59 protein-coding genes and 1 tRNA gene are annotated in these 48,623 nt (G+C 29.3%); 19 read left to right on the forward strand and 41 right to left on the reverse strand.

The window, feature by feature from the left end:
* A partial coding sequence (locus tag AMN78_RS00060; protein WP_179850579.1) for a circularly permuted type 2 ATP-grasp protein occupies nt 1-507 on the reverse strand: 507 nt, incomplete at its 3' end.
* Between the two features lie 105 nt (nt 508-612).
* On the opposite strand from AMN78_RS00060, the gene AMN78_RS00065 reads away from it, so the two are divergent.
* Entirely contained in the window at nt 613-1,335 is a 723-nt protein-coding gene (locus AMN78_RS00065) for a proteasome-type protease (RefSeq protein WP_075533599.1), read from the forward strand.
* A 2-nt stretch (nt 1,336-1,337) separates the two neighbouring features.
* Here AMN78_RS00065 and AMN78_RS00070 read toward each other — a convergent pair whose 3' ends face one another.
* The 3 genes from AMN78_RS00070 to AMN78_RS00080 are packed head-to-tail and all read right to left on the reverse strand — an operon-like array spanning nt 1,338 to nt 5,428.
* Nucleotides 1,338-2,459, reverse strand: coding sequence for a hypothetical protein (locus AMN78_RS00070; protein WP_075533600.1), 1,122 nt, complete (start codon nt 2,457-2,459; stop codon nt 1,338-1,340).
* 21 nt (nt 2,460-2,480) lie between these two features.
* A complete protein-coding gene (locus AMN78_RS00075) occupies nt 2,481-3,488 on the reverse strand; it encodes a ribonucleotide-diphosphate reductase subunit beta (RefSeq protein ID WP_075533601.1) in 1,008 nt (335 codons plus the stop codon).
* Complete coding sequence (locus AMN78_RS00080) at nt 3,479-5,428, reverse strand: ribonucleoside-diphosphate reductase subunit alpha (protein ID WP_075533602.1); 1,950 nt, start codon at nt 5,426-5,428, stop codon at nt 3,479-3,481. Before AMN78_RS00080 ends, AMN78_RS00075 begins: the two co-directional genes overlap by 10 nt.
* Nucleotides 5,429-5,614: 186 nt before the next feature.
* On the opposite strand from AMN78_RS00080, the gene AMN78_RS00085 reads away from it, so the two are divergent.
* Nucleotides 5,615-7,057, forward strand: a complete 1,443-nt coding sequence (locus AMN78_RS00085; protein WP_075533603.1) for a phosphomannomutase/phosphoglucomutase — start codon at nt 5,615-5,617, stop codon at nt 7,055-7,057.
* Here AMN78_RS00085 and AMN78_RS00090 read toward each other — a convergent pair.
* From AMN78_RS00090 to AMN78_RS00105, 4 genes are read right to left on the reverse strand one after another with little or no spacing between them, the layout of a single operon-like run.
* Nucleotides 7,054-7,839 carry a sulfite exporter TauE/SafE family protein gene (locus AMN78_RS00090; protein ID WP_075533604.1) on the reverse strand — a complete coding sequence of 262 codons (786 nt, stop codon included), beginning with the start codon at nt 7,837-7,839 and terminating at the stop codon, nt 7,054-7,056. The two genes, AMN78_RS00085 and AMN78_RS00090, sit on opposite strands and share 4 nt — an antisense overlap.
* Nucleotides 7,840-7,886: 47 nt before the next feature.
* The gene (dusA, locus tag AMN78_RS00095) at nt 7,887-8,870 is read right to left on the reverse strand and encodes a tRNA dihydrouridine(20/20a) synthase DusA (RefSeq protein ID WP_075533605.1); all 984 of its coding nucleotides are present in this window, start codon (nt 8,868-8,870) and stop codon (nt 7,887-7,889) included.
* Between the two features lie 6 nt (nt 8,871-8,876).
* Nucleotides 8,877-9,371 carry a DNA-directed RNA polymerase subunit omega gene (rpoZ, locus tag AMN78_RS00100; protein ID WP_075533606.1) on the reverse strand — a complete coding sequence of 165 codons (495 nt, stop codon included), beginning with the start codon at nt 9,369-9,371 and terminating at the stop codon, nt 8,877-8,879.
* A 38-nt stretch (nt 9,372-9,409) separates the two neighbouring features.
* Nucleotides 9,410-10,624, reverse strand: a complete 1,215-nt coding sequence (locus tag AMN78_RS00105; RefSeq protein ID WP_075533607.1) for an MFS transporter — start codon at nt 10,622-10,624, stop codon at nt 9,410-9,412.
* Nucleotides 10,625-10,705: 81 nt separating this feature from the next.
* Here AMN78_RS00105 and AMN78_RS00110 point away from each other — a divergent pair, with 81 nt between their 5' ends.
* From AMN78_RS00110 to AMN78_RS00120, 3 genes are read left to right on the forward strand one after another with little or no spacing between them, the layout of a single operon-like run.
* A complete protein-coding gene (locus AMN78_RS00110; protein WP_102133220.1) occupies nt 10,706-11,851 on the forward strand; it encodes a CaiB/BaiF CoA transferase family protein in 1,146 nt (381 codons plus the stop codon).
* A 2-nt stretch (nt 11,852-11,853) separates the two neighbouring features.
* Nucleotides 11,854-12,723, forward strand: a complete 870-nt coding sequence (locus tag AMN78_RS00115) for an NAD(P)-dependent oxidoreductase (protein ID WP_075533609.1) — start codon at nt 11,854-11,856, stop codon at nt 12,721-12,723.
* Between the two features lie 3 nt (nt 12,724-12,726).
* The gene (locus AMN78_RS00120; protein WP_075533610.1) at nt 12,727-13,335 is read left to right on the forward strand and encodes a pyridoxamine 5'-phosphate oxidase family protein; all 609 of its coding nucleotides are present in this window, start codon (nt 12,727-12,729) and stop codon (nt 13,333-13,335) included.
* A gap of 1 nt (nt 13,336) precedes the next feature.
* On the opposite strand, the gene AMN78_RS00125 is transcribed toward AMN78_RS00120, so the two are convergent.
* Both AMN78_RS00125 and AMN78_RS00130 read right to left on the reverse strand, forming a co-directional pair.
* Nucleotides 13,337-14,779 carry a hypothetical protein gene (locus AMN78_RS00125; RefSeq protein ID WP_075533611.1) on the reverse strand — a complete coding sequence of 481 codons (1,443 nt, stop codon included), beginning with the start codon at nt 14,777-14,779 and terminating at the stop codon, nt 13,337-13,339.
* A complete protein-coding gene (locus AMN78_RS00130) occupies nt 14,748-15,251 on the reverse strand; it encodes a gamma carbonic anhydrase family protein (RefSeq protein ID WP_075533612.1) in 504 nt (167 codons plus the stop codon). Before AMN78_RS00130 ends, AMN78_RS00125 begins: the two co-directional genes overlap by 32 nt.
* Before the next feature lie 41 nt (nt 15,252-15,292).
* On the opposite strand from AMN78_RS00130, the gene AMN78_RS00135 reads away from it, so the two are divergent.
* Nucleotides 15,293-15,850 carry a thioredoxin family protein gene (locus tag AMN78_RS00135; RefSeq protein ID WP_075533613.1) on the forward strand — a complete coding sequence of 186 codons (558 nt, stop codon included), beginning with the start codon at nt 15,293-15,295 and terminating at the stop codon, nt 15,848-15,850.
* Complete coding sequence (locus AMN78_RS00140; protein WP_075533614.1) at nt 15,850-16,935, forward strand: glycosyltransferase family 4 protein; 1,086 nt, start codon at nt 15,850-15,852, stop codon at nt 16,933-16,935. The genes AMN78_RS00135 and AMN78_RS00140 overlap by 1 nt, the downstream gene beginning before the upstream one ends.
* Here AMN78_RS00140 and AMN78_RS00145 read toward each other — a convergent pair.
* Nucleotides 16,922-17,854: a glycosyltransferase family 9 protein gene (locus AMN78_RS00145; RefSeq protein WP_075533615.1), complete on the reverse strand. Its 933-nt coding sequence runs from the start codon at nt 17,852-17,854 to the stop codon at nt 16,922-16,924. The genes AMN78_RS00140 and AMN78_RS00145 overlap by 14 nt on opposite strands.
* Nucleotides 17,855-17,900: 46 nt before the next feature.
* Here AMN78_RS00145 and AMN78_RS00150 point away from each other — a divergent pair, with 46 nt between their 5' ends.
* Nucleotides 17,901-18,296, forward strand: coding sequence for a DUF6165 family protein (locus AMN78_RS00150; RefSeq protein ID WP_256997674.1), 396 nt, complete (start codon nt 17,901-17,903; stop codon nt 18,294-18,296).
* 1 nt (nt 18,297) lies between these two features.
* Here AMN78_RS00150 and AMN78_RS00155 read toward each other — a convergent pair whose 3' ends face one another.
* From AMN78_RS00155 to AMN78_RS00180, 6 genes are read right to left on the reverse strand one after another with little or no spacing between them, the layout of a single operon-like run.
* Nucleotides 18,298-19,095 carry a nitrilase-related carbon-nitrogen hydrolase gene (locus tag AMN78_RS00155; protein ID WP_075533617.1) on the reverse strand — a complete coding sequence of 266 codons (798 nt, stop codon included), beginning with the start codon at nt 19,093-19,095 and terminating at the stop codon, nt 18,298-18,300.
* Nucleotides 19,095-20,135 carry an adenosylmethionine decarboxylase gene (speD, locus tag AMN78_RS00160; protein ID WP_075533618.1) on the reverse strand — a complete coding sequence of 347 codons (1,041 nt, stop codon included), beginning with the start codon at nt 20,133-20,135 and terminating at the stop codon, nt 19,095-19,097. Before speD ends, AMN78_RS00155 begins: the two co-directional genes overlap by 1 nt.
* Nucleotides 20,136-20,140: 5 nt before the next feature.
* Nucleotides 20,141-20,785, reverse strand: a complete 645-nt coding sequence (locus tag AMN78_RS00165) for a class II aldolase/adducin family protein (RefSeq protein ID WP_075533619.1) — start codon at nt 20,783-20,785, stop codon at nt 20,141-20,143.
* Nucleotides 20,782-21,852, reverse strand: a complete 1,071-nt coding sequence (mtnA, locus tag AMN78_RS00170) for an S-methyl-5-thioribose-1-phosphate isomerase (RefSeq protein WP_075533620.1) — start codon at nt 21,850-21,852, stop codon at nt 20,782-20,784. Before mtnA ends, AMN78_RS00165 begins: the two co-directional genes overlap by 4 nt.
* Nucleotides 21,849-22,295, reverse strand: a complete 447-nt coding sequence (locus AMN78_RS00175; protein WP_075533621.1) for a tautomerase family protein — start codon at nt 22,293-22,295, stop codon at nt 21,849-21,851. Before AMN78_RS00175 ends, mtnA begins: the two co-directional genes overlap by 4 nt.
* A gap of 5 nt (nt 22,296-22,300) precedes the next feature.
* Nucleotides 22,301-23,179 carry an S-methyl-5'-thioadenosine phosphorylase gene (locus AMN78_RS00180; RefSeq protein ID WP_256997675.1) on the reverse strand — a complete coding sequence of 293 codons (879 nt, stop codon included), beginning with the start codon at nt 23,177-23,179 and terminating at the stop codon, nt 22,301-22,303.
* 40 nt (nt 23,180-23,219) lie between these two features.
* Here AMN78_RS00180 and AMN78_RS00185 point away from each other — a divergent pair, with 40 nt between their 5' ends.
* Nucleotides 23,220-23,747, forward strand: a complete 528-nt coding sequence (locus tag AMN78_RS00185) for an adenine phosphoribosyltransferase (protein ID WP_075533623.1) — start codon at nt 23,220-23,222, stop codon at nt 23,745-23,747.
* Here the strand turns inward: AMN78_RS00185 and AMN78_RS00190 are convergent.
* Together AMN78_RS00190 and AMN78_RS00195 are read right to left on the reverse strand one after the other, a co-directional pair.
* Complete coding sequence (locus AMN78_RS00190; RefSeq protein WP_075533624.1) at nt 23,744-24,760, reverse strand: NAD-dependent epimerase/dehydratase family protein; 1,017 nt, start codon at nt 24,758-24,760, stop codon at nt 23,744-23,746. The two genes, AMN78_RS00185 and AMN78_RS00190, sit on opposite strands and share 4 nt — an antisense overlap.
* A gap of 38 nt (nt 24,761-24,798) precedes the next feature.
* Nucleotides 24,799-25,641 (reverse strand): glycosyltransferase family 2 protein, encoded by an 843-nt coding sequence (locus tag AMN78_RS00195; RefSeq protein WP_075533625.1) that lies wholly within the window; start codon nt 25,639-25,641, stop codon nt 24,799-24,801.
* Between the two features lie 78 nt (nt 25,642-25,719).
* Between AMN78_RS00195 and rfbB the strand changes: the two genes are divergently transcribed.
* Genes rfbB through AMN78_RS00215 form a run of 4 tightly spaced genes read left to right on the forward strand, consistent with a single transcriptional unit; the run spans nt 25,720 to nt 28,858 of the window.
* A complete protein-coding gene (gene rfbB, locus AMN78_RS00200) occupies nt 25,720-26,745 on the forward strand; it encodes a dTDP-glucose 4,6-dehydratase (RefSeq protein ID WP_075533626.1) in 1,026 nt (341 codons plus the stop codon).
* Nucleotides 26,742-27,611, forward strand: a complete 870-nt coding sequence (locus AMN78_RS00205) for a sugar nucleotidyltransferase (protein WP_075533627.1) — start codon at nt 26,742-26,744, stop codon at nt 27,609-27,611. The genes rfbB and AMN78_RS00205 overlap by 4 nt, the downstream gene beginning before the upstream one ends.
* A gap of 12 nt (nt 27,612-27,623) precedes the next feature.
* Nucleotides 27,624-28,325, forward strand: coding sequence for a sugar nucleotide-binding protein (locus AMN78_RS00210; protein WP_075533628.1), 702 nt, complete (start codon nt 27,624-27,626; stop codon nt 28,323-28,325).
* Nucleotides 28,322-28,858, forward strand: a complete 537-nt coding sequence (locus AMN78_RS00215; RefSeq protein WP_075533629.1) for a dTDP-4-dehydrorhamnose 3,5-epimerase family protein — start codon at nt 28,322-28,324, stop codon at nt 28,856-28,858. The genes AMN78_RS00210 and AMN78_RS00215 overlap by 4 nt, the downstream gene beginning before the upstream one ends.
* On the opposite strand, the gene AMN78_RS00220 is transcribed toward AMN78_RS00215, so the two are convergent.
* The 4 genes from AMN78_RS00220 to AMN78_RS00235 all read right to left on the reverse strand — a co-directional run bounded on the left by AMN78_RS00220 (nt 28,849) and on the right by AMN78_RS00235 (nt 31,914).
* The gene (locus AMN78_RS00220; protein ID WP_075533630.1) at nt 28,849-29,658 is read right to left on the reverse strand and encodes a DUF4422 domain-containing protein; all 810 of its coding nucleotides are present in this window, start codon (nt 29,656-29,658) and stop codon (nt 28,849-28,851) included. The two genes, AMN78_RS00215 and AMN78_RS00220, sit on opposite strands and share 10 nt — an antisense overlap.
* 6 nt (nt 29,659-29,664) lie before the next feature.
* A tRNA-Met gene (locus tag AMN78_RS00225) sits at nt 29,665-29,741 on the reverse strand.
* 30 nt (nt 29,742-29,771) lie between these two features.
* Nucleotides 29,772-30,812: an acyltransferase family protein gene (locus AMN78_RS00230; RefSeq protein WP_075533631.1), complete on the reverse strand. Its 1,041-nt coding sequence runs from the start codon at nt 30,810-30,812 to the stop codon at nt 29,772-29,774.
* 4 nt (nt 30,813-30,816) lie between these two features.
* On the reverse strand, nt 30,817-31,914 hold the full coding sequence (locus AMN78_RS00235; protein ID WP_075533632.1) for a glycosyltransferase family 61 protein: 1,098 nt from the start codon (nt 31,912-31,914) through the stop codon (nt 30,817-30,819).
* Between the two features lie 50 nt (nt 31,915-31,964).
* On the opposite strand from AMN78_RS00235, the gene AMN78_RS00240 reads away from it, so the two are divergent.
* Nucleotides 31,965-32,948: a GDP-mannose 4,6-dehydratase gene (locus tag AMN78_RS00240; protein WP_075533633.1), complete on the forward strand. Its 984-nt coding sequence runs from the start codon at nt 31,965-31,967 to the stop codon at nt 32,946-32,948.
* 11 nt (nt 32,949-32,959) lie between these two features.
* Complete coding sequence (locus AMN78_RS00245; protein ID WP_075533634.1) at nt 32,960-33,838, forward strand: hypothetical protein; 879 nt, start codon at nt 32,960-32,962, stop codon at nt 33,836-33,838.
* Here the strand turns inward: AMN78_RS00245 and AMN78_RS00250 are convergent.
* From AMN78_RS00250 to AMN78_RS00260, 3 genes are all read right to left on the reverse strand, one after another.
* Nucleotides 33,831-35,048 (reverse strand): class I SAM-dependent methyltransferase, encoded by a 1,218-nt coding sequence (locus AMN78_RS00250; RefSeq protein ID WP_075533635.1) that lies wholly within the window; start codon nt 35,046-35,048, stop codon nt 33,831-33,833. The genes AMN78_RS00245 and AMN78_RS00250 overlap by 8 nt on opposite strands.
* An 83-nt stretch (nt 35,049-35,131) precedes the next feature.
* Complete coding sequence (locus AMN78_RS00255) at nt 35,132-35,314, reverse strand: hypothetical protein (protein ID WP_075533636.1); 183 nt, start codon at nt 35,312-35,314, stop codon at nt 35,132-35,134.
* A gap of 109 nt (nt 35,315-35,423) precedes the next feature.
* Nucleotides 35,424-36,761, reverse strand: a complete 1,338-nt coding sequence (locus AMN78_RS00260; protein ID WP_075533637.1) for an omega-aminotransferase AptA — start codon at nt 36,759-36,761, stop codon at nt 35,424-35,426.
* A gap of 45 nt (nt 36,762-36,806) precedes the next feature.
* Between AMN78_RS00260 and AMN78_RS00265 the strand changes: the two genes are divergently transcribed.
* Both AMN78_RS00265 and AMN78_RS00270 read left to right on the forward strand, forming a co-directional pair.
* Nucleotides 36,807-38,000 (forward strand): serine hydrolase domain-containing protein, encoded by a 1,194-nt coding sequence (locus AMN78_RS00265; RefSeq protein WP_256997676.1) that lies wholly within the window; start codon nt 36,807-36,809, stop codon nt 37,998-38,000.
* The gene (locus tag AMN78_RS00270) at nt 38,001-38,708 is read left to right on the forward strand and encodes a class I SAM-dependent methyltransferase (RefSeq protein WP_075533638.1); all 708 of its coding nucleotides are present in this window, start codon (nt 38,001-38,003) and stop codon (nt 38,706-38,708) included.
* Here the strand turns inward: AMN78_RS00270 and AMN78_RS00275 are convergent, their stop codons facing one another.
* The 9 genes from AMN78_RS00275 to AMN78_RS00315 form a co-directional block, all read right to left on the reverse strand.
* Nucleotides 38,709-39,032, reverse strand: a complete 324-nt coding sequence (locus AMN78_RS00275; protein WP_075533639.1) for a GYD domain-containing protein — start codon at nt 39,030-39,032, stop codon at nt 38,709-38,711.
* A gap of 18 nt (nt 39,033-39,050) precedes the next feature.
* Complete coding sequence (locus tag AMN78_RS00280; RefSeq protein ID WP_256997677.1) at nt 39,051-39,353, reverse strand: GYD domain-containing protein; 303 nt, start codon at nt 39,351-39,353, stop codon at nt 39,051-39,053.
* Nucleotides 39,354-39,386: 33 nt separating this feature from the next.
* Complete coding sequence (locus AMN78_RS00285) at nt 39,387-39,680, reverse strand: hypothetical protein (RefSeq protein WP_075533641.1); 294 nt, start codon at nt 39,678-39,680, stop codon at nt 39,387-39,389.
* An 8-nt stretch (nt 39,681-39,688) separates the two neighbouring features.
* Nucleotides 39,689-40,105 carry a hypothetical protein gene (locus AMN78_RS00290; RefSeq protein ID WP_075533642.1) on the reverse strand — a complete coding sequence of 139 codons (417 nt, stop codon included), beginning with the start codon at nt 40,103-40,105 and terminating at the stop codon, nt 39,689-39,691.
* Nucleotides 40,106-40,112: 7 nt separating this feature from the next.
* Nucleotides 40,113-40,400: a hypothetical protein gene (locus AMN78_RS00295; RefSeq protein ID WP_075533643.1), complete on the reverse strand. Its 288-nt coding sequence runs from the start codon at nt 40,398-40,400 to the stop codon at nt 40,113-40,115.
* Between the two features lie 9 nt (nt 40,401-40,409).
* Nucleotides 40,410-40,700: a hypothetical protein gene (locus AMN78_RS00300; protein ID WP_075533644.1), complete on the reverse strand. Its 291-nt coding sequence runs from the start codon at nt 40,698-40,700 to the stop codon at nt 40,410-40,412.
* A gap of 14 nt (nt 40,701-40,714) precedes the next feature.
* Nucleotides 40,715-41,002 carry a DUF1330 domain-containing protein gene (locus AMN78_RS00305; RefSeq protein ID WP_075533645.1) on the reverse strand — a complete coding sequence of 96 codons (288 nt, stop codon included), beginning with the start codon at nt 41,000-41,002 and terminating at the stop codon, nt 40,715-40,717.
* 2 nt (nt 41,003-41,004) lie between these two features.
* Nucleotides 41,005-41,388, reverse strand: coding sequence for a hypothetical protein (locus tag AMN78_RS00310; protein WP_075533646.1), 384 nt, complete (start codon nt 41,386-41,388; stop codon nt 41,005-41,007).
* Between the two features lie 85 nt (nt 41,389-41,473).
* Entirely contained in the window at nt 41,474-42,232 is a 759-nt protein-coding gene (locus AMN78_RS00315; protein WP_075533647.1) for an enoyl-CoA hydratase/isomerase family protein, read from the reverse strand.
* A gap of 25 nt (nt 42,233-42,257) precedes the next feature.
* Between AMN78_RS00315 and AMN78_RS00320 the strand changes: the two genes are divergently transcribed.
* Both AMN78_RS00320 and AMN78_RS00325 read left to right on the forward strand, forming a co-directional pair.
* Entirely contained in the window at nt 42,258-42,830 is a 573-nt protein-coding gene (locus AMN78_RS00320; RefSeq protein WP_075533648.1) for a YjbE family putative metal transport protein, read from the forward strand.
* Entirely contained in the window at nt 42,827-43,615 is a 789-nt protein-coding gene (locus tag AMN78_RS00325; protein WP_075533649.1) for a M23 family metallopeptidase, read from the forward strand. Before AMN78_RS00320 ends, AMN78_RS00325 begins: the two co-directional genes overlap by 4 nt.
* 2 nt (nt 43,616-43,617) lie before the next feature.
* Here AMN78_RS00325 and AMN78_RS00330 read toward each other — a convergent pair whose 3' ends face one another.
* The 6 genes from AMN78_RS00330 to AMN78_RS00350 form a co-directional block, all read right to left on the reverse strand.
* Entirely contained in the window at nt 43,618-45,453 is a 1,836-nt protein-coding gene (locus AMN78_RS00330; protein ID WP_075533650.1) for a carbamoyltransferase family protein, read from the reverse strand.
* Nucleotides 45,454-45,606 (reverse strand): DUF5989 family protein, encoded by a 153-nt coding sequence (locus tag AMN78_RS04145; RefSeq protein ID WP_179850580.1) that lies wholly within the window; start codon nt 45,604-45,606, stop codon nt 45,454-45,456.
* Nucleotides 45,607-45,611: 5 nt separating this feature from the next.
* Nucleotides 45,612-46,604 (reverse strand): SGNH/GDSL hydrolase family protein, encoded by a 993-nt coding sequence (locus AMN78_RS00335; RefSeq protein WP_143323140.1) that lies wholly within the window; start codon nt 46,602-46,604, stop codon nt 45,612-45,614.
* Nucleotides 46,604-46,984 (reverse strand): SxtJ family membrane protein, encoded by a 381-nt coding sequence (locus AMN78_RS00340; protein ID WP_075533652.1) that lies wholly within the window; start codon nt 46,982-46,984, stop codon nt 46,604-46,606. The genes AMN78_RS00335 and AMN78_RS00340 overlap by 1 nt, the downstream gene beginning before the upstream one ends.
* A gap of 18 nt (nt 46,985-47,002) precedes the next feature.
* Nucleotides 47,003-48,091, reverse strand: coding sequence for a sulfite exporter TauE/SafE family protein (locus tag AMN78_RS00345; RefSeq protein WP_075533653.1), 1,089 nt, complete (start codon nt 48,089-48,091; stop codon nt 47,003-47,005).
* Between the two features lie 56 nt (nt 48,092-48,147).
* Nucleotides 48,148-48,623, reverse strand: a 476-nt coding sequence (locus AMN78_RS00350) for an iron-containing redox enzyme family protein (RefSeq protein ID WP_075533654.1), incomplete at its 5' end; no start/stop codon positions are given.

A 48,623-nucleotide genomic window follows, 5' to 3' on the forward strand; every position in this document is an offset into this window, starting at 1 on the left:
ATTGTCTTCTAATACCATGAATTCGCCATTGATGTTTCTAATTAAATCGATTCCTGAAATGTTTGACCAGGCTTTATATTTAGGTGAAAACCCGTAACACTCCCTCAAATAATAAGGTGAATTAAAAACTAAATCTTCTGGGATAATATTATCTTTAAAAATTTTTCTATCATTATAAACATCATCAATGAAAAGATTTAAAGCTTTGACTCTTTGCAATAATCCTTTTGAAACTTTAGCCCAATCTTTTTTTAAAATTATTCTTGGAATAATATCTAGAGGCCATTTTTTTTCTTGAAGTTTTTTTCCGGAAGAATAAACTCGGAAATTAATCCCTCTAGCATTTATTGTACTTGCACAATTTTTTTCAATCTCATTTAGCTTTTTAATTCCGTGTCGCTCTAAAATATGTGAAATGATTATAGCTTGCCTACGCAACTTGTGATCAGAGTTCAGATACTCATCATAAGTTTTTTTAGAATCGTATTTTTTCCACAAATTTACCATTTAATAATTCTTAATAGTTTATTGCCTTTATCAAATGCACAAATTAGATAATAGCTATGATAATTAAGAATTGAATATTTATTATTTTTTAAATAAGAATTCACCATGACATATTGTATAGGTATTAAGACTAATGACGGAGTTGTTCTAGCCTCTGATTCAAGAACTAATGCTGGGTTAGATAACGTCAATATTTATTCAAAAATGCTTACCTATGATGTGGGCGATAGAACTGTTATTATTGTTACTTCTGGAAATTTAGCTACCTCTCAGGCTGTATTTAAATCAATCGAAAAAGATATTAAAGATAACAATTCTTTGAACTTAAATACATGTAAAGATTTTGAACAAATCGCGTCCTACATTGGTAAGTTAACAATAAAACATTCTTCACCAGATGGTGTAAACACAGATAGTCTAGTCTTAGGCGCAACTTTTATAATTGGAGGACAGATAAAAGGTCAAGATTTAGAACTTTATTTAATCTATCCTCAAGGAAACTATATAAGACCTGCAGATAGTAAACCTTATTTAGTAATAGGGGAAGTTAAATACGGAAAACCGATATTAGATCGAGTCATAACTCCTTCGGTTTCAATTGGTGATGCTGCTAGGTGTGCTTTAATTTCTATGGACTCTACTTTAAAGAGTGATCTCACAGTTGGGCCACCAATAGACCTAGCCGTATTTAAAAAAGGTGAAAAAAAATTATCCTATATTAAATGTTTAAATACAAATGATGAAGATTATAAAAAAATTTGTGATAAATGGTCAGACAAAGTTTTACAGGTTTTCGACACTTTTCCAAAATTTGATTGGGAAAAGTAAATTTAATATTTTTTTTCTTTAATTATTTTAAAAATTTTTTTGATATATAATACGTGTGCTTCCTCATTTAAATGAGAAGCTGGATCGTTAACTGTGTATATATTCTCTTTTTGGAATTGGTTTTTCCGTATTATCTCATTGAAATTTATATGTACAATTTTTGAAGACAAATTGAGTTCATTTATTATACTTGAAACATTGACATTATAATATCCTTCAAAATGGTTTTTATGTGGAAATGTTACAATAAAGATTTTCTTTAAATATTTTTTTGAAACTAGATAATCGAGATATTCTTGAGTTCTTTTTTTGAAATATTCTTTTTCTTGGTTATTTATCTTAAATAGATATTTTTGAATTTGTTGAAATTCACATTTATAATTACCTCCATCTTTAAATCCAAATTTTTTAATATTTAAAATTCTAGTTTTTATTTCATGGTAGGTCTTATAAATATAATAATTAGTTATGTGAAAATTAATAAATTTTTTTTTTTCAAGTTGAATTCTTGAAAAATTATAGTGCTTAGATACGTCCATAACTGCACCAGTATTGAATTCTCTTTTAATAGATTTAACGCTTCCGTCATTATTTTCTTCAATGTTATGTTTATACCTACATAATTCGTCTCCTATATCTGTTTGGTCAATGATTGAAATAATGTAATCGGGTTTAACTCCATATTCTTCCTCAAGAATTTTATATTGTACTTTCATCGGGCTAGGAGAGTAAGATGAGGTTCCACTGTTTATTAAACCAATATTTAGTCTTTTTACTATATCGTCTAAACTTTCATAAATTTGATCTTTAAAAACCATGTATTCTGCCCAGGAGTCGCCTTGTATTAAATAATTATCTTTATCAATTTTAAATTCAGAGATTGTAGAAAATAAATAATCTTCTTTATTCCAAAGAATATTTTGTTTTTCATGAGGCCAATTATTACCTCTTAAGTGGTGAACTCGATTTGAATATTCCTCATGAAAATTTAAATTTTCAAGATTAGTGAAGTTATTTTTATGTTTATATTTTTCTAAAACTGCAACCCAAGCGAAAACTAAAAAATAGACTAAAGCACATGAAAATAGGAATGAAAAAAAAATTAAGAAGACATTTTTTTTCATTTAAGAACCTAAATCTTTTATTTAAGCAAATACTTCACCCCAAGTGCCCTTTGTTGAAGCTTTAGAGTACTCAGTAGCTCTTCCTTCAAAAAAGTTCATGTGTTCTACTCCATTAAGCATCGTATCTAACCATGTTAATGGATTTTTCTTTACTTCGTAAATAGGATTTAAACCTAATTGTTCTAATCTTCTATTACCAATAAATCTAATGTACTGTTTAACTTCATCAGCTGTTAAACCTTGCATTGGACCCATTTGAAAAGCTAGATCAATAAATGCATCTTCGTGATGAACTATTGTTTTGCAAGCTTCATAGATTTCATTTTTTAATTTGTCATTCCAAATTTGTGGCTCTTCCTTAATGAAATCTCTAAAAAGTCTAATCATTGAATTACAGTGCAAAGTTTCGTCTCTAACTGACCAAGTTACTATTTGGCCCATCCCTTTCATTTTATTAAATCTTGGGAAGTTAAGTAAAATTGCAAAGCTTGCAAATAATTGTAAGCCTTCTGTGAATGCAGAAAATACAGCCATAGTCATAGCTATATTGTGTTTTGATTTTACATCAAATCCTTGCATATAATCATACTTATCTTTCATTTCTTTGTATTGTAAAAACGCAGAATACTCTGTCTCAGGCATTCCGATAGTATCTAATAAATGAGAGTATGCAGCGATATGGACTGTTTCCATTGCAGCAAATGCTGTCATCATCATTAAAACTTCTGTTGGTTTAAATACAGTTGTGTAGTGTCTTAGATAACAATTATTTACCTCAACATCTGCTTGAGTGAAAAATCTAAAAATATGAGTTAAAAGATTTTTTTCTTCAACTGATAAATTTTTTTGCCAATCTCTAACGTCGTCCCCTAATGGCACTTCTTCCGGCAGCCAATGAATTCTTTGTTGAGTTAACCAAGCATCATAGCACCACGGATATCTAAATGGTTTATACACTGGGTTTTCTACTAACAAACCCATTTTATTAGGTTGTATTATTGTTGGTTTAGTTTTTTCTGCTACTGACATGATAAACACTCCTCATAGTTATTGCTTTCATTATTTGATTCTTGTTTTCCAGAGTAAACATTTTTTGTCACATCTGTTGAAGATCCATTGTTTACATTTTCAGCTCTCTGGATTGATTTGGATCTACAGTAATAAAGGCTTTTCAGACCTTTTTTCCACGCTTGAAAATGAATATCGTGAAGTGCTTTCTTATGTATATCTGCTGGAACAAAGATGTTTACTGATTGTGCTTGTGATATGTGCGGAGTTCTATCTGCACCAAGTTCAACAATCCATCTTTGATCGATTTCAAAAGCTGTTTTAAATGTATCTTTTTCATTAGCAGTTAAAAAGTTTAAGTGTGACACAGATCCTTGATTGGTTGTTATTGTTGACCAAACTTCATCCGTATCTTTGTTATATTTTTGTAGTATCTTTTTAAGATATTTATTTCTCACGTTGAAAGAGCCTGAAAGCGTTTTATGTGTATAGCTATTGGCTGCAATAGGTTCTATCCCTGGAGAAGATCCTCCACAAATAATTGATATAGAAGCTGTTGGAGCTATTGCAGTTTTATTTGAAAATCTCTCCTTCATTCCATATTCTGCAGCATCAGGGCATGCTCCTCTTTCGTCAGCTAAAGTCTTTGAAGCTTCGTCAACTTTTTCTTGAATGTTTTGGAATATTTTTTTGTTCCATACTTTGCTCATCACAGATCCGAAAGGAATATTTTTTTGTTGAAAAAATGAGTGTAGTCCCATAACACCAAGACCAACGCTTCTTTCTCTCATGGCTGAATATTTCGCATGAGCAAACTCATCTGGAGCTCTATTTATAAAGTCCGTCATCACATTATCTAAAAATCTCATAACATCTTCAACAAATTGTGGATCATCTTTCCATTGATCGTAGGTATCTAAATTTAAAGATGATAAACAACAAACAGCCGTTCTTTGATTGCCTTCATTGTCTACCCCGGTTGGTAATGTAATTTCACTACAAAGGTTAGAGGTTTTAACTTTTAATCCTGCGAGTTTATGATGTTGGGGGATTTGTCTATTAACTGTATCTATATAAACAATATAAGGCTCCCCAGTCTCAATTCTAGCAGTCAACAATCTAATCCATAAATTTCTTGCTGGTATAGTTTGTTGAACAGATCCGTCATATGGACTTCTAAGTGCCCATTGACCACCTGTTTCTACTGCCCTCATAAATTCATCAGTTACCAAAACTCCGTGATGTAAATTTAGAGATCTTCTGTTAACATCTCCACCAGTAGGTCTTCTCATTTCAATAAATTCTTCAATTTCAGGGTGATCAATTTGCAAATAACAGGCTGCTGATCCTCTTCTTAAAGAGCCCTGACTAATTGCTAAAGTTAAAGAGTCCATAACTTTAATAAAAGGAATAATTCCTGAAGTCTTTCCAACTTTTCCGATCTTTTCTCCAATGGATCTCAGATTGCCCCAGTAGCTCCCTATTCCTCCGCCTCTAGCTGCAAGCCAAACATTTTCCTCCCAAAGATTTGTTATACCTTCAAGACTATCACTTGCTTCATTCAAAAAGCAGGAAATTGGTAATCCTCTTTCCGTGCCGCCATTGGATAAAACAGGTGTGGCTGGCATAAACCAAAGATTGCTAATATAATTATAAATTCTTTGCGCGTGTAAATTATCATCAGCATATACACTTGCTACTCTGGCAAAGAGATCTTGAAAACTTTCGTTTTGACCTAGATACCTATCAGTTAGAGTTGCTCTCCCAAAATCGGTTAGATTTTGATCCCTAGAACGATCAATCTTAATTGTTATACCTTTCTCATTTTGAAATAACTCTGTTTCTCCTGATAGAGAAAATAAATCCGGTTTTTTTGGTCCGTTATTTTTTAGACCGTTTTGGTTTTTTTGACTTATTGAGCCGACAGCTTTCTCTATTGCCAATGATACTGTTTTATTCATATTTTCCTTATTTTTACTCGATTTGTTAACAAAACAACTACATGTTGTGTTACAGATATGTTAATATACTATATAACACCGAAATCAATAGAACATTATAAGAACATTTAATTAATTTTGCAAGTGGAAAGTTTTGTTAATAAACATTTAATAACAAATGCCTATATTCTTTAGTAGTTATAACTAATGAAAATCAATCCTAACGGTTTTAGAGAATACGATGCACGATGGATCTTTGAAAAAGATATCGATATTGAGGGAATCACTAATTTAGGTAAAGGGCTCGGGACTCAAGTTATCAAAAACACTAAAAAAGATAATCCTAGAATAATAGTCGGACATGATTATAGATCATACAGTGAGAAAATTAAAAAAGCTCTTATTGATGGTTTAATATCAACTGGGTGTCATATTGAAGATGTGGGTTTATCTTTGTCTCCAATGGTTTATTTCGCTCAATTTAATTTAAATTCAGATGCTATTGCTATGGTCACTGCTAGTCATAACGAAAATGGATGGACTGGCGTAAAAATGGGTATCAAAAAAGGTTTAACACATGCACCTGAGGAAATGTCTGAGCTAAAAGAGTTAACGTTAAAAAATGAATTCAAAAAAGGTAAAGGTAGTTTAAAAATAATTGAAGATTTTAAAAAAATCTACATCCAGGATTTAATAAATAAAAATAAGATAAACAAAAAGATAAAAGTAGTTGTTGCTTGTGGTAATGGAACGGCTGGAGTATTTGCACCAGAAATTTTAAGAGGTATTGGATGTGAAGTAATAGAGTTAGATTGTGATTTAGACTGGTCTTTCCCAAAATATAATCCCAATCCAGAGGATTTAAAAATGCTTCACTCTATAGCTGAAGCTGTAGAAAAAAATAATGCAGACATAGGGTTTGGTTTTGATGGTGATGGAGATAGATGTGGGGTTATTGATGAGCAAGGAAAAGAAATATTTTCTGATAAGATAGGTCTACTTATAGCTAGAAATCTTTCTAATAAACATAAAAACTCTAAATTCGTTGTAGATGTGAAGTCAACTGGATTATTTAAAAATGATAGCATTTTAAATAAAAACGGTTGTAAAACTATTTATTGGAAGACAGGTCATTCTCATATCAAAAGAAAAGTAAGTGGTGAAAAAGCGCTTGCTGGCTTTGAAAAAAGCGGACACTTTTTCTTTAATCAACCTTTAGGTTTTGGTTACGATGATGGGATTAATTCTGCGATACAAGTTTGCCATCTTTTAAAAGATCAAAATAAAAAAATGAGTCAAATTTTAAAAGATCTTCCAATTACTTATCAAACACCAACAATGGCCCCCTACTGTAAAGATGAAGAAAAATACAAAGTTGTCGAAGAAGTAGTTCAAACAATACAAAAATTAAAAGACAAAGGTGCTAAAATTGATAATCAATCGATTGTGGAAATTCTAACTGTAAACGGAGCGAGATTTACCTTAGAAGACGGATCTTGGGGATTAGTACGTGCATCATCAAATAAGCCTTCATTAGTTGTGGTAACAGAAAGCACTCACTCTGATTCAAGAAAAAAAGAAATATTCAAATTCATTGATGGTCTTTTAGAAAAAACTGGAAAAATTGGTGAGTACGACCAAAAAATTTAAAGCGTAAAATATTCAAATAAGAATCTTGATCCAACAAAAACTAAAAAAATACCAAAATATTTAGTAAGTTTTCTCTTATTTAATCTATGACTTGTTTTTGCACCTATTCTAGCCATAAAAGCTGTAATAGGGAAAAAAATTAAAAAAACAGGAATATTTAAAAAACCGATGCTTAAAGGAACATTTGCATCTAATAGATGACCTGAAAGCAAAAATCCCATAGCGCCAAATAAAGCGATTACAAATCCAATAGCTGCAGCGCTACCTATAGCTTTATTAATTGGATATCCGAAATATTTTAGGATAGGTACATTCATTACTGCGCCTCCTATTCCCATTGGTGCAGAAACAAATCCACTAACTACGCCAGCTAGAGTTTTTGCTAAAAATCCAATTTTAATATCTAAATTTTCACCTTTTTCTTTTAAGAATAATAAATAAAAAGCTAATCCATAAACAACAATAGTAAAATATAAGATTAAAGGTTTTGTGCTTAAATTTGCAGCCAAGATTGTTCCTAAAATTACACCAGTTACAACAGAAAGACCAAATCCTCTAACAACTTTAAAATCAACAGCTTTATGCTGGTGATGGGTTAACACTGATACAATAGAAGTAGGTATGATTATGCCAAATGACGTGCCTACTGATAGATGCATCACATAAGAAGGGTCTATTCCTGCTCTTGTAAAAATATAGAATAAAATTGGAACTGTTATTAGCCCTCCGCCAATTCCAAAAAGACCTGCAGCAAACCCTGCTGGAATAGCAGTAATGATCATAACAAATATTAAATAAATTATTTCAGATTGTGAAAGTATTAACAAAGTTATCTTTCCAGAGATATAATTTTTGTCTTTTTAATTTGATCCATCAAGTGATTAACTTTTTTAAGATCTGCATCTCTTATGCACATATTTTTAGAAAGATATTGTTTCCAGACTTTTGAACCATTCTGTCCATGAAATAGGCCTACAGTATGTCTCATAATATGATTTAATTGAACACCTTTTGTAGTTTCCTCTTGAATGTAGGGAATTAACTTTTCCATTACCTCAGATCTTGTAGGAATATTATCATTACCAAAAACTTCCCTCTCTATCTCTGCTAAGAAGTAAGGAGAGTGATAAATTGCTCTACCTATCATTACGCCATCAACTTTTGTAAGGTGATTTTTAATTTCTCCTGATGTTTTAATTCCACCATTAATTATAATTTCATCATTTTTAAAAAAATCTTTAAGTTTGTAAACAAAATCATACTTTAGTGGTGGAATATTTAAATTTTCTTTTGGAGTCAATTTTTTCAAAAGTGCTTTCCTTGCATGAATAATAAATTTTTGTGAACCAGCATCTTTTGTTGTTTGAATGAACGATTTTAAAAATTCAAAATCTTCAACTTCATTATAACCAATTCTTGTTTTTATAGTGATTGGTAATTTTGTTGCTTTAGACATTGACTCAATACATTTTGCTACTAATTTAGGTTCTTGCATAAGGCACGCACCGAATTTATTTTTTTGAACTTTTTTACTAGGGCAACCTAAATTTAAATTTATTTCTTTGTAACCATATTGCTCAGAAATTCTACAAGCTTCAGCAAGTTCTGACTCGTTTGAACCACCAACTTGTAAAGTAACTGGATTTTGAATTTTTTTAAATGATAGAAGTTTTTTTCTATCACCTCTTATGATTGCATTTGCTACAATCATCTCAGTATATAAATGAACGTTTTTACTTATAAGACTTAAAAAATAAATTTCATGTTTATCAGTGCAATCCATCATAGGCGCAACTGAAACAGTTTTTTTCATGATCTGTTAAGATTTGTTTTCTTCTTCTGTAGCCTCTTCACTTAATTCAAGAGGTTCTTCTTCTTTGTCTAAATTTTCTTCTTTTATTTCTGGTTGCTCTGCTTTTAGTTCTGATAGTGCCTCATCAGCTAAGCTAGGTTTTTTAACTTCTGGAATTCTTCTGGTTCTTTTTGAAGGTAATATTGCAACTCCGCTTTTAGATACCTGACCTTTGTATAGATTTTCAAAGTCATCGTTGGTTTCCTCTTCAATTTCCTCTTGCTCCTCTGATTCGTCCGGCTCTTTTCTTAATCTTTTTATTGCACTAGCTTCAACCTCATTAACATCAATCTTGCCATCTCCAATTTCTCTTAATGATATAATTGTTCGTTTGTCATTATCTTCCTCAACTAACATAGGTGCTCCAGCATTTAGTTGAACGGTTCTTTCTTTTGCTAATAGAACCAAATCGTATTGGTTATCAACTTTTTCTAAACAATCTTCTACGGTAATTCTTGCCATGATGGTGAGTGTATATTGAAATAATCTTAATAAATCAATTATTTTTTAAGTATGACAGGTTCTAATGTGCTTCTAATTGAAATCAAAAGAGCTAGTGAAACAATAATATAAATACCAGCAATTAATGCAATATTTTCAATAACATAACCGCTATCAATCAATATTCCAAAAACTGCAGTGCCAAAAGCGGTTGAAAATACCATCAGTGCAGTTGTTAATGCTTTAATTGCACCAATGTACTTTACCCCATAAATTTCAGCCCAAGTTGAAGAGCCTAATACGTTAGCTAATCCGTTGGATACGCCTATTAAACCTAAAAAAATAAATGCAGAAATTTCTTGTTCATAATAAAACAAAACTAGCATTGCAAAAAGTAAAGGAATATTCATCAATGGAATTAATTTTCTACTTGTAAATTTATCAACTAAAAAACCAGAAAAAAATAAAGTTACAATTGAAGTAATCGAATAAACCATAAAAGCTTTTGGAATTGTATAGATGCCCCACATTTTAGACTCTGTAATAAAAGATTGGTAAACAAATACACCAGTAGCTACCCAAGGCATTGCAAGCATATTTAGTGAAACTATATAAAATCTAAAGTCTTTAATTACTTCTACTCTTCGCCAACTTTTAATTTTTAAATTTATTTTTGGATTTTGATCTTTTTCTCTAGACTCAAGTTTTACACTTCTAATGGTATTAAATATTACAATTGGTAGAAATAAGATAATTATTATTGCGATACCCTGCCAAACAGTTCTCCAAGAGTAAATCACAAAAAAATAAGTAACAAAAACTGGCAAAATGAATTCTGCTGAAGACAAACCAAACCAAATTGTGCTTAAAGCTTTGCCTCGTGATTTTTCAAAAAATCTCGAAATAGTAGTTGTAGAGGTATGGCTCATTAAGCCTTGACCAGAAAATCTCATCAAAAAAATACCGACAGCTAAAAGGTAGATGCTATTTATAAAAGAAAAAAAAAGTGATGATAAAAATAGTAATATTATGACAAAAAATGAGTAATAAAAAATCTGATACTCATCAATTTTTTTTCCTACCCATATTAATAGAACGCTAGAAAAAATTGTTGCCATTGCATAAATATTTCCAAATTGCCCGTGGGTTATACCTAACTCATTTCTAATTGGTGCGTTAAACAAACCTAAAAAAAAGCTCTGTCCAAAACTTGAAAAAAATGTAAAGATAAAACCAAATATTATAATTTTTTTATTAATCGAAATTTTAATCATTAATGATTTTAGTAAACTTTATTTTAAAATAATGAATTATCTTAAGCATAAATATAGATCAATTTAATTTTAAATTTTATTATGAATGGTCCACTTAAAAATATACTTGTTCTTGATTTAACTAGAGTTTTAGTAGGTCCATATTGCACAATGATATTATCAGATTTAGGCGCAAGGGTAATCAAAGTAGAGTCTCCAAATGGAGGAGATGATTCTAGAAAGTTCGGACCTTTTATAAAAGATAATTCTGCGTATTTCATGTCTCTTAATAGAGGAAAAGAAAGTATCGCCTTAAACTTAAAAAACTCAGAAGATAAAAAAATATTTTTGAATATTCTTAATAAGACAGATGTTCTGGTTGAAAATTTTAAACCTGGAACTTTAGAAAAATGGGGTTTGGGCTGGAAAGATTTATGTGGCAAGTTTCCAAAACTGATTTATGCATCCGCATCAGGATTTGGGCAAACAGGGCCACTTAAAGAGTTACCAGCTTACGATATGGTTGTTCAAGGAATGGGAGGTTTGATGAGTGTCACTGGTCATCCTAAGACTGAGCCAACAAGAGTGGGAACTTCTATAGGTGACATTACAGCTGCTTTGTTTACCACTATAGGAATAAATTCAGCATTATATGATAGAGAAAAAACTGGAAAAGGTATGTTTATTGATGTTTCGATGTTGGATTGTCAGATAGCTATTTTAGAAAACGCTATTGCGAGGTATTTATCAAAAAATGAAATCCCTCAGCCCATGGGTTCTAGACATCCCTCTATTGCGCCATTTGAAGCATTTAAGACTAAAGATACTTATATAATTATTGCAGCTGGTAACGATAAATTATTTGAAAAATTATGTAATGCGCTCGACATGAAAGCAGAGTTTAATAATGAGAAATTTAAAACTAATGCGCTTAGATGCAAAAATATGGATGAATTAAAACTAATTATGGAAAAAAAATTAAAAATTTTAAATACTAAAGAGTGGACTCAAAAATTAGAAAAAGATAAAATTCCATGTGGTCCAATTTTTAATATTAAAGATGCTGTTGAAAATCCACAAATAAAAGCTCGAAACATGATAATTAATACATTCCATAAAGTGGCAGGGGATTTTAAAGCAGCAGGGAACCCTATTAAGATGTCCAGTTATGCAGATAGTATAAAAAGGGGGGATGTACCTGATTTAGATGAGAATAGAGAAAAAATAATTAAGGAGTTTTGTAAATAATTATGTCTTGCAAAGTTGCGTTTATAGGTTTGGGTGTCATGGGTTATCCAATGGCAGGTTACATTTCAAAAGCGGGTCACGATGTAACTGTTTTTAATCGAACAAAAGCAAAAGCAGAAAAATGGATTCAAGAATATAAAGGTAAAACTGCAGACACTCCAATGGATGCAGCTAAAGACTGTGATTTTATTTTCACATGTGTTGGCAACGACAATGATTTAAGAGAGGTAACTCTAGGTGATAAAGGTTTATTTAAGACTGCGAAAAAAGGCTCAATCTACATAGATAACACTACTGCTTCAGCAAATATTGCACGAGAACTTTATAAAGAGGCAAAGTCAAAGAATTTTGATTTTCTAGACGCACCAATTTCAGGAGGGCAAGCAGGAGCTGAAGGCGGAACTTTAACAGTAATGGTTGGAGGAGATGAAGCTCCATATAAAAAAGCTGAGCCAGTTATTGATTGTTACAGTAAAAAGATAAAATTACTTGGTCCCTCTGGTAGTGGTCAGTTAACTAAGATGGTAAACCAAATTTGTATAGCTGGTTTAGTGCAAGGTTTATCAGAAGCAATTAATTTTGGCATAAATGCAGGATTAAATATGCATGATGTTATTGAGGTAATTTCAAAAGGTGCAGCACAATCATGGCAAATGGAAAATAGGCACAAAACAATGATTGAAGATAAATTTGATTATGGTTTTGCTGTTGATTGGATGAGAAAAGATTTAAAAATAGCTATGGATGAAGCAAAGAAAAATAACTCTCCCCTACCAATCACAAAAATAATCGATGAATATTATGCTGAAGTTCAGAAAATGGGTGGTCAAAGATGGGATACTTCAAGCCTAATTAAAAGATTTAGAAAATAAGTTGTGCCTGAAACAGTAAGTTATTACGAAAATTCAAAAGAGATAGAAAAAAAAATCTGGGATCTGCTAACTAGAGCAGTTAAAGATAGATCTTCAGAGTTTAGAACGCCAGTGTTTATCTGTGGGAGTGATAATGACCTTGATGGAAGAGTTGTTGTTCTTAGAAAAGCAGATCAACAGAATAATTTTATCCAGTATCATAGTGATATTAGATCTTCTAAAATTGAAAAAATAAAAAAGAATCCTCACTGTTCAATTTTGTTTTATGGTAAAGAAGAAAAAATACAGCTCAGAGTTAAAGCTGAATGCGAAGTTAATTTTAATAACGATATCACAAAAGAATCTTGGGAAAAAACTGGTCACATAAGTAGAAAATGTTACTTAGCAACCAGTGGACCTGGAACAGAGTCTGAAAAGCCAACTTCAGGTCTAGATAATAAATTTGATAACTTTGACTTCACAAAAGAAGAAAGTGAAGAAGGCTACAAAAATTTTTGTGTAATTAAATGTAAAATTAAAAGTATTGAGTGGCTTTATTTAGCAGCTAAAGGTCATAGGAGAGCCTTATTAGATCTAAATGGTTCTAAAAAATTTACTTGGTTAGTCCCTTAAATTATTCAGTGTAGCCTTTTAAAGATTTTGCATCTTTTTTATCGACAATAATGGATTTTACATCGGTCCAAAATTGTTTTGCACCATATTCTTCGTATCCTTGCAGAGTTCCCTTATCTATACAATTTTCTCCAAACCATTTTTTTTGATCTTTTTTATATCCTTGGTTTTCTCCATTCCATTCCTTTGATCCATCTCTTCTCTTGATAACCTGGTGGAGATTAGATTTATAATTTAAAGAACAAGTTGGCAGTGCATGTGCACTTTCAGTATCATATCTTGAAGGTGGATACATTCTGCTTTCAAAATGATGTCCACCTGAGTAAGTTAAAAGATATAAGTTAGGATTCTTAGAGGAATCTTTTAAATTCTTACAGACCCATGGAGGTGTTGATTCGTCTTGTTGCCCATTGATTGCAAACATCTTAATTTTATCACTAAAATTAACTTCCGATATATCTGGACAAGCAGCATTAATCATAAATCCCTTAGTAATTAAATTCATCGAGGGATATTTATCTCTTAAATCTTGCCAGCCTGCTTTAAATATAGCTAATGATCCTGTTGAGGATCCAATTAAAATTACTTCTTTGGTTTTTCCATATAGTTTTGTTACTTCTTCTATAGTTGCTATAGCATCATAAAGAATCATAGAGCTTGTGTATGATCCAGTAAACTTTTTTTGATATCTTGGTTCTGCACCATATACTATTGCAGTTGCATATCCGTATTTACTTACTTGTTTTTCATAATAAATCTCATCGTCCATGTTTGGAGTGCTTGAAGGAACTACAATTATTAATCCTTTTGAAATTGAATCAAGATTTCTTAATTCTACTCTTATTTTTTCATCCTTGCCTTGATCATTTAATAAAGTTAAATCATCGTTTGTATTTTTTGAAGTTATAGTTATTTCTGTTACTTTCCGATCATCTTTTGAAACAACTTTTTTCGGAACGTCTCCAATTCTTTTTAAATTAATAACACAAGGAACATAATCACTGTCTCCTTTATACTTTCTTTTCATTTTGAGGTTTCCGTATTTTTTATCTCCATAATACTGTGATTTACCTCCTACTTTTCTTTTAAATTGATAAACAGAATGTTTTTTTTCATCATCATTCAAATTGCCAGTAATGATGCTTTTATTACCACGTCTTTCGCCTTTAATAAAAATTTTACCTTTATCGTCAACTCTTGATTTTTTTTCGTCTAAAGTCCATCTCCCTGCTCCGCCCCTATCATTGGTTACCATTCCATCTTTAATTATAAATTGGCTACCGTCATACGCATTGCTATTTTTGCTCCCCCTGCAATAATCACTAAAGGTGTATGCACCATCGTATTTTGATGAAGGTTTACCCACTGCTAAAACAGGACTAATTAGAAATAAAGAAATCAAAATAATAAAATTATTTTTTATATTTTTTAATATTCTCAACATAGTTTTTAGCGTTTTCTTTGATGTGCTCTATTTCTTCATCTGTAACTTGCCTAACTACTTTACCTGGACTGCCAAGGACCAATGATCTATCTGGAATAATTTTATTTTCTGTCACCAGTGAGTTTGCTCCGATGATACAGTTTTTACCAATCTTTGCTTTATTTAAAATAGTTGAACCTATTCCAATAATACAATCATCTGAAATTTCACATCCATGAAGCATTACCATGTGCCCTACTGTTACTCCTTTGCCTACAATTGTAGGACAACCTGGGTCTGTATGTATAACGCTACCATCTTGAATATTTGAACCTTCACCAATGATAATTGGTTCTAAATCACCTCTTAAAGTTGCATTGAACCAAATATTAGAATTCTTTTTTAATTCTACTCTACCAATAATAACTGCATTAGAAGCTACCCAACTGTTTGGATCGATTTTAGGAGTATGACCGTTAACATCGTAAATCATAAATTTGCTGTAATGTATTATTAATTATCTTATAATATATTATGGCTTTAACAAAAACACCAGTTTGCGATTTTGGAAAAAAAGCTGAGGATTTCAAACTAAAATCAATAGAAAATAAAATTATTTCTTTAAATGACGTAAAAGGTGAAAACGCAACACTTGTAATGTTTATTTGTAATCACTGTCCTTACGTAAAGGCTATAATTAAAGATTTAGCTAAAGACTGTAATCAATTAAAAAAAGACGGGATTAATTCTGTTGCTATCATGTCAAATGATACTAAAAATTATCCAGAAGACTCGTTTGATAATATGATCAAGTTTGCTAAGGCTAATAATTTTGGTGAAATAAATTATTTAATTGATGAAACACAAGATATCGCAAAAAAGTATGGAGCTGTTTGTACACCTGATTTCTTTGGCTATAATAAAGATTTAAAACTTCAGTATCGAGGAAGATTCAGAGAACTCAAAGATTTAAAACCAACTTCAGGTGGCGATAGTGATTTAAAAGTTGCAATGAAAATGATTTCTGAAACTCAAGCAGGTCCAAAGGAACAAATTCCTAGCATGGGATGCAATATAAAGTGGTTTAATTAATGTTTTTAGTTTCTACTAGAAATTTTCCTCCTGAACTTGGTGGAATGCAAAACTTAATGGAAGGTTTGTCTAACGCTCTTTTAAATCATGGACCAGTGAAGGTTTTTGCTGATAATCATGATGATGCAAAAATTTATGATCAAAATTCTAAATTAAGCATTGAGCGTGTATCAGGCTTTAAGATTTTCAGAAAGTATAGAAAAGCTAATTTGGTTAAAGATTTTATTGAGGGAAATGAAATAAGAGCATGTTTCTTTGACCATTGGAAGAGTATTGAAAATATCGATTTACAAATTTTAAAAAAATCAAAATCTTTTTGTTTAATTCACTCTAAAGAGATCAATCATCCTGCTGGTTCCTCTTTGAATAAAAGAGTTGTGAAAGCTCTAAACAAGGCAGACTTTGTAATTGCAAATTCAAAATTCACAAAAGAATTGGCATTAAAATTAGGAGTAAAAGATGTTACTGTTATCAATCCAGGATGTAATTATCCGCTCACAGTCAACGAAAAGTCTAGAGAATTTTCAAAGAATATTTTTGGTAATTCTTCACCAAAATTAATTACTGTATCTAGACTAGATGGTCGAAAAAGTCATCAAAATATTTTGATGACAATAAAAAATCTTTTGCCAAAGTTTCCAAATATGAAATATGTATCAATCGGTGATGGAGAGGAAAAAAGAAATCTTGAAAAGTTAAAAATGGAACTAGGATTAGAAAAAAATGTGGAATTAATTTTTAGTTCCACTGAACAAGAAAAAGTAGGATTGTTAGAACAGTCAGACGTTTTTGTAATGCCGTCTGTAGTTTATAAGAAATCAGTTGAGGGATTTGGTATAAGCTACATTGAAGCTGCATCTTATGGCAAACCTTCTATTGGTGGAATTTATGGTGGCGAAGGAGATGCAATTAAAAGTGGAATAACGGGATATCTATGTAATGGAAATGATCTAAATGCTATTTACGAAACATTATTAAAAATTTTATCTGATGAAAAATACAAAGAACTTGGGAACAATGCCTATGAGTTTTCCAAAGAATTTTCATGGGAAAAAATAATTAAAAAATATATTAGTTTAATTTAGACTTTATTGAATTAATAACACTATCAACATCTAGATCTTTAAGATTTTCAACGCTTATCGCTTTAAAATTATAATTCTCAATGCTTACTTTTTTAGCTGTTGTGTGACTTCCAAATAGTACTATTCCATTTTTATCTAAATGAGAAGCTATGTGAGCTGGGCCAGTGTCATTCGAAACTATAAATTTTGATTTATAAATTAAACTTACTAAAGTTTTTATATTTACTGGATCTTTGCCATCTAAAACTACTTTGGCATTTAATTTGTTAGCTTCTTCTATTTCATTAGGACCTGGAGCTAATAAGATTGGATATTTGTTTTTAAACACTTGTTTCAATTTTATAATTAGCTCCTTAAAATATGGCCACTTTTTATGAGGAAGTTTTCTAGAGCAAAATGGAAATAATAAAATATATTCGTCATTAGCATACTGTTTTATGAGTCTTGAAATATCTTCAACAGCCCAACTCAAGTCAATATTTTTTATAAACTCAGTTTCAATCCCACTTTTTGTTAATTGAACCTCCATACGATCCAAGACGGGATCTTTATCAAATTCTTTCTTTTTTTGACCTGGTTCTAATGAGGTTTCAGATGAAGACCATTCTACATTTTTAATTATAAATCTTTTATAAAATTTTGTTCTACTTGAATTTTGTAAATCAAATACTTTTGAAAATTCGTATTTTTTTAAATTCTTTTTAAGATTATTTAGATAAAATAAGTTCCATCTCGGTAATCTTTTATCAATAATAACCCCATCTATGTAAGGACATTCAGACATAAATATTGCATATGGCTGTGAGGTAAGTAAAAAAACTTTTCTATTCTGATAAAATTTTTTTATATCTTTAATTGCGCCATTTGCTTGAATTAAATCACCTAATGAACCATGTTTTATAATTAATATATTTGACATTATTATTTCCGAGTATATTTAATGAATACTACAGTCAAATATTAATATGAGTAATAAAATGGACAAAATATTGGCAGAAATCTCAGCTGGTGAATTAATAGATAAGATAACGATTTTAGAGATAAAAAAAGAAAAAATAAAAGAAAAAGTGAAATTAATTGAAGTTGAAAAAGAATTAAAATCTCTTAATCTTACAAAAGAAAAATTCATAACTAATAATAATTTAATTTCAGATTATAAAAATAAACTTAAAGATATAAATATCAAACTTTGGGACGTAGAAAATGGTAAAAGAGCTGCAGAAAAAAAACAAAACTTTGGACAAGAATTTATATCTCTAGCTAGAAATGTTTATAAATTAAATGATGAGAGAGCAAAAATTAAATTAGCAATTAACAATAAGTTGGGATCAAATATTAAAGAGGTAAAATCTCACGAGTAAATTAGTCACCTTTCAAACTTGGAATCTTTAATCTTAATACTTTAGGTAATTTAGCGTCAATTACCGCTGTAATAACCCCTTCATTTTTTTTTAATTCTTTTAATATTTTTCCATCAGGCGAAACAATCATAGAGTGTCCAAAAGTTTTTCGTCCATTATAATGTATCCCCCCTTGAGCAGGTGCGAAAATATAACAAAAATTTTCTATTGCTCTAGCTTTTAATAATGTATGCCAATGTTTTTTTCCTGTGGTCTCAGTAAATGCTGAGGGTACTGTTAAAAAAATAGAACCTGCTTTAGATAATTTTCTATAAAGATTAGGAAACCTTAGATCATAACAAATACTAAAGCCAAGTTTGCCCCATGGCAAATTAAATGTCTTTTGGTTTTTCCCTGCTGAAAATATTTTAGACTCAAAATACTTTTCTTTTTTACTTAACACTACATCGTACATATGAATTTTATCGTAAAAAGATCTGATTTTTCCATTTTTATCAATTAATACAGATCTATTAACTAATTTATTTTTTGAAACTTTAATTATTACAGAACCAACTAAAATCCATTTTTTGTATTTTTTTGCAAGTTTTTTTACTCCATTCAAATAAATATCCTTATTCATAAATGTACATGTTTTTAATAATTCCTTTTTTTTCAAAGAAAATTGAGATGATACTTCAGGGGTTAATATAAAATCAGTTTTTTGTAGAACTGCTTTTTTGATTAAAATTGAAGTTCGCTTAAGATTATGATGAATATTATTATTTGATCTTAATTGAATACATGAAACACGAAACATTACTTCATTATAGATGAAGCAAAATTCCATTTACAGTCAAAACTGGGAATATAAGCGCCAGATAATTTAACATTTCCAAAGCTTTTTTCTAAAACTTTACACCAATTATCTACTTGTTTTGGTTTTTTATCTTGGCTTCCGACTTGAGCAGTTATCACACCACCTCTTTTTAAAATTCGTTTTAAACCTTTCATATTTTTCTTAGCTAAATCTATGCAGTATTGGTCATCATTTAAATCAACAAAAATTTTGTCATATTTAGAATCTTCTATTTCTTTAATACTTTTAAAGGCATCTCCCCAAAAAGTTTTTATTTTGTTACTTTTTTTAACTTTAGAACAAACTTTTGGTAGATGACGGTAACAAACATCAACTATCTCTGGGTCTAACTCAAACCAATCGATATAATTTGAATTATTTTCTAAACAAGCTCTGGCTACTCCCCCGTCTCCTCCACCAATTATCGCTACATTATTATTTTTTTTACTCAAATCATAACTGGATTTAAAAAAGTTTGAGCTATAAATTTTTTCATCTTTTTCAGCTACTTGAATTTCATGATCTATAAATAAAGCGTGACCAAACTCCTCTAGATCCATTATTTCAACAAATTGACCAACTTTAGAGGTGAATTTTTCTAAAACATCCTTGACCACATAGAATTTCTTTTGACCGGGAGTGCTATAAATATCATCATATAGACCTACACTACTTCGATCAAAAGCATTGGTCACAACTCTTTGATGATCAATCTCTTTTCTTAAAATTTTAAGAGCAACTTTAGGGTTTACTTTTCCACATGTAAAAAAATCAAAGCTTATAACACCTCTTTCAGGAAAGGTATGAAAACTAAAATGGCTTTCTGACAATAAAGCGACTAAAGTAAAACCCTGTGGTTCAAATTTATGGGAGGCAACGTTTAATATTTCTACCTTTGCAGCTTTTGCTATTTTATAAATTACTTTTTCATAAAACTCAGGCGAATAGTCTTTTATAACACCAAGAAAATCAATGGTAATGTGCTCACCAACTTTAATCATAAAAACTACCCTTTTTTATAATTTTTAAATTTTCCCAAGACAATTTTAATTTCTTTTTTTGAAAGAATCTTAGGTATTCCAATTCTTAGGGCATTTATATATTGATGGCAAATATTTTCGATCTCTTGAGCAAGTTCAAAGGTCTTCTCTAAATTTTCTCCAAAAGCAACCTGGCCGTGATTAGCAATCAAACATGCTGTTCTATTTTTCAACGCTTTAATAATATTTCTTGAAAGATTTTTTGTTCCAAAAGTTGCGTATTTACTACACTTAATATCTTCCCCACCTGCTACTGCAACCATGTAGTGAAAGGCTGGAATGCTTTTTTGATGAGTTGAGACAGCCGAAGCACAAGTAGAGTGAGCATGAACTATAGCTTTAGCCTCTTTTTTATTCACATAAATATCTTGATGAAATCTCCACTCTGATGATGGTTTTCCCTTTTTTTTATCATAAACACCTTTAAGGGTTACAAAGACAATATCTTTTGTTTTTAATGACGAATACTTTCTTCCTGATGGAGTAATATAAAAACCATCCACTCCTTTCTCTCTTGCTCTTGCAGATATATTTCCTGATCTTAAAGCTGATAAATTCGTTATATTTAATTTTTTTGAATATTTAATTACTTCAGCTTTTAATTTACTCACTTAAATAAACCTCTCAAACCTTTTTCTGAAGCTTCACAAACACCTTTTTCAGTGATTAAACCTGTAATTAGTTTAGCAGGCGTAACATCAAAAGCTAGATTTAAAGACTTACTTTTTTGTGGGTAAATTCTTACTTTTTTTATTTCTTTATTTTCATCTACCCCTTCAACATGTGATAGCTCTTCTGAATTTCTTTCCTCGATAGGAATTTTTTTATGATCTTTGATATCCCAGTCTATAGTTGAACTTGGTAAGGCTACGTAAAAAGGAACATTATTGTCTTTTGCGGATAAAGCTTTTAAATAAGTTCCAATTTTATTACATACATCACCGTTAGATAGAGTTCTGTCAGTTCCAACGATACACATATCTACCTCTCCTCTTTGCATTAATATTCCGCCAGCATTATCTGTTATTATGGTGTTTGATATTCCTTCTTCATTTAATTCATAGGATGTTAAGTTGGCTCCTTGGTTTCGTGGCCTTGTCTCATCAACCCAAACATGTAATTTAATGCCTTTTTGATGAGCATGATAAATTGGTGAAGTAGCTGTCCCCCAATCTATAGTTGCTAACCATCCTGCATTACAATGAGTTAAAATATTGACTGTATCTTTTTTTTTGTTAGCAACATCTTCAATAATTTTAAGACCATTCAAACCGATATTTTTACAAAATTTTTCATCCTCTTCTGTAATCGCCTTTGCCTCACCAAGAGCTATTTTTAAGATATCTTTATTATTTACTCCAGATAGCTTCTTCATCATTCTGTCCACTGCCCACTTAAGATTAATCGCAGTGGGCCTTGATGCAATTAATTCTTCGCTAGACTTCTTTAGAAAAGATAAATCATTTTTTTCGATAATAGATAAAACTAAACCATATGCAGCAGTTGCGCCAATTAATGGAGCGCCTCTCACCTCCATTGTTTTAATAGCATTAATTGCATCTTTAACGATTTTTAAATCTTTAATTATAAACTGATGAGGAAGTTTTGTTTGATCAATGATTTTCACTAAATTGTTCTCAAACCAAATTGTTTTGTATGATTTGCCATCAATTTTCATTTACTTTTTTCCATTTTTTTTAACCTTTTTTTTAAGCTTGGTGACAACGAATTAAACCATTTTTTTTCTTGTCCTGATTTGGGCAAAATTTCTCCGTACTCGATCATTTGATCTGGCAATAAATCTTCTAAGTAAACCCAAACAAAATCGCTCTGCAACTTTGTATTCTTAACTAAAATTTTTCTTAGACCTATAATTAATTTTTTTTTAACTTTTGATGTTCGTCCAGCTCTTATCTGTCCGTTTAAAAAAATTTCTTTAGTTTTTACTAATTTGCCACCCATGAAATGAGCATTTTTTTGATTTTTTTGAAATATAACTTGAGCAAAAAAGGTATTTGCGCCAGTAAATTTATTATGAGCATTTGTTATATCATTCGCAATAGAATTTTTTTGTTTTTGAGAAAGATTAATGTTTGAATATTTGACTGTATAAGTTGGCATTAAGATTATTTTTTATTTAAAACTCTTCCAGCAATATTTTGTAATTTTTTTATTGTTTTTTTTGTTCTCAATTTTGGATCAGTAATTATAGCTACATCTAAACAGTTGTTTGCAGGATCTTTCTCTACTGGATAGTTTTTAAAAGTTTTTATGATTTCTTTGATCATATTTTGTGCATTAGCTGCATTTTTCATTAGAGTTTGAATTACCATACTGACATCAACTTCATCATGATCAGGGTGCCAACAATCGTAGTCTGTCACCATAGCAACTGTGCTATATCTAATTTCTGCTTCTCTTGCTAATTTAGCCTCAGGCATATTTGTCATACCAATTACATCGGCGCCCCAAGACCTATATAAGCGAGACTCAGCTAGAGTAGAAAATTGAGGACCTTCCATAACTACATAGGTGCCTCCAACTTGATGTTTAATATTTAGTTTTTTTAAGGCAGTCTCACAACATTTCGATAGGCCTTCGCTTATCGGCTTTGCCATTGACACATGAGCAACAATCTCATCATTAAAAAAAGTTTTGATTCTAGAAAATGTTCTATCAATAAATTGATCAACTATTACAAACTTTCCAGGTTCTAAATTTTCTTTTAAAGAACCTACTGCAGATACAGATATAATATCCGTTACTCCAAATTGCTTCATTGCGTCTATGTTGGCTCTAAAATTTATATTCGAAGGACTGATTTTATGACCTCTTGAATGTCTAGGAATAAAACATATTTCTTCTTTTTCAAAACTAGCTATTAAAACTTCATCTGATGGTCTTCCCCAAGGTGTATTGATTTTTTTCCATTTGGGTTTTTCAAACCCCTCCATTTTATATAATCCGCTGCCACCAATTATCCCGAGCTTTCTTTTTTTCATCATTTAATTATTAATACTTTTTTGCTAGAACTTGAAGCATAATATGGATTTAAAAAAATATATAAGATCAATTCAAGATTATCCAAAAAAAGGAATTTTATTTAGAGATATTACTACCTTAATAAAAAATGCTGAGGCATTTAAATATACAAATGATAAGATAATCGAAATTTCTAAAAAAATTGACTTTGATAAAGTTGCGGCAATAGAGTCCAGGGGTTTCGTTTTTGCCTCGACAGTCTCTTATTTAATGAGAAAGCCTTTTATTTTACTTAGAAAAAAAGATAAACTTCCAGCAGAAACTCACTCGATAGATTTTGAACTTGAATACGGCAAAGCAACTATAGAAGTCCACAAAGATTCGATTAATAAGGATGAAAAAATTCTTATAATTGATGATTTAATTGCCACAGGTGGGACTGCAGAGGCTGCTGCAAAACTTGTAGAGCTCTCTGATGGAAAAGTAGCTGGATTTATTTTTGTAATTAATCTATTTGATTTGCCAGGGGAAAAACTTCTTAAAAAGAAAGGCTATCTTACTAAAAGTCTAATTGAATTCCCTGGTCATTAAATTTCTTTGTTTTTCCAAGTTGATGGTGTTAATTCATTTTCAATTTCAATATTAATATTGTAATCAAATGGCTTCACACCTCTTTTTTTAATATATTCAAATGTTTTTCTTATTCCGTCATTTAAAGAAACTTTTGTTTTATAGTTTAATAAAGACCTAGCTTTCTCAGCAGAGCAAGTTGCATGTTTCACCTCTTTTGGTCTATCTTTTTTATAGATGGGGTTCAGGTTAACTCCTGTAATATTCGAGCAAATCTCAGCAATTTTATTTATTGATACAAATTCTTCATCTGGTCCAATATTTATTGTTTCTTTATTAACATTTTTTTGATCAAGCATAGGTATTAAACAACTTAAACAGTCATCAATGTATGAAAAGCATCTGGTTTGTTCACCGTCTCCGTAGATTATTGGTGCTTTGCCTTGTAACATACGATTGATCATTATTGAAACGACGTTTCTAAATGGATCATCATATTTTTGCCTTGGGCCAATAATGTTATGTGGTATTGCAATTACCCATTCAATTTTATTAAGATCACAAAGATTTTTTAAAACGTCCTCAGCTGCGACTTTTGAAATTGCGTAGGGATCAACAGGTTTTGGTTTCATGGACTCGGTAAATGGAGTTATTTGATCACCATATCTTGCCATGGAAGAACAAAAAATAATTCGTTTAACCTTTTCGTTCACTGCTGCTGAAAAAATTGAAACTGAAGCCAAATAATTATTTTTCGTAATCTCGAATGGTGAAAAAACAGATAGACCTTCATGAGCAGTGGCTGCACAGTGATAGACAACTTCTACACCTTTCATTATGGATTTTATTTTTTCAAAATCACAACAATCTAATTTATGAAATTCTATATTTTTAGGAATATTGTCATCGTATCCGCCTAACATATTATCTATACCGATTACTTTATGACCAAGCTCAGCCAATTTTTCACTAAGATGAGAGCCCAAAAAACCTGCTACGCCTGTTACTAAAATTTTTTTGTTTTTCAATGACATAAAAGTTTTATATATAAAATAAAAATTTAAGCAATTGATTATAATTTTGGTCTATACCAAGAACTTTTTCCTCTCATAGAATTTAATAATCCTGAAAATCTATGATAGTAAATTTCTTTTTTTTGTTCATTAAATGTCAAAATATAAAAAACATATTTAAACGCTGATTTTATTAACTTTCCACTGACTTTAAACATTGAAGAAAAATATCCATAATGTTTTTTATTAAAATAAAAGGTAGACCACATCCAATGCCAATTTCTTGATAGTTCCATTTCAAATTCTACTGATTTATTGTGAGATTTACCTCCTAAATGATGAATTATGATATTTTTATCTAAATAAATTTTTTTACCGTTTTTTTTAAGTCTTTTACAAAGATCAATTTCCTCTAAATAAATAAAAAAGTTCTTATCAAAAAATCCTACCTCTTCGAATTGTTTAATATTAAAAAACATTGCAAATCCTTTTAATTGATTGACCTGAAAAATTTGATCTTTATTTTCATTTAAATCTTTTTTACTATACTCCTCTTGTTGAGCTGGACCGATAATAGCGAAATCTTTAATTTTTTCAGAGCTTTTAAGAAAATTATTTATCGTATCTTTCTCTAGATGTGTATCTGGATTAAGGATTAAAGCGAATTGACTTTTTACTTTTGACAAACCATAATTATTTCCTTTAGCATATCCAAGATTCTCGCCTGTCAAATAACATTGCACATTTGAATATTTTTCTTCGATATTTTTTTTGAAATCATGATTGTTTGAGTTTTCAATTATTATCACTTTGTAATTGGAGCTTATAGAGTTTAAGCACTGATAAATCTTATCTTCACTTTTAAATGTATTGATTACTACTGTTAATTTAGTGTTAGTCATGTTATTTTTAATCTATTGATTTAAATAACTATTTTATTACATTATATATTAAAAAATGTCTCTCAAATCTAAATTTTAATGAAAAAAATTGTTGTTACTGGAGGAAATGGTTTTATAGGAAGCAACCTCGTCAATTTCCTTAATAAAAAAAAATATTTTGTCATTAATATTGACAAAAACATATATTCAAAAGGCTCTTATTTACTCAAAAACTTAAGTAAAAAATATTACAAGTTTTATGAGCTTGATATTAACAGTAAAAAAATTTTTAATATTTTAAAAAAATACGAGCCGATAGCTATTTTTAATCTTGCGGCAGAAACTCATGTTGATAGATCAATAGATGCTCCTGAAAATTTTATTTATTCAAATATTTTAGGAACATTTAATATTTTAGAACAGTTGAGGAAGTATAAAAAAGCAGTAAATAAAAAAATTAAACTCATTCATGTTTCTACAGATGAAGTGTATGGGGACATAAAAAATGGAACAAGATCTTCAGAAAAAAGTCCGTATTTGCCTAGCTCGCCATATTCAGCAAGTAAAGCTAGCTCTGATCATTTAATTAAATCATATGTTCGTACTTATAGTATTGATGCTATGATTTCTAATTGCTGTAATAATTTTGGACCGGGCCAATTCCCAGAAAAATTGATACCTACTTTAATATTTAATATTTTAAACAATAAACCCTTATCAATTTATGGGAAAGGTTTTAATTCGAGAGAGTGGATTTACGTTGAAGATCATTGTAGAGGACTGTTTGATATCTTTAGAAAAGGTAAAAGTGGCCAAAGCTATAATATAGGTACAGGATTTAATATAACGAATCTTAATTTAACCAAACTTTTATTAAAAATTGTAAGAAATAAAAAAATGGAAATAGGTAAACGAGTCAAAATAAAATTTGTAAAAGATAGACCAGGGCACGATTTTAGATATGCTTTGAATAGTAGAAAGATTTTAAAAGAATTGAAATGGAAGCCCAAAATAAACTTTGACTCTGGTCTTAATAAAACTCTAAGTTGGTATATCGAAAATTATAGTTTTTTTAATTATTTTTCTAAAAAATTTTTTTTCAAGAGGCTAGGTCTTAAATTATGATTAAAAAAGGTATCATACTAGCTGGTGGTCATGGAACAAGAATGAGTCCTTTAACAAAAGCTGTCAATAAACAATTATTACCGATATACGATAAGCCTTTAATTTATTACCCGCTTTCAGTATTAATGTTAGCAGGGATTAAAAATATTTTAATTATTGTAAATAAAGGTCAATTACCTCAGTTTAAAAAAATTCTTCAAGATGGAAAAAGATTTGGTATTAAGATTAGTTACGTTGAACAAACAAAACCAAAAGGTTTACCAGATGCTTTTATACTTGGGGAAAAATTTATAAAAAATGATAAAGTGGCTCTAATTTTAGGAGATAATTTCTTTTACGGCCAGAGTTTAACTAATAACTTAAAAAAATGTGTAAAATTAAATTCAGGATGTAAAATTTTAGTTCATCCAGTAAGCAAACCAGAGCTATTTGGAATTGCTAGTTTAAATGTTAATAATAAGATAACTTCAATCAAAGAAAAACCTAAGAATTCCAAATCAAATTTAGCAATAACAGGGTTATACTTTTTCGATAACAATGTAATACGAATGAGTAAATCACTAAGACCCTCGAAAAGAAAAGAATTAGAGATAGTTGATTTATTAAATAAATATAGAAGAAAAAATAGATTAAAGGCTGAATTTTTAGGTAGAGGTGGTGCATGGTTAGATACAGGCTCAATTGAAGATTTCTACAATACATCATCTTTTGTTTCAGCTTTGGAAAATAGGCAGGGTTTTAAGATTGCTTGCTTAGAGGAAATAGCTCTTAGATATAGCTGGATAAACAAAAATGGTATTAAAAAAGCGATTAACTTTTACGGAAATTGTATTTATTCAAATTACCTAAAAAAGCTAATTAAATAATCTATATAAAATATGCTTAAAAATATAGTTGTTACAGGTGGAAATGGAAGATTTGCTCAAGAACTAAAGAAAATAAAATGTAAGTATAATTTTATTTTTAGAAGTAAAAAACAATTAAATGTTTTATCAATGAGTTCTATTACAAAAAATATTAAAAATTTTAAGCCTGATTGTATTCTTCATTTAGCAGGTTTATCAAGACCAATGTCTATACATAACAAAAATATTCAAAGGAGTATTGACCTTAATATTATTGGAACAGCGAACTTAGTCAAAGCATGTAGTGAAAGGAATATAAAAATAATTTTTTTTTCAACAAATTACGTTTATCCAGGAAAGAAGGGAAATTACAAAGAACATGATGCATTGCTTCCATGGAATAATTATGGATGGTCAAAACTTGGTGCTGAATCTGCTGTTCAAATGTATAAAAATTCTTTGATTATAAGAGCTTGTATGACTGAAAGACCATTCACACATAAATCAGCATTTCAAGATGTAATGTCTAACTTTATTTTCCATGACGAATTTGCAAAAATTTTCATTAAAATTATACCTGAGAAAGGTATAATTAATATGGGTGGAAAAATACAAACAATATATGATTTTGCAAAAAAAAATAATAAAAATATTAAAAAAGCTTACTCAAAAGGATTATTACCAGAAAAAATTTACATGAATTTAAATAAATTAAATAAACTAATAAAGCGATGAAAATTATAAAAACTAAGTTTAAAAACCTATTAATTATCAAACAAAAAAATAACATAGATAGAAGAGGAAATTTAAGAGAAATTTTTAATCAGAAAATCTTAAAGAAGAAAAATTTTGTTTTTGAGTATTGTACATCCTCAAAAGCAAAAGCATTAAGAGGATTTCATTTTCAATATAACTTTCAACAAGCTAAATATGTAAATGTTCTAAAAGGTAAAATACTTGACTGCGTAATTGATCTAAGGAAAAATTCTAGAACTTTTGGAAAAACTTTTAAAATAATATTATCCGATAAAAATTGTTTAAGCTTATATATACCAGAGGGGTTTGCACATGCATTTTATAGCTATGAAAAAATAAACATTATTTATTATAAATTGACCAACTACTATAAGCCTAAATATGAGCAAGGAATAAATCTTTTGGATAGATCTTTAAATATTAATTGGCCAGGGAAAAAATTTAAAATATCTAAAAAAGATAAAAATTTAGGTTCATTTAAAGATTTTTTATCAAATTTTAATTATTTGTAGTCAGATAAATCTTTAACTAAAATAGGATACTCCTTTATCTTGAAATTCCTATTAAACCAATAAGATAAAAATCTTTCGGCTAAAAAACCGTAAATTCTTTGTAAACCATAACCTTTTAATTCATTTATTCCAAAAACTTCTTCGCATCTGTTAAGCCATGGAAAAATAACATCATAATAGTTTTTTAAAATTTCAGTTTTGCATATAAACATATTATGAGGGTTAAAAGATGTCTCCTTGTTCATAAATTCTCTGAATGCATTTTTATCTTTTTCATTTAAAAGATCGATTGCTATATCCAAATTACCCTTCCCATGAAATAAATCAAAATGAAACTTAAGATTTCTTTTTTTTTTATTAAAAATTAACGATGGTTTTTTAAGAAAGCTTCTTAAATGATTTTTAATTATTTTTGAAAATTTATAATTTTCTACAGAAAATTTTTCTCCAAGGATACAATCAAAATTATTATTATCTATTTCATTAATTGATAAACTCTGTAAATTTTCGAATGAAATGTCTTCTCTTGTAATAGTTTTTTTTAAAAAAAACTTCCTATACTGGCAAAAACCAATCCATTCGCTTTCAATTTTATTCAAGTAATTTTTCCATAACCAATAGTGAAACGTATACTCACCATAATTTGAGTTTTTCTCAGAAATACTCAATCCATTTTTATCAGTGAAAAAATCTTTTGAAAATTTTTTCTCTCCTAATCCTACAGGAATATACGATAATTTTTTGATTAATTGTTCATGACTAGGTTCAAGAGTTAAACAGAAAATTGAAACTTTATTCATAAAATTTGGTAGCGAGGGGCGGATTCGAACCGCCGACCCCAGGCTTATGAGTCCTGTGCTCTAACCAACTGAGCTACCTCGCCAAAAAATTAACTTATAATGGATATTATAATTTATTTAAACTTTTTTCTTATCTTATAATTTAAAGGCTTTTCATATTTTAAAAAGCAAAGGTATGAAATTATCATAAGCAAAACCATGAAAAATATGAAAAAAGTTTTAGTAGCATAAAGAGTTTCGCTTAAATTAAAAATATCAAAATTTATTATAATAAAAATTTGTAAAGGTACATGGATAAGGTAAATTGAATAAGTTAAGTCACCTAGAGAAGAAAATAAATTCTGTATTGATTTCTTCTTAATTAAATAATCAATTTGAGAAAATAATAGAACAGCAAACGGGCAAAATAAATAAGTTTTATAATTTCCAACAAATGATACTGTGATCATCATTATAGATATTAATATTAATATTTTTGGTTTATTAAAATAAGTTGTAATTAAATAAACAATTACACCTGAAAAAAAAAGTCTGGCACATTCTAAAAATAAACTTTCAATTTTAAAAATTTTAGCAAGTAATATTAAAAAAATACTTAAAATGATTACAAAGATAAATTTATACCTTCTTAATAAAGAAAGCGTTAAAAAAAAAATTATATAAATTGCTATTTCGATAGAGACGCTCCATATGGGTGCATTAAACGAGTGACCTTGTTCAAAACCCCATGAGGAGATGAAAAACAAATGTAAGAAAAAATGATATAAATCGTTAAACTCAACTATCTGAAAACTTTTAAAATGAAACAAACTAATATATTGCAGAATAGTAATTATAATTAATGTAGCAAAATGAAGTGGGTAAAGTCTTGCAAATCTGTTAAGAAAAAACTCTCGGCTTGTAACTAATTTTTCTTTACTTAAATAAACATGGGCAAAAACAAACCCAGATATTGCATAAAAAACGTGCACACCGTAAATTCCATATTGGTAAAAAACATTTAAGAAATCAGAAAAAGGTAAATAAACAAATGTTTCTTTATAATTTATAGATGAAGTTGAATTAAATGGACTAAAGAAATGTCTGTAATGGTAAAATAAAACTGATAGTGATGTAAAAAATCTTAAAATTTCAATCCCAAAATATTTTTTCATAATATCAATTTAATTTTTCCTCAAGCGAAATCAATGGGATACTAATTAGTCCTTGTTGATCATTTGAATATGTGGATGCCGCCACTGAAATATCACTAAAATTAAGTTTCAATTTTTTTGCAAGATTAGAATACATGAAACCCGCATTATTTGGTTTAAGCTCAAGAACTAAAGTTTGTGGTTTACAAAAAGTCAGATTAGCAAATCCAGCACCATGTAAACCTATAATTTCAGAAGCATTATTAAATAAGCTTATCTGATCTTCAAAAGAGAGATCACTTAAAGCAATTATTGAATATCCTTTTTTTATAAGAAATTTTTTTAACTCTTCTTCATTTATTATTCTTCTTAACTTGCTATGATTAGATTTAGCATCTCTCCGATCTATGTAAAATTTACTTGGAAATTTTTTTGATGTTTTTTTTAAAAATTTAGCTCTGAGAAATTGTATAATCCAATCTGGAATATTTTGAATTTCATTTGAAGGGTCATTATTTATTACATAAGGGTGGTCTACTGCAAAAGCTATATCTGACTGGATGTGTCTAAATTTTTTACTTGATATCCTTTTTTCTTTTGGAATTTTGAGAAAATCTAAGGTTTGAATTTGAAATTTTTCTTTTAAATCTGGAAATAAAAAATAGTCTATCTCATTTATGTTTATTTTATCCTCTAAAATCTTAAGTCTAGGGAGGACATCATATAACCAATGCCAATAATTCGCATTACCTGCCCCACCAGTTAAAAGAGAGAAAACAGAACCTTTAAGCTCTTTTTTAAATCTTGGTGTTCCCTTAGTAAGAACAATATTATTTGAGATATTTGAGTTTTTTACATTTCTTAATTGAAACGAAGGACCCTCTATTAATTTATTTTCAATTATAAATGCAGTATCATTTATTGTATCTGTATAAATTCTACCTTTATTAATTTTAAATATTTTATATGAGGAACTTTTGTCGAAAGTAGTTTTAAAGACATCTATTAATTCATGATTAGCGGAATTGACAATTCCTTTAATTTTTCCGAAAAAAAAAGAAAAAATACTATACCCGATATATTTTGTTATAGATTGTAATTTCTTTTTTATAGAATTAGTCAAAATAATATTATAGTTATAATCTAAATTTAATAATTTTATAAAGCAAAATAATGAAAAAAAAAGCTCTCATAACAGGTATTACTGGTCAAGATGGATCTTATCTAGCTGAATTTTTACTGAAAAAAGGTTACTCGGTTCATGGTATGGTAAGAAGAGTTGCAGCGGAAGATGAGTCTCATCGTTTTTGGAGATTAAGACATATAAAAAAAAGTTTAAATATCCATGCTGGATCTTTAGAAAGTTATGCAAGTGTAATTAATATTGTTACAAAAATTAAACCTAACGAAATTTATCATTTGGGCGCTCAAAGCTATATTGATTATGCTTTTAAAGATGAATTTTCCACAATTAATACAAATATTAATGGCACACATTTTTTACTATCTGCAATTAAAGAATTCTCTCCAAAAACAAAATTTTATTTTGCCGGATCATCAGAAATGTTTGGAAAAGTTAGAGAAGTGCCACAAAATGAGAAAACCCCTTTCTATCCTAGGTCTGTTTACGGTATATCAAAAGTAGCTGGGTTTGATTTAACTAGAAATTATCGAGAAGCATATAAATTATTTTGTTGTAGTGGAATATTATTTAATCACGAGTCTCCAAGACGTGGCTTTGAGTTTGTTACTAGAAAAATAACTCATGCAGTTGCAAGAATAAAATTTGGACTTCAAAAAGATTTACAACTTGGAAATATAGATGCAAAAAGAGATTGGGGGCATGCAAAAGATTACGTTGAAGCAATGTGGTTAATGCTCAATAGAAAAAAACCTGAAGATTACGTTATTAGTACAGGCAAACATTATACCGTAAGAGATTTTGCTAAACTTGCATTTAAATTAGTAGACTTAGATTACAAAAAATTTGTTAAAGTAGAAAAGAAATTATATCGCCCTTCTGAAGTTGAAAGTCTGTTAGGAAACTGTAGTAAAGCTAAAAGAGAATTAAAATGGAAGCCCAAATATGATTTTAAAAAGCTTGTAGAGGATATGGTGAAAGCTGATTTAGAATTTGTTGAAAAAGAAGGCTATTAATAATTTTAATTGTGAAGAGTCTTTTTAAAAATTTCTTTAAAAATAAAAATCAAACAAACGAAAAAAGATATCAAGAATATATACTCCCTAAAATCAAGGAATTTAGAAAAAAGATTGATTCTAAATCTGAGATTTCTTTTTTACATTATGGACATCTTGGGGACATCATAAATAGCCTACCCGTCATTCAGGAACTTTCTAAAATAAAAAAATGTAATTTATTTATTGAAAAAGATAAGAAAATTCCTGAACACGTTGTTTCAAAAGATCACCCGTCGGGGAGAGTATATTTAGTAGAAAACAGTATCAATAAGTTAATTCCTCTTTTGAAATATCAAAAATTTTTAAACAATGTTGAAGTTTACAAAGACCAAAAAATTGATATTGATTTAAATTTTTTTAGAGAGCTACCAATTAATTTTAACATCGACTCAGTGAGATGGTATTCACATTTAACTGGTTGTTTTCCAAATCTTACAAATAACTATTTAAATGTTCATGAGAATAGTAAATTTCAAAACTATGTTGTAATTATGAGAAGTCTTAGACGTCAAAATAAACAATTAGATTTCTCTTTTTTATCAAATTACAAAAACTTAGTTTTTGTTGGTTTGAAAGATGAATTTGATGATTTGAAATTTCAAATAAAAAATCTTGAATTTTATGACTGTAAAGATTTTCTTGAACTAGCATCTATAATCAGAAGTTCGAAACTTTTCATTGGAAATTTATCTTTTGGCTTCGCAATAGCTGAGGCTCTTAAAGTGCCAAGATTGTTAGAGTCAGCGCCAAATTTTCCTCTTGTATATCCTAATGGTAATTATGGATATGATTTCTATTTTCAAGTGCACTTTGAACAGTTAGTTGAAAAATTATATAAACTTAAATAATTTCTAATTTTGGTAATGGGAATATAAATTTAGTCCCTTTGTTTCTCATTAATTGTTCACGAATTAAAATTTCTTTTTTAAAATGCCAAGGTAATACTAGATAATAATTGGGTTTCATTGATCTTGAAAGTTTTTCGGATATTATTTTTATTTTTGAGCCTGGAGTAATTAATCCGTATTTATTCTTATTTCTTTCTGCAGCAAAATTTATTTTTTTATTATCGATTCTGAAATATTGTAATAAAACATTCCCTTTAGTGGACGCACCATAACAATGCACTGTTTCATTATTTCTTCTAATTGAATTAAGTTTATCATTAAGTTTTTTTCTTAAAGAATTGATTTTTTTTATAAAAATTTTAAAAGATTGTACTTTATTGAGTTTTAATTTTTTTTCTTCAAGCAAAATTTTTTTAATTACTCTGGTTTTTGATTTTATTTTTGAATTATTGTGACAAATAAAATATTGTTTACTACTACCATTTATATTATTTTGCTTGATATCGAATACTCTTAATCCGTTATTTTGGATCAAATTAACTATTACTTTACTACTATAATACTCTAAATGCTCATGGCATATTGTATCAAACATTTTATACTTTATAATTGAAGCCAAATCTGCAAATTCAAGTAAAAAAACTCCCTCTGGTAAAAGCAATTTTTTTACATCATTTAAAAACTTATTTGGATTCACTAAGTCGTAAAAAACTGAAAGAGCCGTAATAATTTTAAATTTTTTATTTGTTTTATTTTTCACTTTTTCCGCTGTAAAGAAACTAGATACGGAATATTTAATTTCTTTATAATTTTTTTTATATTTATTGAGTATTGGGTCAACTCCAAATTTAACAATATTTTTTTTATAAAAATTCAATAAAGTGCCATCGTTGCTAGCGATATCTAAGACTATATCATTTTTTTTTAAGTAAGTTTTTTTCGCTAAGGTCTGAGTTATATTTTTTACATGATCAGTCATCGTTTTATTTATTCCAGTTCGATATCCATAATCTGGTCCGTAAAGATATTTTAAATCGAAGTTGTGTCCTAATTGAACTAGTTCACAATGATTACAAATTACGAGGGTTATTGGTTTTTTTTCAATTTTTTGATCTTGACGAGGAAACTTACCTGTAAAACACATGTTCCCGAGTGAAAAAAGTTTTTTAAGATTTTTTTTTTTACATGCTCTACATTTATTAATCTTCATTAATTTCTTATACCAATGCTTTTATGATTATTAAATTGAAATAAAGCTAGTTAATAAGGCAAATCCTTGAAGAATTTTTGATTTTAAAGAGTTAATATTATTCCAAAAACTGTCACAGCTGAAACTGCTGCTACACTAAGAGCTAGATTTCTGTTTCTTTCAATTTTTTTTTCTTCATTAATTCTAGATAAAAGGTCAGTAAGTTTGACTTTACTTTGTTGCCTAATATCTTGGGCATGATTTTCAAATTTATATTGCGAACTCATTAATAAATTAAAACATAATGAATAAATTTTTAAATAATATGTTTGATCAAATTGGTCTAAGAGGTGTGATTCGGCCCAAAATGAATAAAATTGTGTTTCTTTAATTCAATCAGGATTTTAGATGATCGGAAATTCCCTTACGCATCCTGTCAATAATTTCATCTATATCTTTTTTCTCGCAAACAAATGGAGGTGCAATTATCAAAGCATCTCCAGTTGGTTTAATATTAACTCCAGCGTCATAGCATTTTTTATAAACATTAAAGCCAGCCTTTCCAGGTTTATCACGCATAGAAATATCTAAACCGCCTAATAACCCATAATTTCTTATGCTGTCAATGCAGCTAAGATCTTTAAGTGAATGCAAGCCCTCCTCAAAATATTTTGATAAATTTTTTACTCTATTAAAGATATCTTCTTTCTCAAATATTTTTTGTACTGCAATTGCGGCTGATACTGCTACAGGAATTCCAGAATAAGTATATCCATGAAATAACTCAACTGCTCCATCTGGTGAAGCATCCATTACTGATTGATAAATTTTTTCTCTAACTGCAACGACTCCCATAGGAACTATTCCATTAGTTGTGGCTTTGGCCATTGTTATAATATCAGGTGTCACACCAAATTCCTGGGCTGCAAATGCTGATCCTGTTCTTCCCCAACCTGTAACAACTTCATCAAAAATTAAAAGTATGCCATGATTGTCACAAATTTTTCTCAACTTTTGTAAATAATTTTTTGGAGGTATTAAAGTTCCAGTGGATCCTGCAATAGGTTCTACAATACAAGCTGCTATATTTTCACCACCTAACTTTTTTGCAATTACTTCTAAATCATCTGCTAGTTCAGATCCTGTATCAGGTTGGCCTTTAATAAACTTATGTTCAGGTAAAAAAGTATGTCTCATGTGCTCTACACCGGGCATCAAAATATTTTTAAATTCTTTTGAATTGTTTGGAATACCTCCAACTGTTAAAGCTCCAATGTTCATACCGTGATAACCTCTTTCTCTTCCAACAAATTTAAATCTATTAGTTTGACCGATTGATCTAAAGTAAGCTACTGCAATTTTAATTGCTGTCTCCACTGCAGTCGATCCACAAATCGTATAAAAAATTCTATTTAAATCCTCTGGTGTTTTTTGAGCTATCATCGTAGCTAATTCAAACGAGCCGCCATAACCTTGTTGAAAAGGCATAGTGTAATCTAAATTTTCTAACTGATTTTTAATAGCTTCGATAATCTCTTTACGCCCATGGCCAAGAGGGTTGCAATACAATCCAGAACTACCATCAATTAAAGTCTTTCCATCATGAGTATGGAGGTGAATACCCTCTGCTTTTATTATGATACGAGGGTTTTTCTTAAAATCTTTATTAGATGAAAATGGCATCCAATGTTCATTTAAAGAATTAGGAATTTTTGTTTGAAATGAGGTACTCATTATTAAATTATAGCAAAGTAATTTTTTGAATGCTATCTAAATATTATGAGAAAATTAATGAAAAAACTTTTATCAATTTTAATTCTAAGCATACTTTTGTTAAATACAGGTTATTCACTTGTATTAGCTCATCATGCTAATGAAAAATACTGTTTTGATTGTATGTATAAATATAAAATAGGTGATAAAAAAAATGACACCTATAAGTTTGAAATTGATTTACAAAATAACGATTTATCCAAAAAGGTGGATAAGCAACTTAAAGATAAAAAAACAGGCTTAGTAAGTTATATCTTATTTGAAAATAATAAAATTTTAGTTGATCAAAATAGAAAAAGTAAATACAGAGGAGGCTACTATCCTTCACATTCTGTAGGTAAAAGTTTAGTCAGCCTTGTGACAGGTTATGCCTTATGTGATGGTTATATTAATCATTCAGTTTTTGATAGAATAGATTACCCTACTGTTGCAGATACTTTATATGAAGACCAAAAATTAATAAACTTGCTTAATATGACTGCAGGTGATGATGGAATTATTGGTGATAGACTTTATGGGAAAGACAATCCTATTAGAGGTAAAGGTCCAAATACAAATACTATTCCTATTAAAAAAGTTATGAAGAGATATTTTAAAGATAAACAGCACTTGGGTTTAGAACCTGGTCTTAATTACAATTATAGTGCTTTAACAACTAATGTTGTTATGAATTATGTTATTTACAAAACTGGTGATGATTGGGAAGAATTACTTCACAAGGTATTCGTTGAAGACGCAAAAGTTGAAAAAAGAGTTTATTTTGGCAAAACGTTAAATAAAAATAAAGTTGGTAATAGAAAATCTGGAGAATACGGTAGATATTCATTCTATGCCCAAAGATATGATTATTTAAGAATTGCAAAATTAATATTAGATCATTGGAAAAATAACACTTGCGTTGGTAAATACATAAAGACAATTTATGAAAATAGAGTTGATAGACAATATGATGAATATAGTAAGTTAAGAGGTAACCACAGAGTTGCACAAACTTATGGTGGTCAGTTTCTTTTTGATCCAATCGATATTGACAGACCTATTTTAATGATGGACGGTGCATACGGACAACAAGTAGTAATTGATTTTGATAAAAACAGAATTATCACTGCTCACTCTACAGATAGACACTACGACTATTACAATTTGATATATCTGCAATTAGAACCAGGCGTTTTTGATAAACCTGTTAAAAAAAACTAAATGAAAAAACTTAAAAACTGGGATAATAAAACCTGGTTATCATCTAAATCGTATATCTCTCAATTTAATAAATTTCTTAATAGAAAAGTTAATTTAAATAAAAATTCAAAAATATTGGATATTGGATGTGGAAGAGCAAATATTATTAGTACCCTTCAAAAGAAATATAAATTTAGAAATAAACCTATTGGAATTGATATTGTTGGTAATAAGGGTGTTAAAAAAAATATCGTATTTAAAAGAGTAGAAGCTTTAAAATATTTAAATAAACAAGAGAAATATGATCTAATCTTAATTAAACAAACTATTCATTTTTTTTCAAAAACAAATTTAAATCGTCTTCTAAATCTTGCTAAAAAAAGATTAAACACCAAAGGTAAAATATTAATTTTTTCTCTAAAAACAAAAAATAATAAGATACCTTGTTTTAAAAAAATGAGAAAAAATTTAGAAAAAAGTTTAAAAAGAGACGAAGTTTTATTTAAGATAATCAAAAAAAATTTGAAAGCTATTAGCTGCACAAACCTCAACTTTAAAGTAAATATATCTAAGCAAAAATATGTAAGAATGCTTAAAGAGAGGTATATTTCATGCTTATTAAACATGAGCGATAAAGATATTAAACTTGGTATCAGTGAAATTAAATTAAAGTATAAAAATCAAATAAAATTCACTGATACCTTAAAATGTATTAGCTACAGAAAATAATTATTTTCCTGGCTCTTTATATGATGAAGCCATTTTCTGAGCAGTTTTAGCTATCTCATTCAGATCTACATCTTCTAAAATTGTAAAATCTGAAACAGCACCACTAGAAACAGCAACCATTGCAGCTGCAGCAGCTTGTTCAAAAGTTCCCTCAATCACTGCCATAAAATCATATTTTCCTCTAAGGCCTGAATATTGAGTTACTTTAGCTCCTACAGAAGCAGCAAGAGCAGATGTAGCAGCTTTTCTGTCAGTAGATGGATTACTTACAAATCCTCCAAGACCTTTAGCTGTGTAACATCCTAATGTATAAAATTTTGCCATTGTTACCTCCTTTTTTTTTTATTGACCCGGAGCCTTATAAGACATCTTCGAAGCTTTTGTTGTAGCCTTCGCAAAATCTATAGCTTCAAGTGCTGATAAGTTTTTCACAGCTCCAGTCGACTCCACTACTAATTTAACAGCAGCAAAATCATCAAAACTTGGAAGATCTGCAACTACACAAAAATCGTATGATCCTCTTACGATATCCATAGTGTGTAATGTTCCACCCACACCTTTAACAAGTTTTTCAACTACTGCTTTTCTGTCACTATTTGGATCTTTTAAAAAACCTTGAAAGGCTTTCTCGGTATAGTTTCCCATAATGTACATCTTTGTCATATTATTTCCCCTTTCCTATTTCTCGATTACAACTGTACCAGAATGAGGATCAGTTACTCCTAAATCTGATGACAGCTCTTCTAAAGTGTGCCGAAGCGTATCCAAAAATGCAATCATTTTTGGTCTTGCTGTAGCAATATCATCTTCAGAATTCCATTCACCTATCATAAAAAATTCATTAGGTTTCGTTTCAACGTATTTTGCTGAAATTTGCCCATCGAACTTTGGCATCTCATCTATTTTTTTCAAATATTCTTCTCTGCTAGATGATTTCACTTTACATCTAACAATATTCATAAACTTTGCCATGTATCTCCTTAAACGTAAATTTTATCTGCTAAACCGTAACAAAGAATAGCACTGATAATAACAAGAACGAGTGGAGCATATATTCCATCGTTTCTAGTTTTTTTAGTTAAACCTGTTTTATCAATTTTTAATGTATAAAAATTTACAACTAATATCGAAACATTCATTATAAAGACCAAGTTAAAGAAGGCCCAAGTAGCCTCTACACCACCTGATCTTATAAAAGCGATATATATTGCCATTAAAACTGTAGCGATCATGAATGAGCCTGCAAATCTTGTAATTAAAGTAGCAGTTTTATCTACTCCTCTACCTTTTAGAAATTTTTTAGTATCAAAGACTAATTGGTAAGCGTAGCTACCAACTATAATAAAATGTGCTAAGTAAATTATTAAATAAAATGCGTTTCCAAATTTGTCTATCATAAATATCCTATGCGTTATAGTCCATGACTTGATCTGTGCACTCCACAAACTTATGAGGAGTGAAAAAATCATTCATTTGACCTAGTTGATTAATAATTGCTTGCTCATCTTTTCCTTTCCACCAACAATACATTTCCATCGTGTCTCCTGGTGTATTCCAAGTCATTTGGCAAGCAGCATTGTCACTTTTCATGCTCTTAACAATATCTTCCATCTTCATAGAAGCCACTGTATCTGTAAATTTTTTTTTCATTTCGGCAGACTTAAAAGTATGCGTTACCATATAGTTTTTCATTTTCCTCCTTTATAGGTTTATTTTTGATAGTTCATATAACTGAGCATTATCTACACACTCAGCATAAATTTCTTTAGCTTTAGGGTTGTTCCCTGTAACAAACTCTTTCATCCCAGCTTCGTTATGAACATTGACTTTAAATAACATTCCGCTTTTATCTGGGATCATAGCCCCAACAGTTTTTTCCGGATATGCAACACTTTCTCTAACGCTCATACCTTCATCTGATTGCATCCATTTCGTAAAAGTTTCTAATTTACTCTCTTTAAATTTAAGATATACCAACATTTCTTTTTCCATTTTTTTACTTTAATTTAAACTCCTCTTATTATTATTCCATTAGCAACTGAGTTTGCTAATCGAATTGGTTTTACTGGTTTATATTCCTCAGAGTCATGCCACTCTAAAGCTTTTTCATATGTTGGAAATTTAATTACTACTGTTCTAGGATATTTCCATTCACCATCAATCACTGTGTATTCACCAGCACGAACAAGATATTCCCCTCCAAATTTTTGAACCGTAGGTACTACCTTACCAACATACTCTTTATAAGCTTCGGGATTTTTAACGTCTATATTAGCAATTACGTATCCACTCATGTCTATCCTGCGTAAATTGTTCTGGATAGTTTCTCAATTTTTTCTTCTGAACCTTTAATTTGTTTATATATAAATTTATTACACTCGGTATTCTTAGATTTATTAAAAGGCTTGCCATAAACTTTATCTACGTAAACATTCATACCTTTATTCATTTCATCTTCTTTTACGCCTTCAGACGCAAGATACTCCCTAATTACTTTTACCGAAGCTAAAGCTAATTCCATATTTTTAACTTCAATAGTTTCTGCAGGTAAAACAGCTGTAGCACTATAGTGTCCTAGACACTCTATTGTTTTTTCTTTTTGAGCTTTTGTTATATGTCCCGCAGCTATCGCTGAGCCCATAAATAATAGAGTTGCAATTAAAATAAATTTAAATTTCATAGGTAATCTTAATTAAATTTAGAATAGTTTAACTATGTTAAATTTTAATTACAGGTATGCAAATTGTCTACAACTTGAAGATGATTTATTTCCAATTAGGCTTTGTTTTATTAAGAAAACTTTTTATTCCAATTTTTTTATTTTCGCTATCAAGCAATTTATAAAACTCTTGTCTCTCTTTTATTAAAGATTTTTTTAAATTTTCCTCTGAATTAACTAAATTTTTAATTACTTGAAGTGATTTTTTTGGCTTTGACGAGATTGTATTTAAAAAGTTTAAAGTAAATTCTTTAAAATTTTCCTTAGGAATAACCTGTGAAACAATCCCATACTTCATTGCAGTTTCAGCATCAATAATTTCTCCTGACATTGCTAAATATTTTACATTTTGATTTGAAGTAAATTTTTTTGTTTTTTGTGTACCACCAATACCTGGAATTAATCCTAAATTAATTTCAGGCAAACCAAATTTCGCTTCGGAGCTTGCAATGATTAAATCACTTGAGAGAGCAAGCTCAAAACCACCTCCTAATGCATAGCCCTCGACGAATGAGATAATTGGAATATCGATTTTTTGTAAATCATCAACTTTAGAAAAAAGTTTTTGTTTTTTTGCTTTTTTTGAGTCAAGTTTTTCAAGTTCTTTGATATCGGCTCCAGGCGAAAAAAACTTTGGACCTCCAATTAAACCGATGCACTTTATCTCTTTTGATTTATTCAAATTTTTGGTTGCATCGCCAATTTCATTAAGTGTTTTTTGATCTAAACTATTATTTTTATTGTTAGCAATTTCGATAATTGCGTAATTTTCTCGCTTTTCTAGTTTAATATTTTTATAGTTCATCAATTAATAAGATATAAATTTCATAATGACAGAGCAACTAATTATATTGATAGAAATCATCCTTATTGACTTGGTCTTAGCAGGAGATAACGCAATTATTATTGGTATGGTTGCTTCAAAATTTGAAGATTCTAATAGAAAGAAAATAATTTTCTGGGGCATTGGTGGAGCCGTTGTTTTGAGAATTCTTTTTACTTTTATTACAGCTTATTTATTGCAAATCTCAGGTTTAAGATTAATTGGAGGAATTTTATTACTTTATATCTGCTACAAACTTTACAGAGATGTAATTCAGAATAAAATTGAAGAAAAAAATATCGAAGTTGACAACTCAAATCTTAAAAAAGCAATTTTTACAGTAATTCTTGCAGATGTAACAATGAGTTTAGACAACGTTTTAGGTGTAGCTGGTGCAGCAGGAGATCATTATACTCTTCTTGCTTTTGGCTTAGGTCTATCAATACTATTAATGGCTTTTGCAGCTAATTATACTGCTAAACTGATTAAAAAATATTCTTGGATTAGTTGGGTTGGGTTATTTGCAATACTAATCGTAGCTATCCAATTAATATATGAGGATTTAAAAATTCTATTATGATTAAATTTATAATATTTTTTTTATTAATATTTAATATTTCTCACGCAGTTGAATTTTTGGGTGATTTCAAACAAGGCTCTTTTATTTTGGGAAAAACAGATCCAAATTCAAAAGTATTTATTGATGATAGAAAAGTAAGAGTTTCAAATGATGGATATTTCGCTTTTGGATTAGATAGAGATAGAAAAAATAATGTTTTAATTAAAGTAAAAACTGGAAAAGAAACTAAGTTAATTGAAAAAAAGGTTTTTAAAAGAAAGTATAAAGTACAAAGAATTGATGGTCTACCACCAAAACAGGTAACACCTCCACCAGAAGTTTATGAGAGAATTAAAAAAGATAATGTTTTAATTGGCAAAGCTAGATCTATCGATAGTAAATTAGTATTTTTTAAAGATAAATTTATTTACCCAATTGATAAATATATTATTACAGGAGTTTACGGCAGCCAGAGAATTTTAAACGGTAAACCAAGAAGACCTCACTATGGTATAGATTTTCATGCTCCAGAAGGTACTCCAGTTAAATCCATGATGGATGGAGTTGTCACTTTAGTAGCAAATGATATGTACTTTACAGGTGGAACAATCATTTTCGATCATGGCCACGGCGTAAGTACTTTGTATATGCACATGAAGGATATAAATGTTAAGAAAGGCCAGAAAGTTAAGAAGGGAGAAATTGTTGGGACTCTTGGGCAAAGTGGCAGAGCAACAGGTCCGCATTTAGATATAAGGCTGAATTGGTTTGAAGTAAAGTTGGACCCTGCTTCTGTGCTCAAATAAAATTAATCTAACTCAAACTTATTTTTATAGTCTTTTAATAAAGACTTATCTTGATCTTCTTTAAAAAGAACAAAATTTTCAATTACCAAAACATCTAAATTAGTTCCCATAAAACAATTAAATGCATCCTCTACACTACAAACTATAGGTTCTCCACGAACGTTAAAAGAGGTATTTACAAGAACTGGGCAATTAGTGATTTTCTTAAACTCATTAATTAAATCATAATATTTTGGATTAGTTTCTTTATGGACAGTCTGAATTCTTGCAGAATAGTCGACATGGGTGATTGCGGGTATTGATGATCTTTTAATATTTAACTTATCAATTCCAAATAATTTATTATCTTTTTCTGACATAGTAATTTGTTTTTCTTTTTTTACGTCAGAAACTAAAAGCATGTATGGGCTGTCATAATCTATTTCAAACCATTCCTTAACATCTTCTCTCAAAACTGAGGGCGCAAAAGGTCGAAAACTTTCTCTAAACTTTATTTTTAAATTTAATTCTTTTTGCATTTTTTCTGATCTTGGGTCGGCTAAAATTGAACGAGCACCTAAGGCTCTCGGTCCAAATTCCATTCTACCTTGAAACCAACCAACAGTTTTACTGTTTGCAAGTTCTTTAGCAACTTGTGATGAAATTTCTGAAGATGTTTTTTCTTTGTAAACTGCTTTTAAAGATTTTAAGTTTCTTTCTATAGAGCTTGCTTCGTGTCGAGGGCCTAAATAAGCTCCTTTCATTTTATCTTTCAAATCTTTTCTAGGTTTATCTAGTTCTCGGTGCCAGTAAGCTAATGCTGCACCCAAAGATCCTCCCGCATCACCAGCTGCTGGTTGTATCCATATATTCTCAAAATAATTTTTTCTTAAAATTTTACCATTGGCAACACAATTTAAGGCCACTCCACCAGCCAAACATAAATTTTTTATTTTATACTCTTTGACAATATCTCTAGTTAATCTTAATACAACTTCCTCCGTTACTGCTTGTATTGAAGATGCTATATCCATGTGAAAATCTGTTAATAAATCTTTTTTTGAGTTCCTAACTGGTTGGCCAAATAAATTTGAGAACTTTTTATTTGTCATTGTTAAACCTGTTGCATAGTTGAAGTATTTCATATTTAACTTAAAAGAGCCGTCCTCCTTTAAATCCATTAATTCTTTAATAATCAAATCTTTATACTTAGGCTTTCCGTAAGGAGCTAAACCCATCACTTTATACTCTCCGCTATTAACTTTAAAACCTGTGTAATAAGTAAAAGCGGAATAAAGTAGTCCCAATGAATGTGGAAAATGTATTTCTTTTAACATATTTAATTTATTTTCTTTTCCAATAGCAACAGTTGTTGTTGCCCATTCACCGACACCATCTAAGGTCAAAACAATAGCTTCTTTAAATGGAGATGGATAAAATGCACTAGCTGCATGACTATAATGATGCTCAGAAAATTTAATCTTATTTATATCTTTAAAATCTTCATCATGACTTTTAAGATTATCGAAAAGAAATTTTTTTTGAAATAACTTTTCTCTAAGCCAAATAGGCATTGATAAACTAAAAGATTTAAATCCTTTTGGAGCAAATGCCATATAAGTTTCGAGAAGCCTCTCAAATTTTAAAAATGGTTTTTCAAAGAAAACTATATGATCAATATCACTTAATTTTATTTTTGCTTCTGACAAAACATAATTTATAGCATTTATAGGGTATCTAGCATCGTGTTTTTTTCTAGAAAATCTCTCCTCTTGAGCTGCGGCTACTATTTCACCGTCTATTATAAGTGCTGCTGCACTGTCATGGTAAAAAGCTGATATGCCAAGTATAGATGTCACTTAAAAAATTGTATAAATAAACGGCGCTACTGCTGAACCTTGGCTTAAAACAATTAAAATTCCAAATAAAGCTAGAACTAGAATTATAGGTAACAACCAATATTTTTTTCTTTCTTTTAAAAATTCCCAGAATTCTTTTATAAATTCAATCATTTTACCTAATTCAATACACCTTTATCAATTAATAACTTTGAAACAAATTTATGTCCAGCAGAAGATAAGTGCACAGGATCAAAATTTAAAAAAAGTTTTTTATTATCATTTTTATTGCAAAAATCATTAGAAAAATCAAATAATTGCTGATTTAATTTTCTAAATAAAAGACTAATTTGATATTGAGGGTTCATAATATCAAACTGACAATCTTTCTTAATTTGATACTTGTAGGGTAATAATATAAATTTTACCTCTAACTGTTTTTTGTCTGCATAGTCTATTATTTTTTTAAGATTTTTTTCATACTCTTCTAAATAATTTTTATTTAAATAATAAGGTGACATATAATTATAATGCCTTTTTACGTTATTTGTACTTACTGCCTTAATGAGATTAAATGTGGCTGACTTATCTCTTAAAAAAAAATTTAATTTAATAAATAATTTATTATTAATTAGTTTTGAAATAAAATTTTTATTATCATAAATTTCTGTTTCTAAGTTTTCTTTTTGTAAAACTCCCTCCTGCAGAACGATATCATTTAAACATAAAAAAATTAATATCTCTTTTACTTGAGGGAAATCATTATTATATTTTTTTATTAAAAATGTATAATCTTCTAATCTATGTCCAGCCACAGATGTATTTAATAAATTTTTTTTTGATTGGCTTCTGAGTCTACCAATAAAAGTGTTTCTTTCCTCTACGGAAACTCCAAAACTCACGCTGTCCCCCAAAATAATTATAGATTTTTGATTATCTATTAATTTATAGTCTGTAAGAGGCACTCTAAATCCATTAGGATCTGTCTTAATCATTTCACCCATAACTACCATAGATATATTGGGCTTATGATATGTTATGCCATCCTTTTTAAAAAAAGACTTTTTATTAAACCCTTGTAATTCGACTATGTTAAAAATTCTTAAAGAGAATTCTATTATTAAAAAAATAAATATGATGGTTAAGAAATTAACAAACAAAATTTTTTTCATCAAAATTGTTTTTTCATTGATCCAATATCTTTTTTTCTTTTTATCCAATAGGATTGTTTTTTCTTTAAAAATTTAAGACCTAATAAGTCTTTTCCAAAAAGCCTGACTGTCAAGCTAATTGGGGTTAATATAATAAAATAAATTATTGCCATAACTATAGGGGCAATTATTTTACCTAAAAGCTCCCCAAATTTAATCCAAATTTTGTTTAAAGGAGATAATATTTTTGAATTCACTAATCCTAAAATTAAAAAGATGATTGAAATTATGATTAAATATATATTTGGATTTTTGCCATTAATAATTGGCCATAAGCCAAATCCTAAAAAAACGATAAAAAATAATATCCCAAAACTTTTGTTAGATGATTTTTTATTCATAAATTTTCCTCATATTCTTTATTTTTTTTGGATTAAGAAGACATGTTTGTATTTACTTAATAATTGTCTGCCTCCTGCGCCTACAATTCCAAGAATTATCGCTAACAAAATTGCTAATGATCCATAAAGAAGTGGATTACTATCAGAAAGTTTATAAATAAATTTGGAAAAAAAATTCATATTTTCAAAGCTTACAATTTCAGTTTCTTTTATTTTTCTAACTCCCTCATAAAAAAATGTATCATATGCAATAGCAATAGCGACTGAACATAATAACATTGCAAACAGAGTTTTTAAGTGAGAGCTATTAAGATACTGACCTATCTTTTGACCAACCTGTACACCAACAATTGATCCTACGACTAAAACAATAACTAAAATTAAATCAATTGAACTGTATTTAAAAGCGTGTAACACAGTTACTAATGCACTTATAAATACTGTCACAAATAAAGAAGTTCCAGGAATTAATTTTATTGGCATACCTATTAAATAAATCATTGCAGGAACCATCAAAAAGGCGCCTCCTACTCCAATTAACGCAGCTACAAAACCTACAATTATTCCAAGAAGTATTGGGGTAAAAGCACTTTCATAAAGTCTTGATTTGGGAAATCTTAATTTAAGAGGCAGACGATGAATCCAGTAGTGTGAGTGGAGTTTTTTCTTTAAAATTATTTTTTTTCTTGCAGCATCAATCTCGCTTGCACCTTGTATAAGCATTAAAGTGCCTATAATTGCAAGAAGATACATGTAGAACAGTGAAATTATAATACTTAATTTACCTGTTTCCTCAAAAAAAGTGAATGTAATGATTCCAAGAATTGTACCTACTGTACCACCTATAATTATCATTAATCCCATCTTGTAGTCTAATGTATTTTTAAACCAATGAGTCATGGATCCAGATACTGATGTTGCTAAAATATTATTAATTTCATTTGGCACTGCATAAATAGGCGGAATCCCTAAAAAAATTAAAAAGGGTGTCATCAAAAAACCACCGCCTACACCAAATAGGCCGGACAAAACTCCAACGGCAAAGCTGACAAATAAAATAAAAATTACATCTATGTGGACTTGTACAATTGGAAGATAAATTTCCATACCTAATTAATCATAGGTATTCTTCTTAATCTCAATTGTCAATCAAGACTTTAGAACTAGGCGGCTACTTGCAGTTTATGCTTTGAAACCATGCCGCTCAAAAAATTCCATAGATACCTTGCAGTTAATAACGAGGCATTTTCTGCCTTTTTTTGCTCATCACTACTTAAGCCATCTAAAAGTTTTTCGCATTCTGCTCTGTGAATTACATCGGCAGATTTATGCGCCTCAAAAAATTCTAGTCCCTCTTTTGAGTTTACTCCATAAAATTTCTTTAAACCTTGAATTTTTGTTTCTGCAATTTCAGGAATTTGTCTTTCATAAGTATACAATGATGCCAAACCTTCCGCATAAGATTTTCTTGCTTGAGCAAAAAAATTATCGATCATATCTTTTGTGAACCAATCAAGCTTTGTATTTTCAATTTCTATTTCATTTGCTCCAAGAGCTTTGGCGAAATTTTTCCACAATTTTGGATGATCACCATCTTTATTTTCCTCATCCTGTAAATTTTCTAAAAGAATTCTTCTTT

The organism is Candidatus Pelagibacter communis (assembly GCF_001179945.1).
In the GTDB taxonomy this organism is placed as follows: Bacteria; Pseudomonadota; Alphaproteobacteria; order Pelagibacterales; family Pelagibacteraceae; genus Pelagilacustribacter; species Pelagilacustribacter ubique_A.

Excerpts from the sequence above, each read along its gene's own strand:
- AMN78_RS00270 (WP_075533638.1), top strand. The coding sequence starts at position 38,001 with ATGAAAAAACTTAAAAACTGGGATAATAAAACCTGGTTATCATCTAAA.
- AMN78_RS00115 (WP_075533609.1), top strand. The coding sequence starts at position 11,854 with ATGTCTTGCAAAGTTGCGTTTATAGGTTTGGGTGTCATGGGTTATCCA.
- AMN78_RS00175 (WP_075533621.1), bottom strand. The coding sequence starts at position 22,295 with ATGCCAACTTATACAGTCAAATATTCAAACATTAATCTTTCTCAAAAA.
- AMN78_RS00340 (WP_075533652.1), bottom strand. The coding sequence starts at position 46,984 with ATGAATAAAAAATCATCTAACAAAAGTTTTGGGATATTATTTTTTATC.
- AMN78_RS00335 (WP_143323140.1), bottom strand. The coding sequence starts at position 46,604 with ATGAAAAAAATTTTGTTTGTTAATTTCTTAACCATCATATTTATTTTT.
- AMN78_RS04145 (WP_179850580.1), bottom strand. The coding sequence starts at position 45,606 with ATGATTGAATTTATAAAAGAATTCTGGGAATTTTTAAAAGAAAGAAAA.
- AMN78_RS00105 (WP_075533607.1), bottom strand. The coding sequence starts at position 10,624 with ATGATTAAAATTTCGATTAATAAAAAAATTATAATATTTGGTTTTATC.
- AMN78_RS00280 (WP_256997677.1), bottom strand. The coding sequence starts at position 39,353 with ATGGGAAACTATACCGAGAAAGCCTTTCAAGGTTTTTTAAAAGATCCA.
- AMN78_RS00090 (WP_075533604.1), bottom strand. The coding sequence starts at position 7,839 with ATGATCATTACTGCTATTCCAGCAGGGTTTGCTGCAGGTCTTTTTGGA.
- AMN78_RS00125 (WP_075533611.1), bottom strand. The coding sequence starts at position 14,779 with ATGTTGAGAATATTAAAAAATATAAAAAATAATTTTATTATTTTGATT.
- AMN78_RS00275 (WP_075533639.1), bottom strand. The coding sequence starts at position 39,032 with ATGGCAAAATTTTATACATTAGGATGTTACACAGCTAAAGGTCTTGGA.
- AMN78_RS00085 (WP_075533603.1), top strand. The coding sequence starts at position 5,615 with ATGAAAATCAATCCTAACGGTTTTAGAGAATACGATGCACGATGGATC.
- AMN78_RS00150 (WP_256997674.1), top strand. The coding sequence starts at position 17,901 with ATGAGTAATAAAATGGACAAAATATTGGCAGAAATCTCAGCTGGTGAA.
- AMN78_RS00310 (WP_075533646.1), bottom strand. The coding sequence starts at position 41,388 with ATGAAATTTAAATTTATTTTAATTGCAACTCTATTATTTATGGGCTCA.
- AMN78_RS00300 (WP_075533644.1), bottom strand. The coding sequence starts at position 40,700 with ATGGAAAAAGAAATGTTGGTATATCTTAAATTTAAAGAGAGTAAATTA.
- dusA (WP_075533605.1), bottom strand. The coding sequence starts at position 8,870 with ATGAAAAAAACTGTTTCAGTTGCGCCTATGATGGATTGCACTGATAAA.
- AMN78_RS00315 (WP_075533647.1), bottom strand. The coding sequence starts at position 42,232 with ATGAACTATAAAAATATTAAACTAGAAAAGCGAGAAAATTACGCAATT.
- AMN78_RS00205 (WP_075533627.1), top strand. The coding sequence starts at position 26,742 with ATGATTAAAAAAGGTATCATACTAGCTGGTGGTCATGGAACAAGAATG.
- AMN78_RS00320 (WP_075533648.1), top strand. The coding sequence starts at position 42,258 with ATGACAGAGCAACTAATTATATTGATAGAAATCATCCTTATTGACTTG.
- AMN78_RS00195 (WP_075533625.1), bottom strand. The coding sequence starts at position 25,641 with ATGACTAACACTAAATTAACAGTAGTAATCAATACATTTAAAAGTGAA.
- speD (WP_075533618.1), bottom strand. The coding sequence starts at position 20,135 with ATGATTAAAGTTGGTGAGCACATTACCATTGATTTTCTTGGTGTTATA.
- rfbB (WP_075533626.1), top strand. The coding sequence starts at position 25,720 with ATGAAAAAAATTGTTGTTACTGGAGGAAATGGTTTTATAGGAAGCAAC.
- AMN78_RS00290 (WP_075533642.1), bottom strand. The coding sequence starts at position 40,105 with ATGATAGACAAATTTGGAAACGCATTTTATTTAATAATTTACTTAGCA.
- AMN78_RS00130 (WP_075533612.1), bottom strand. The coding sequence starts at position 15,251 with ATGATTTACGATGTTAACGGTCATACTCCTAAAATCGATCCAAACAGT.
- AMN78_RS00190 (WP_075533624.1), bottom strand. The coding sequence starts at position 24,760 with ATGTCATTGAAAAACAAAAAAATTTTAGTAACAGGCGTAGCAGGTTTT.
- mtnA (WP_075533620.1), bottom strand. The coding sequence starts at position 21,852 with ATGAAAATTGATGGCAAATCATACAAAACAATTTGGTTTGAGAACAAT.
- AMN78_RS00215 (WP_075533629.1), top strand. The coding sequence starts at position 28,322 with ATGAAAATTATAAAAACTAAGTTTAAAAACCTATTAATTATCAAACAA.
- AMN78_RS00135 (WP_075533613.1), top strand. The coding sequence starts at position 15,293 with ATGGCTTTAACAAAAACACCAGTTTGCGATTTTGGAAAAAAAGCTGAG.
- AMN78_RS00265 (WP_256997676.1), top strand. The coding sequence starts at position 36,807 with ATGAGAAAATTAATGAAAAAACTTTTATCAATTTTAATTCTAAGCATA.
- AMN78_RS00155 (WP_075533617.1), bottom strand. The coding sequence starts at position 19,095 with ATGTTTCGTGTTTCATGTATTCAATTAAGATCAAATAATAATATTCAT.
- AMN78_RS00285 (WP_075533641.1), bottom strand. The coding sequence starts at position 39,680 with ATGGCAAAGTTTATGAATATTGTTAGATGTAAAGTGAAATCATCTAGC.
- AMN78_RS00140 (WP_075533614.1), top strand. The coding sequence starts at position 15,850 with ATGTTTTTAGTTTCTACTAGAAATTTTCCTCCTGAACTTGGTGGAATG.
- AMN78_RS00075 (WP_075533601.1), bottom strand. The coding sequence starts at position 3,488 with ATGTCAGTAGCAGAAAAAACTAAACCAACAATAATACAACCTAATAAA.
- AMN78_RS00070 (WP_075533600.1), bottom strand. The coding sequence starts at position 2,459 with ATGAAAAAAAATGTCTTCTTAATTTTTTTTTCATTCCTATTTTCATGT.
- AMN78_RS00260 (WP_075533637.1), bottom strand. The coding sequence starts at position 36,761 with ATGAGTACCTCATTTCAAACAAAAATTCCTAATTCTTTAAATGAACAT.
- AMN78_RS00255 (WP_075533636.1), bottom strand. The coding sequence starts at position 35,314 with ATGAGTTCGCAATATAAATTTGAAAATCATGCCCAAGATATTAGGCAA.
- AMN78_RS00240 (WP_075533633.1), top strand. The coding sequence starts at position 31,965 with ATGAAAAAAAAAGCTCTCATAACAGGTATTACTGGTCAAGATGGATCT.
- AMN78_RS00180 (WP_256997675.1), bottom strand. The coding sequence starts at position 23,179 with ATGATGAAAAAAAGAAAGCTCGGGATAATTGGTGGCAGCGGATTATAT.
- AMN78_RS00210 (WP_075533628.1), top strand. The coding sequence starts at position 27,624 with ATGCTTAAAAATATAGTTGTTACAGGTGGAAATGGAAGATTTGCTCAA.
- AMN78_RS00220 (WP_075533630.1), bottom strand. The coding sequence starts at position 29,658 with ATGAATAAAGTTTCAATTTTCTGTTTAACTCTTGAACCTAGTCATGAA.
- AMN78_RS00110 (WP_102133220.1), top strand. The coding sequence starts at position 10,706 with ATGAATGGTCCACTTAAAAATATACTTGTTCTTGATTTAACTAGAGTT.
- AMN78_RS00325 (WP_075533649.1), top strand. The coding sequence starts at position 42,827 with ATGATTAAATTTATAATATTTTTTTTATTAATATTTAATATTTCTCAC.
- AMN78_RS00305 (WP_075533645.1), bottom strand. The coding sequence starts at position 41,002 with ATGAGTGGATACGTAATTGCTAATATAGACGTTAAAAATCCCGAAGCT.
- AMN78_RS00250 (WP_075533635.1), bottom strand. The coding sequence starts at position 35,048 with ATGAAGATTAATAAATGTAGAGCATGTAAAAAAAAAAATCTTAAAAAA.
- AMN78_RS00065 (WP_075533599.1), top strand. The coding sequence starts at position 613 with ATGACATATTGTATAGGTATTAAGACTAATGACGGAGTTGTTCTAGCC.
- AMN78_RS00080 (WP_075533602.1), bottom strand. The coding sequence starts at position 5,428 with ATGAATAAAACAGTATCATTGGCAATAGAGAAAGCTGTCGGCTCAATA.
- AMN78_RS00345 (WP_075533653.1), bottom strand. The coding sequence starts at position 48,091 with ATGGAAATTTATCTTCCAATTGTACAAGTCCACATAGATGTAATTTTT.
- rpoZ (WP_075533606.1), bottom strand. The coding sequence starts at position 9,371 with ATGGCAAGAATTACCGTAGAAGATTGTTTAGAAAAAGTTGATAACCAA.
- AMN78_RS00145 (WP_075533615.1), bottom strand. The coding sequence starts at position 17,854 with ATGTCAAATATATTAATTATAAAACATGGTTCATTAGGTGATTTAATT.
- AMN78_RS00295 (WP_075533643.1), bottom strand. The coding sequence starts at position 40,400 with ATGAAAAACTATATGGTAACGCATACTTTTAAGTCTGCCGAAATGAAA.
- AMN78_RS00185 (WP_075533623.1), top strand. The coding sequence starts at position 23,220 with ATGGATTTAAAAAAATATATAAGATCAATTCAAGATTATCCAAAAAAA.
- AMN78_RS00230 (WP_075533631.1), bottom strand. The coding sequence starts at position 30,812 with ATGAAAAAATATTTTGGGATTGAAATTTTAAGATTTTTTACATCACTA.